Source organism: Micromonospora sp. SCSIO 07396 (genome assembly GCF_053667945.1).
In genome coordinates this window covers 2,951,337-3,009,007 of the sequence record NZ_CM132210.1, presented here as the reverse complement: position 1 = coordinate 3,009,007, position 57,671 = coordinate 2,951,337, and the positions used below count along the sequence as shown (strand labels likewise).

At 74.3% G+C, this 57,671-nt stretch carries 41 protein-coding genes (2 of these 41 cut by a window edge); 13 read left to right on the top strand and 28 right to left on the bottom strand.

Annotated features, from left to right (window positions below; genetic code table 11):
- The 16 genes in view from ACWCHM_RS12805 to ACWCHM_RS12730 are tightly spaced (at most 12 nt apart) and all read right to left on the bottom strand, a layout consistent with a single transcriptional unit that may run on beyond the window.
- Positions 1–51, bottom strand: partial view of a putative baseplate assembly protein gene (locus ACWCHM_RS12805; protein ID WP_454222554.1) — the 5' end (the start) only. It extends 2,406 nt beyond the left edge of the window; only the first 51 of its 2,457 coding nucleotides appear in the window; the start codon lies at positions 49–51; the stop codon falls past the left edge of the window.
- Positions 48–2,426, bottom strand: coding sequence for a baseplate J/gp47 family protein (locus ACWCHM_RS12800; protein WP_454222553.1), 2,379 nt, complete (start codon positions 2,424–2,426; stop codon positions 48–50). The genes ACWCHM_RS12805 and ACWCHM_RS12800 overlap by 4 nt, the downstream gene beginning before the upstream one ends.
- The gene (locus ACWCHM_RS12795; protein WP_204960057.1) at positions 2,423–2,785 is read right to left on the bottom strand and encodes a GPW/gp25 family protein; all 363 of its coding nucleotides are present in this window, start codon (positions 2,783–2,785) and stop codon (positions 2,423–2,425) included. The genes ACWCHM_RS12800 and ACWCHM_RS12795 overlap by 4 nt, the downstream gene beginning before the upstream one ends.
- A complete protein-coding gene (locus tag ACWCHM_RS12790) occupies positions 2,782–3,126 on the bottom strand; it encodes a hypothetical protein (protein ID WP_204960055.1) in 345 nt (114 codons plus the stop codon). Before ACWCHM_RS12790 ends, ACWCHM_RS12795 begins: the two co-directional genes overlap by 4 nt.
- A complete protein-coding gene (locus ACWCHM_RS12785) occupies positions 3,126–3,632 on the bottom strand; it encodes a phage baseplate assembly protein V (RefSeq protein ID WP_204960053.1) in 507 nt (168 codons plus the stop codon). Before ACWCHM_RS12785 ends, ACWCHM_RS12790 begins: the two co-directional genes overlap by 1 nt.
- The gene (locus ACWCHM_RS12780) at positions 3,629–4,780 is read right to left on the bottom strand and encodes a hypothetical protein (RefSeq protein WP_145920140.1); all 1,152 of its coding nucleotides are present in this window, start codon (positions 4,778–4,780) and stop codon (positions 3,629–3,631) included. The genes ACWCHM_RS12785 and ACWCHM_RS12780 overlap by 4 nt, the downstream gene beginning before the upstream one ends.
- The gene (locus tag ACWCHM_RS12775) at positions 4,773–5,192 is read right to left on the bottom strand and encodes a hypothetical protein (RefSeq protein WP_204960049.1); all 420 of its coding nucleotides are present in this window, start codon (positions 5,190–5,192) and stop codon (positions 4,773–4,775) included. The genes ACWCHM_RS12780 and ACWCHM_RS12775 overlap by 8 nt, the downstream gene beginning before the upstream one ends.
- Positions 5,189–5,833 (bottom strand): hypothetical protein, encoded by a 645-nt coding sequence (locus ACWCHM_RS12770; protein WP_204960047.1) that lies wholly within the window; start codon positions 5,831–5,833, stop codon positions 5,189–5,191. Before ACWCHM_RS12770 ends, ACWCHM_RS12775 begins: the two co-directional genes overlap by 4 nt.
- On the bottom strand, positions 5,830–13,353 hold the full coding sequence (locus tag ACWCHM_RS12765) for an eCIS core domain-containing protein (RefSeq protein ID WP_454222552.1): 7,524 nt from the start codon (positions 13,351–13,353) through the stop codon (positions 5,830–5,832). Before ACWCHM_RS12765 ends, ACWCHM_RS12770 begins: the two co-directional genes overlap by 4 nt.
- The gene (locus ACWCHM_RS12760; protein ID WP_454222550.1) at positions 13,350–13,592 is read right to left on the bottom strand and encodes a hypothetical protein; all 243 of its coding nucleotides are present in this window, start codon (positions 13,590–13,592) and stop codon (positions 13,350–13,352) included. The genes ACWCHM_RS12765 and ACWCHM_RS12760 overlap by 4 nt, the downstream gene beginning before the upstream one ends.
- Entirely contained in the window at positions 13,589–15,433 is a 1,845-nt protein-coding gene (locus ACWCHM_RS12755; protein ID WP_454222549.1) for an ATP-binding protein, read from the bottom strand. Before ACWCHM_RS12755 ends, ACWCHM_RS12760 begins: the two co-directional genes overlap by 4 nt.
- On the bottom strand, positions 15,433–16,719 hold the full coding sequence (locus tag ACWCHM_RS12750) for a DUF4255 domain-containing protein (RefSeq protein WP_204960039.1): 1,287 nt from the start codon (positions 16,717–16,719) through the stop codon (positions 15,433–15,435). The genes ACWCHM_RS12755 and ACWCHM_RS12750 overlap by 1 nt, the downstream gene beginning before the upstream one ends.
- The gene (locus ACWCHM_RS12745) at positions 16,716–17,537 is read right to left on the bottom strand and encodes a hypothetical protein (RefSeq protein ID WP_454222548.1); all 822 of its coding nucleotides are present in this window, start codon (positions 17,535–17,537) and stop codon (positions 16,716–16,718) included. Before ACWCHM_RS12745 ends, ACWCHM_RS12750 begins: the two co-directional genes overlap by 4 nt.
- Positions 17,534–18,247 (bottom strand): hypothetical protein, encoded by a 714-nt coding sequence (locus tag ACWCHM_RS12740; protein WP_454222547.1) that lies wholly within the window; start codon positions 18,245–18,247, stop codon positions 17,534–17,536. The genes ACWCHM_RS12745 and ACWCHM_RS12740 overlap by 4 nt, the downstream gene beginning before the upstream one ends.
- Positions 18,244–18,762: a phage tail protein gene (locus ACWCHM_RS12735; RefSeq protein WP_204960032.1), complete on the bottom strand. Its 519-nt coding sequence runs from the start codon at positions 18,760–18,762 to the stop codon at positions 18,244–18,246. The genes ACWCHM_RS12740 and ACWCHM_RS12735 overlap by 4 nt, the downstream gene beginning before the upstream one ends.
- A 12-nt stretch (positions 18,763–18,774) precedes the next feature.
- Positions 18,775–20,790: a phage tail sheath family protein gene (locus ACWCHM_RS12730; RefSeq protein WP_454222545.1), complete on the bottom strand. Its 2,016-nt coding sequence runs from the start codon at positions 20,788–20,790 to the stop codon at positions 18,775–18,777.
- Positions 20,791–21,047: 257 nt separating this feature from the next.
- Here ACWCHM_RS12730 and ACWCHM_RS12725 point away from each other — a divergent pair, with 257 nt between their 5' ends.
- The 3 genes from ACWCHM_RS12725 (at position 21,048) to ACWCHM_RS12715 (ending at position 23,714) form a co-directional block, all read left to right on the top strand.
- Positions 21,048–21,950 carry a bile acid:sodium symporter family protein gene (locus ACWCHM_RS12725; RefSeq protein ID WP_281897826.1) on the top strand — a complete coding sequence of 301 codons (903 nt, stop codon included), beginning with the start codon at positions 21,048–21,050 and terminating at the stop codon, positions 21,948–21,950.
- A gap of 96 nt (positions 21,951–22,046) precedes the next feature.
- Positions 22,047–22,706: a HEAT repeat domain-containing protein gene (locus tag ACWCHM_RS12720; protein ID WP_454222543.1), complete on the top strand. Its 660-nt coding sequence runs from the start codon at positions 22,047–22,049 to the stop codon at positions 22,704–22,706.
- 6 nt (positions 22,707–22,712) lie between these two features.
- The gene (locus tag ACWCHM_RS12715) at positions 22,713–23,714 is read left to right on the top strand and encodes a HEAT repeat domain-containing protein (protein ID WP_454222542.1); all 1,002 of its coding nucleotides are present in this window, start codon (positions 22,713–22,715) and stop codon (positions 23,712–23,714) included.
- A gap of 84 nt (positions 23,715–23,798) precedes the next feature.
- Here ACWCHM_RS12715 and ACWCHM_RS12710 read toward each other — a convergent pair whose 3' ends face one another.
- Positions 23,799–24,017, bottom strand: coding sequence for a hypothetical protein (locus ACWCHM_RS12710; RefSeq protein ID WP_281897822.1), 219 nt, complete (start codon positions 24,015–24,017; stop codon positions 23,799–23,801).
- 170 nt (positions 24,018–24,187) lie between these two features.
- Here ACWCHM_RS12710 and ACWCHM_RS12705 point away from each other — a divergent pair, with 170 nt between their 5' ends.
- From ACWCHM_RS12705 to ACWCHM_RS12685, 5 genes are all read left to right on the top strand, one after another.
- Positions 24,188–25,414, top strand: a complete 1,227-nt coding sequence (locus ACWCHM_RS12705) for a sensor histidine kinase (protein WP_454222541.1) — start codon at positions 24,188–24,190, stop codon at positions 25,412–25,414.
- On the top strand, positions 25,402–26,058 hold the full coding sequence (locus ACWCHM_RS12700) for a response regulator transcription factor (RefSeq protein WP_281897819.1): 657 nt from the start codon (positions 25,402–25,404) through the stop codon (positions 26,056–26,058). The genes ACWCHM_RS12705 and ACWCHM_RS12700 overlap by 13 nt, the downstream gene beginning before the upstream one ends.
- Before the next feature lie 111 nt (positions 26,059–26,169).
- Positions 26,170–26,967 carry an ABC transporter ATP-binding protein gene (locus ACWCHM_RS12695; protein ID WP_421488456.1) on the top strand — a complete coding sequence of 266 codons (798 nt, stop codon included), beginning with the start codon at positions 26,170–26,172 and terminating at the stop codon, positions 26,965–26,967.
- Positions 26,964–29,450, top strand: coding sequence for an FtsX-like permease family protein (locus tag ACWCHM_RS12690; protein ID WP_454222540.1), 2,487 nt, complete (start codon positions 26,964–26,966; stop codon positions 29,448–29,450). The genes ACWCHM_RS12695 and ACWCHM_RS12690 overlap by 4 nt, the downstream gene beginning before the upstream one ends.
- Before the next feature lie 109 nt (positions 29,451–29,559).
- On the top strand, positions 29,560–30,666 hold the full coding sequence (locus ACWCHM_RS12685; protein ID WP_454222539.1) for a winged helix DNA-binding domain-containing protein: 1,107 nt from the start codon (positions 29,560–29,562) through the stop codon (positions 30,664–30,666).
- 169 nt (positions 30,667–30,835) lie between these two features.
- Here ACWCHM_RS12685 and ACWCHM_RS12680 read toward each other — a convergent pair whose 3' ends face one another.
- From ACWCHM_RS12680 to ACWCHM_RS12665, 4 genes are all read right to left on the bottom strand, one after another.
- A complete protein-coding gene (locus tag ACWCHM_RS12680) occupies positions 30,836–31,441 on the bottom strand; it encodes a response regulator (protein WP_454222538.1) in 606 nt (201 codons plus the stop codon).
- Positions 31,438–32,106: a sensor histidine kinase gene (locus ACWCHM_RS12675; protein ID WP_454223070.1), complete on the bottom strand. Its 669-nt coding sequence runs from the start codon at positions 32,104–32,106 to the stop codon at positions 31,438–31,440. Before ACWCHM_RS12675 ends, ACWCHM_RS12680 begins: the two co-directional genes overlap by 4 nt.
- Before the next feature lie 170 nt (positions 32,107–32,276).
- Positions 32,277–33,338, bottom strand: a complete 1,062-nt coding sequence (locus ACWCHM_RS12670) for an ABC transporter permease (protein ID WP_454222537.1) — start codon at positions 33,336–33,338, stop codon at positions 32,277–32,279.
- Between the two features lies 1 nt (position 33,339).
- Positions 33,340–34,233, bottom strand: a complete 894-nt coding sequence (locus tag ACWCHM_RS12665) for an ABC transporter ATP-binding protein (RefSeq protein ID WP_454222536.1) — start codon at positions 34,231–34,233, stop codon at positions 33,340–33,342.
- A gap of 342 nt (positions 34,234–34,575) precedes the next feature.
- On the opposite strand from ACWCHM_RS12665, the gene ACWCHM_RS12660 reads away from it, so the two are divergent.
- The gene (locus tag ACWCHM_RS12660; protein ID WP_454222535.1) at positions 34,576–37,941 is read left to right on the top strand and encodes a M12 family metallo-peptidase; all 3,366 of its coding nucleotides are present in this window, start codon (positions 34,576–34,578) and stop codon (positions 37,939–37,941) included.
- Positions 37,942–38,052: 111 nt separating this feature from the next.
- On the top strand, positions 38,053–40,269 hold the full coding sequence (gene recD2, locus ACWCHM_RS12655) for an SF1B family DNA helicase RecD2 (RefSeq protein ID WP_454222534.1): 2,217 nt from the start codon (positions 38,053–38,055) through the stop codon (positions 40,267–40,269).
- A gap of 76 nt (positions 40,270–40,345) precedes the next feature.
- Here recD2 and ACWCHM_RS12650 read toward each other — a convergent pair whose 3' ends face one another.
- Positions 40,346–41,938, bottom strand: coding sequence for an arabinofuranosidase catalytic domain-containing protein (locus tag ACWCHM_RS12650; RefSeq protein WP_204959999.1), 1,593 nt, complete (start codon positions 41,936–41,938; stop codon positions 40,346–40,348).
- Between the two features lie 160 nt (positions 41,939–42,098).
- Positions 42,099–43,931 carry an RICIN domain-containing protein gene (locus ACWCHM_RS12645; RefSeq protein ID WP_454222532.1) on the bottom strand — a complete coding sequence of 611 codons (1,833 nt, stop codon included), beginning with the start codon at positions 43,929–43,931 and terminating at the stop codon, positions 42,099–42,101.
- 325 nt (positions 43,932–44,256) lie between these two features.
- Here ACWCHM_RS12645 and ACWCHM_RS12640 point away from each other — a divergent pair, with 325 nt between their 5' ends.
- Positions 44,257–45,975, top strand: coding sequence for an amylo-alpha-1,6-glucosidase (locus tag ACWCHM_RS12640; RefSeq protein ID WP_454222530.1), 1,719 nt, complete (start codon positions 44,257–44,259; stop codon positions 45,973–45,975).
- A gap of 18 nt (positions 45,976–45,993) precedes the next feature.
- Here the strand turns inward: ACWCHM_RS12640 and ACWCHM_RS12635 are convergent, their stop codons facing one another.
- The gene (locus ACWCHM_RS12635) at positions 45,994–47,004 is read right to left on the bottom strand and encodes a LacI family DNA-binding transcriptional regulator (protein WP_421488449.1); all 1,011 of its coding nucleotides are present in this window, start codon (positions 47,002–47,004) and stop codon (positions 45,994–45,996) included.
- A gap of 639 nt (positions 47,005–47,643) precedes the next feature.
- Between ACWCHM_RS12635 and ACWCHM_RS12630 the strand changes: the two genes are divergently transcribed.
- Positions 47,644–49,953: an ATP-binding protein gene (locus tag ACWCHM_RS12630; RefSeq protein ID WP_454222529.1), complete on the top strand. Its 2,310-nt coding sequence runs from the start codon at positions 47,644–47,646 to the stop codon at positions 49,951–49,953.
- Here the strand turns inward: ACWCHM_RS12630 and ACWCHM_RS12625 are convergent.
- Both ACWCHM_RS12625 and ACWCHM_RS12620 read right to left on the bottom strand, forming a co-directional pair.
- Entirely contained in the window at positions 49,899–51,026 is a 1,128-nt protein-coding gene (locus tag ACWCHM_RS12625) for a helix-turn-helix domain-containing protein (protein WP_204959991.1), read from the bottom strand. The genes ACWCHM_RS12630 and ACWCHM_RS12625 overlap by 55 nt on opposite strands.
- 163 nt (positions 51,027–51,189) lie before the next feature.
- The gene (locus ACWCHM_RS12620; RefSeq protein WP_454222528.1) at positions 51,190–52,659 is read right to left on the bottom strand and encodes an RICIN domain-containing protein; all 1,470 of its coding nucleotides are present in this window, start codon (positions 52,657–52,659) and stop codon (positions 51,190–51,192) included.
- A gap of 483 nt (positions 52,660–53,142) precedes the next feature.
- Between ACWCHM_RS12620 and ACWCHM_RS12615 the strand changes: the two genes are divergently transcribed.
- Entirely contained in the window at positions 53,143–54,036 is an 894-nt protein-coding gene (locus ACWCHM_RS12615; RefSeq protein ID WP_454222527.1) for a hypothetical protein, read from the top strand.
- 74 nt (positions 54,037–54,110) lie between these two features.
- Here ACWCHM_RS12615 and ACWCHM_RS12610 read toward each other — a convergent pair whose 3' ends face one another.
- Together ACWCHM_RS12610 and ACWCHM_RS12605 are read right to left on the bottom strand one after the other, a co-directional pair.
- On the bottom strand, positions 54,111–55,667 hold the full coding sequence (locus ACWCHM_RS12610) for a class I SAM-dependent methyltransferase (RefSeq protein WP_454222526.1): 1,557 nt from the start codon (positions 55,665–55,667) through the stop codon (positions 54,111–54,113).
- Positions 55,668–55,765: 98 nt separating this feature from the next.
- On the bottom strand, positions 55,766–57,671 hold the 3' portion of the coding sequence (locus ACWCHM_RS12605; RefSeq protein WP_454222525.1) for a M14 family zinc carboxypeptidase. 914 nt of this gene lie beyond the right edge of the window; 1,906 of the gene's 2,820 nt are visible here — the last part of the coding sequence; its start codon lies off the right edge, out of view; its stop codon occupies positions 55,766–55,768.

Here is a 57,671-nt window from a genome sequence, read left to right as displayed (position 1 = left end):
GATGGCGGTCCGGCCGGGCGGATTGGGTTCCCGGCCCACTCGTGAGGTCACAGTCCACCCACCAGGTCGAGGTGCAGGATGCCGTGCTCCGGCACGCTGGGATCGTTGTCGAGGCGGATCACCTCGGTGTCGCCGGCCCGCAGCACCCGGGCGGCCAGTTCCCCGCCGGCCGCCACCCCCACCGGGTGCAGCTCGGTCACCCGCACGTCGGTGACCCCGGGGACACCGACCGCGGCGGCCAGCAGCTGGCTGACGTAGAGCGGGGTGCCGAAGCTGAACCGGTCGGGGTGGAAGAACCCGCGCGCCCCACCCGAAAGGTCCCGGGCGGAGAAGAGGTCCAGCAGGGCCCGACGCACGTCCGAACGGAACGCGCCGCCGGTGACGCACACCCACAGCCGCAGCTCCACCGGCAGGTCCACCGGGTCGCGCAGTTGCAGGTCGTACCCGGCGACCCGGAACCGGTCGAGCCGCCCGGCCACCCGACGGGCCAGCTCCGGCTCGTCGACCAGCCGCTGCCCGCCGGTCAGGTCGAGGGTGAGGAACACCGTCCACCACGAGCCGGTCCAGCGGACCCGGGCGGTGGCGTTGGCGACCTCGGGCAGCCGCCGCGCCGCCGCCACCCAGTCGTCGGTGGTCACCGCCCGCTCCTGGGTGGCGAAGGCGACCGGGGCGTGCTGCCGGGCGTGCTCGACGTCCTCCGGGTCGGTGCCACCGACGGCGGGCAGCGGGTTGGTCGCGGCGAGCAGCCCGACCCGGTCGGTGACCAGGGTGGTCAGCGCATCGTGGCCGAGGTTGCCGGCCGCCCCGCCGCCGCGCCACCAGGCGACCTGGAAGACCGTGCCGGCCGGTGGTCGCCGCCCCGACACGTCGTCGCCGAAGCGCAGGCTCACCCGGCCGTCGCGTTCGCGTTCCGGCACGAAACCCTGGTCGAAGCGGTCGGCGTTGAGCAGGTCCCGGCGGGGCCGCCAACTGCCCTCGGTGGTCTCCAACCGGATCAGCGGCACCGCGGCCCGCGGGTCCTGGTCGAGGGCCTGGCTGGCCGGGGTGTCGGTGGTGAACGGCACCGCCGCGGCGACCGGTTCGTCGGTCAACACCGGCCGCCACCGGTGCTCGGCGGCCGGCGGGAGCTGCCCGGACACCGCGCTGGCGTGCTGCACGGCCACCAGGTTGGCCCGAGCCACCGCACAGGTGACCAGGTGGTCGGTGCCCGCACCGGCGACGGAGGCGGTGACGGTCAGCGGGAAGGCCAGCCGGTCCGCGGCGCTCCACCCGACCTCCAGCACGGCCACCCCGGTCACCGGGTCGGTGGTGGGGTTCGCCGACACCAGCCGGACCACCTGCCGGTGGGTGGGGTCGGCGTCGACGCGCCGCCCGGTCAGCGGGGACCGCACCTCCTCCAGCAGCAGCAGGTCACCGGCGGCCAGGCCGGTCGCCGGCAGGTCGACCAGGGTGGCCCGGGTCGCCCCGGCGGGCAGGCCGCAGTCCCGGCCGCCCCACACGTACAGGGCGATCTCGTTGCGGGCGGCCCGGGGGACGAGCGGGGTCAACGTCTCGAAACCGGTCACGCCGTCGGCCGGCAACGCCGCCGCGTCGGCGGGGCGTACCGCCGGGGTGGCCCGGTCGGCGGCCAGCACCGGCGTCCCGGCGGGCAGGCCCCGGCTCTCCACGTCCGACCCGGCGGCCACCCGCACGCTGAGCCAGGCGCGGGCCGCGCAACCGTCGTGCACCGCGTAGTCCAGCAGCCGGGCGTGCCGGCGTACCGAGATCCGGCTGCGGGCGGTGCCCAGGTAGGCCTCGGTGCCGGCGGCGTCCTGCCGGTAGGACAACCGGTCGGCCACGTGGGCCAGCGCCTCCACCACCGTGACCAGCGGGTCGGCCGGGTGCCGGTCGGTGCCGTCGGGCAGGGCGGCGAGCCGGTCGAGCATCAGCCGCCGGAAGCCGGCGTAGTCCTTGGCCAGGTAGTCGGCGGGCGCGGTGGTCGCCGGCGGTGGCGGCACCGACGGGGCGGCCGGTGCCGGGTCCAGGTCGCTGGGGCAGTTGGCCTTGAACGAGAAACCCTGCGCCGACAGCACCGGGTCGAAGCCGGGCGGCACCCGGTCGTCCACCGCCGAACGCACCAACCGCAGGGTGTACGGGGAGAAGTCACCGGCCCGGTCCACCCGGACGGTCAGCTCCGCCCCGGCGGCGGCGACGCTGAGCACCCGTACGCCGGTGATCCGGACCCCGCCGTCGACCACCACGTTACCCACGGCCAGCGGCGCGCCGGCGGGCACCCCGCCGGCCTGGCCGGGCAGCGGGTGCAGGAAACCGACGTGCAGCAGCCGCTGGTCGGCGAAGTCCACCTCGACCCAGTCGATGCCGTTGAACGCGCTGCCCGGCCGGGCCACCTCGGCCCGCCGTTCGTCGTCGTCACAGCGCACGCTCATCCCGCACCCCTCTCCACCGCCACCTGCGCCGGACGGCCGGTGGCCCGCAGCCGGTAGGCGACGTGCACCCGCACCGCCGCCTCGGCCAGGTCGACCCGGACGTCGTCCACCTCGATCAGTTCGCCGAGCCAGCGCTGCAACGCGCTGCGGGCCTGCAACTCGGCGGTGCCCACCACCGCGTCGTCGACCGGGGCGAACAGCAGCTGGCCGAGGCCGGCACCGAAGTCGGGCCGGTTGACCCGCTCCCCGGGCGCGGTGAACAGCACCGCCTCCACCAGGTCGGCGACGTGCCGTTCCGGGCCGGCCAGCCCGGAGCGGCCCCGGTTGTCGGGCCGCCACGGAAACGCCGGGTACGTCATGTCGCCACCGCCCGCACCTGGATGCCGGCCACCGTCGGTGGACCCTGCGGGATGCCCTCCGCGCTGACCCCGAGCCCGACGCTGGTGCCGAGCACCGGCGGCTGTCCGTTGACCAGCACCCGGGCCGCCGGGGTGGTCCACTGGAGTTGGACGCAGGGCTGCGGTTTGGTGCCCGCGCCCACCGGCACCTGAAAGGTGCACCCGGTGACCGGGTACGCGTCGGTGGCGGTGACCACCGGCAGGCCGCCGACCAGCACCCGCGCGTTGCCGGTCTGCGGGGTGACCGGGCCGGTGTGCGGGCAGGTCAGCACCGCCCCGACGTGCAGCAGCGGGCCGGGCATCAGGTCACCGTCAACGCGGTCTGGTTGATCGCCACGGTCGGGCCGACCAGGGTGACCGAGGCGCCCTTGCCGTTGGAGATGATGATCCCGGTGTCGTTGATCGAGATCATCGCCCCGGTCAGCGTCTTGAGCAGGATGCCACCGGTCGGCCCGGGAGCATCGGAGATCATCAGGGTGGCCTGGCCGGGGGTCTGCAACACGATCGGTGGGGTGGGTGGCGGGGCCGACGACACCAGCGCCGGGATCTCCGCCTTGGAGCCGTACCAGCAGCCCGTCCAGATCGGATGGTCGGCGTCGCCCTGCTCGAACTCCACCCACACCCCGGTGCCCGGCAACGGCACGGCGAACATGCCCGCCTGGATGCCGGCCAGCGGGAAGCAGGGCATCGCCCAGCTCGACGGGGGCAGCGTGACGTCCGGGACGGTCACCTGGATGCGGCCCTGCTGCAACGGATCGAGGTGGTTGACCACCGTGCCGCGATACTTGCCGTAGTACCTCGTCGTCATGGCTGTGCCCTTCCGGAGATGGAGACCTGGGCGTTGCGGCCGAGGGTGAACCGCTGCTTGACCTCGCCCGCCTTGACCGTGGTGGTCACGCTGCGCACCACGTACTCACCGTCGTAGGCCCGGCCGGCGCCCCGGACCCCGACCAGCCGCCGGCAGCGCAGCAGCCGGCCGTAGCGCAGCACGTCCAGCGAGCCGGACCCGGTGATCACGTTCGCCGACTGGGCGGCCCGGGCCAGGCCCCGGGCGAGGGTCTGCACGACGTCCATCCGGGCGGTGGCGTCGTCGGTGCCGTCGGGGTTGGACCGTCCGACGTTCATCCGCCGGTACGACAGCGGAATCGGGATCTTGCGGCCCAGCGGCGGGTTGAGCGGGCTGACGTCCGGCACCGGCAGCGGGATCGGCACCCGAACCTGCTCGGGGAACGCGGTGAGCAGGTAGACGGTCTTCTGCACCCCGTCGAAGGAGAAGGACAACGACTCCACGTTGGCACCCGCGTCGGCGTTGACCGTCAACGCCGGCTGCGGCTGACCGGCCCGCACCTCCGGCCCCCAGTACGCGGTGTTCATCCCCGGGGTCGGCCCCGGCTCCACGTAGAACGTGTAACCCACCTCGTCGGCGAGCTGCGACACGTACGCGAAGGTGGTGCCGCGTACCGCCGGGATCCGCTGCACCGGGTTCGGCGCGAACACCAGCACGCTGGGCACCACCATCGGCACCACCCCGTACGCGGCGAACGGGGCGAGCAGGGTCAGCACCCGGGCCTCCGCCGGCATCGGCATCGGCAGGTCCGACAGGTCGATCAGGTCCATCATCTGGCTGACGTCCACCCCGGTGAGGGTGAGCGTCGACGCGCCCGCGTCGTTGCTGCGGGCCACGTCGTGCCGGGTCACCACCCCGTCGGAGAGCACCTGTGGCCGCCCGTCGACGTGCAGCACCAGCAGTACCCGGGTCGGCGGGTCCAGGCTGCCGTCGGCGAGCATCCGCTCCACCAGCGACCCCCGGCCCAGCGCGAGGCGCAGTTGGAACCCCGAACGCTGCCCGGCGTTCTGGGTGACCTGCGCCTCCTGCACCGCCGCCACCAGCTCCATCGGCGCCGGCCGGAAGGTCAGCGGCCCGATCAGCACCTGCAACCGCACCCCGCTAGGCATCGAGGCTCCCCGGGAACCCCTCGGGCAGGGCCACCCGGACCACCTGGCCGGGGCGGATCAGCTCCGCCGGGTCGAACACCCCGTTGGCGTCGCAGAGCTGCCAGAAGGCGGTGGGGTCGCCGACCGTACGGGCGGCCAGCAGGTCGACCCGGTCGCCGTCGGCGACCGGTTCCCAGCCGGCGGTGGCGAGCCGCTCGGCGGGCGGCACGAACCGGCGACGCAGGTGCACGATCTCCTGCCCGGTCTCCTGATCGACGGTGACCGTGGTGCCCACGGCGGCGTAGCGGCTGTCCGGGGCCAGGGCCCCCGGCGTGGGCTGGCCGCCGGTGGCGCCGGTGGCGGCGAAGAGGGTCTGCGCGACCCGGCCCTGGGCGGCCACCAGGGCCGGATCGGTGTCGGCCGGGTCGCTCATGGCAGCCGGTCGATGCCGAGGTCGGCCAGCCGCCCGCCGCGCGCCCGGCCGGCGAGCTGTTCGAGCTGCTGGTGGGCGGCCATGGCCAGGCCACCGGCCCGGCCGTCGGTGCCCACGTCGTTGACGGTCAGCACCCGCAGACCCAGTCGGATCTTGGCGCGGATCGGGTTCAGCATCGGGTCGAACGCCTCCTCGGTGATGGTCAACTCGGTGATCCGTACCGGCCAGAGCCGGCGTCGTCCGAAGGCCAGCAGCACCAGTGGCGCCGGGGGTGGCACCACCTCCAGGGTGCCGGCGGCCAGCAGCGCCGCCGCGTCCTGCACGGCGGCCAGGCTGGGGTAGGCCAGCGATTCCAGGGCGGCCAGCTGCGCGGTCAGCCCCAGCTCCGCCGTCTGCGGGTCGGTGAGCTGGTCGGCGGCGTCGAGGTCGGCCTCCAGGGTGAGCGTCTGCACCGGCGGGCCGGTGATCCGCAACGCCTCGCCCCGGGCCCCGCCCTCGGCCCCGGCGGTCTTGAGCTGGAAGCCGCGGGTCAACGCGTCCGGGTTGTACTGGAGGGTGATCACCCGGCGGCTGTGCCCGCTGTCCGGGTCGAGCACGACCAGACCGGCGCGCAGCAGACGGGGGCTGAGGGGACTGGTCACGGGGTGCCTCCAGAGGTGGGACGCCGCCAGCGGATCCGTTCCGCCACGGCCCGGGTGATCCGGCCCTGCATCAGCAGCGGGTCCAACCCGCTGAAGTCGACGGTGCAGTCGGTCAGTTCGGTGATCCGGATCTGCCCGGTGGACAGGCCGAGCCCGTCGAAGAGCAGGTTCACCCGGGCCACCGTGGCGCTCTGCAACGACACCGGGCGCAGCCGTCCCGGCCGGCCGACGCCACCGGCGGCCCGGCGTACCCCGCCGCCGACGGCGAGGTGCACCAGCGCGTCGGGGGCCAGCACGATCTCGTTGCCGCCGCCCAGCGGCAGGGTGATCTCCCGGGGGTTGTTGACCGACAGGTCCACGTCGACGTTGCCGATCGCCAACATGCCGGGCGGGCCGGTCGACGGTTCGTCGCTCTGCACGTCGGCGACGGTGTGCAGCAGGTCGTCGCGGGAAGCGGCGGTCGGCCGCAGCAGCCGGTTGAGGCGTACCAGGTGCTCGGTGCGGGCCTGGCTGACCTCGCCGGTGTCGAGCTGCCACCGCAGCAGGTCGACGTCGCTGTCCGGCGGGGGAGCGCCCTCCGCCCCGAAGCTGGGCAGGTGCACCCGGTAGACCAGGTCGTCGCCCTCGACGATGAACCGGCCCGGGGTCCACCACGGCAGCGCGCCGGTGAGCCGGCGGTAGTCGACCGCGCCGTCGCGCAGGGCCAGCCGCACCTCCCAGCTCCGCTCACCCCACAGGAACCCGTCGTGGGTGACGTCGAAGTCGATGTGCCCGTTGAGGCTGTCCAGCACCTCGCCGATGCGGTAGGCGTCCAACACCCGCACCAGCGCGTCCCACTTGCCGGCCAGGGCGGCCCGCCGCTGCGCGCTGGTGGTCCGGGCCGGCGGCGGGGCCGGGATCGGGGCGCCGCCGCCGAGCATGGTGGCCAGATCCAGCACGAACCGGGCGTTGCGGATGTCCAGCGACGGCAGCTCGCCCGACCCGCTGGTCAGGTCGTGGGTGAGGTCGCCGAGCAGCCCCTGCTCGACGAAGACGTACAAACCGAGCCCGCTGTCGGCGAAGCTCAGCCCGGTCACCTCACCACCGCGTACGGCGATCCGGCGGCCCGGGGCCGTCGTGCCGTCCGGTGCGGCCGGGTCCTGCTCGTAGCCGATCGAGGTGAACCGCAGCCCGTACTCGGGGCGGCCGGTCGGTGCGCCGAGGAACAGCAGTTGCCGACGCGGGTCGGCGGTGACCTGGGCGCTGATCGCGGTCAGCGTGGGCTGCGCCAGGGTGAGCCGCAGCCCGCCGTGGTCGAGGAAGTCGACGCTGAGCCCACCGGCGGTGAAGTCGGCCGTGCCGCCGGACAGGAACGTGCCGATGTCGAAGCCGACCCGGGCTGCCTCGATCGCCCCGATCCGCAGGCCGCCGAGGATCCGCATCCCCTCCGCCGTGCGGGTCGCCTCCACCAGGAAACCGTCCTGCCCGGCCGCCGGCACCAGCCGCAGCTCCCCGAGCACCGCCTCGACGTCCGGGTTGAGCCGGATGGTGACGCCGTCGTGCAGGTCGACCAGCAGCCCGCTGGCCCGGGTCTGCTGCACCACCAGCTCCCGCAGCAGCAGCCGGCGGAACCGGCCGCCGGGGGTGCCCGCCGGCCACAGGTCGACCCGGGCCCGCGCGCTGATGCCGAGCAGGGTGATCGCCCCCGCGCCCGACGGGATGCGCAGGCCGAGCGCCGCACCCTGCCAGTTCAGCGCGTCCACCGAGATGGTGGCCAGGTTCAGCCCCGGCTGTCCGTCCGGGCCGATCTCGATGTGGTCCGGGCCGATGCTGACCACACCGGTGTCCAGCCCCTGGATGCTGACCTGCTGGTCGTGTTCGCCCGGCCGGGGACCGACGCCGAGCTGAGCCTCACCGCCCACCACCCGGGCCTGGATCCGGCCACCCCGGCCGAAGGCGAGGGTGAGCTGGGCGGCCCACAACGTGCCGTCGACGTGCAGCGCGGCGTCGATCCGGCCGGCGATCTCCACCCGGGTGGCCCCGGTGGTGAGCCGTCCGGCGGTCACCCCCGCCGCCGCCGACCAGCGCAGGCCGCGCAGGTCCACGTCGAGGATCTCCAGCGGCGGCCGGTCCGGTTCCCCGGCCGGGACCGGTTCGGGCCGGCCGAGGCCGACGTCGAGCACCCCGTCGCGGTAGCGCAGGTCCCGCCCGGTGATCCGGGCGATGTGCAGCCGCTCCAGGTGCAGCGCGGCGGTGGCCGGGACGACCCGACCGGCGGCGTCGCGCTGCTCCGGCGTGCTGTCCCAGCGACCGCTGGCGGTCAGCCCGTCCAGCACGGTCGCCCCCCGGGAGACGATCCGCCCGTCGCCGGCCCGCCAGTCGATCGCGCCCAGCTCGATGCGGGCCGGGCCGACGTCCTCGAAGCGCAGCCCGCCGGCCCGCTCGGTGACCAGCCGGCCGCCGAGCCCCGCCCGGCGTACGGTGACCGCGCCGTCCGGGGTCCGCAGGGTCGTGTCGGTGAGGGTGAGCCCGTCGAGCTGGATGCGTTGGCTGTCGGTGGGGTCGCTGAGGATCCGGCCGGTCACCGGGTCGACCTGGTGCGGCCCGGCCCGGATCAGGTCCACGGTCACCGTGGCGGCGTTCGGGCGGGTCGCCCGGCCACCCACGGTGCCGGTGATCGTGGTCGGGCCGCCCTGCACCGCGCGGGACACCACGGCGAACCGCAGCCGGTCGAGCTGCCCGACGGTCAACCGCCCGGTGTAGGTCAGCTCCTCGCCGGTGAGGTCCACGTCGAGGTCACGCAGCCGCACCCCGATCAGCGCGCCGGAGACCACCTCGACGCTCATCCCCGGTGCCGGGTCGGTGACGTCCATGCCGATCCGGTCGGCGTCGATCCGGTCGATGACCAGGTTGCGGACCAGCGCGCCACGGACCTGCCGGCCGGTGGCGGTCACGCCGGTGCGGACCTGGACGTCGAGGCTCATCCGGCCGATCCGGGTGCTGCCCCGGGCGTAGAGACTGCGACCGGGGGAGTTGAGCGCCAGCCCGGCCAGCTCGGTCTGCTCCACCACCAGGTCGGGCAGGCGCAGGTCGTCACCGACGGGCAGCACCCGACCGTGGATCGCCTCGCCGGGGGAGCCGTCGGCGCGCACCGGTGCGGTGAAGGCGATCCGCCGGGCCTCGACGCCCGGCCCGGTCACCCCGGTCACCGCCAGCTCGCCGACGCCGAAACCGACGGCCGCGCGGCCGACCGGCAAGCCGGCGGCGGCGGCCGGGCCGGCCAGCTCGGCGGGGAGCCGACCGCCGCCGACGGTGTCGAGGTCGGCGCGCACCCGCAGCCGGGACGCCGTCAGCCGTTCCACGGCGGTGGCCCCGGCGCGGACGTCGGTGGCGGTCAGCTCGGCCAGCCGCACCTGCACCCCGAGGGTGGTCGGGTCCAGGGTGACGTCGAGCCCGCCGACGGTCAGCCCGCCGACGGTGATGCCGAAGTACCGCCGGGCCCGTTCCCGCAGCAGTTGGAGTTCCTGCTCCTGGGCCCGGGTGCGGTGCCCCGGCAGGTAGCGGCCGGCCGGGTCGACCGGCTCGACGGAAAGGGACTCCAGCTCCCGCAACCGGTCCAGATCGGTCAGCCAGCCGGTCAGCTCGGCCCGCCGCTGCGCCCAGCGGGGCTCGTCGGGCAGCGCGGCGAGCTGGGCGACGACGTCGGTGCGGGTGGGCAGGGCCCCGGCGGTGATCCGCAGCGCCGGCTGGCCGGGGGCACCGGGCAGCAGGCGTACCCCGGCGAGGGTGGCCGACCCGGTGCTGCCCCGGGCGGTCGTCGCCGCGTCGGCGGGAACGCGGTCGCGGCGGAACCTGCTGATCAGTTCGTCGTCGGGCAGGTACTCGCCGAGGCGCGACGGCAGGGACGCCTCGGCGTGGATCGGGTCGATCTCCACCCCGGCGGCCTCGACCCGGCCGGTCAGCCCGGTGACCCGGAGGCCGGCGACGTCGATCGTCCCGCCGACGGACTGGCGGAGCTGGTCGGACAGTTCCACCAGCCGGCGGCGTTCGGCCTCGGACAGCGACTCGGCGTGCCAGCGGTGCCGGGCCTCCAACCGGTGCAGTTCCCGCTCGGCCGGCTCCAGCGTGGTGAGCTGGCTATCGACCGCGCGCAGCCGCTCGTCCAGCGCGGCGCGTGTCGTGCCGGTGGCCGTGTCGCGGCGCAGCCGCAGCGACTCCCGCTCGGCGCGCAGCCGGGCCGGCAGGCTGGTGGCCACCCCGATCAGGGTGCGGCCCACCTCGATCCGGCCGACCTGTTGCAGGCCGGCGAAGGAGAGCCCCTCGGCGGTGGCGCTGGAGAAGCTGACCCGCAGCGAGTGCATCATCTCCACCGCGTCGGTGACCCGATCGCCGACCGTCCGCGGCGGCCGGAACACCCCGTCGGTGAGCAGCCCGATCGTCGCGTTGGCCAGCGGGGTGAAGATCTCCCCGGCGGTCAGCGAGGTGAACTGCTGGGCCAGGAACGGCGCCCCCGCCGTGTACGGGGCCAGCAACGCGTCGCTGATCTTGGACAGGAACGGCAGTCCACCGTAGAACGAGATGACGTTGTGCAGCAGGTGGATCAGTGGATCGATGACCGGGATGCCGACCCAGCCGTGCCGGCCTGGTTCGGTCACGTTCTCCTGCCCGGTCGCCCCGGACCGGAAGGCCAGCGTGGACAGCCCGAAGCGGGTCAGGCCGAGCAGCCCGCCGGGCAGGCCGTCGCTGGCGTACACCACGTCGGAGACGCTCAGCGCGCCCATCCCGGCCTGCGCGCCGACCGGCCGCTCGTAGCCCCGGTCGGAGAACGAGGCGACGATGTCCAGGTCGGTCAGGGTGATCCGGCCGGTGCGTAGCGAACTTCCGGTGAAGGTGCGGTTCACCCCGTCGAGCTCCAGCCGGGGCAGCCGGACCCGCAGCACCCCCTGCCGGGCGTCCACCGACAGCGACAGCCGGTTGGCGCGTTCCCGGTCGGTGTCGCGCAACCGGGCCCCGCCCAGGTCGCCGCTGATCCACTGGGCGTCGTGCAGGTCGAACTCGTCGACGGTGACCTCGTCGGTGAACAGGCTCAACCCGGTGCGGCTGAGGAACAGCAGCTTCAGCCCCACTGCGACCAGCCGGGCCAGGTCACCCACCACCGTCGGCAGCCCGTCGGTGCGCAACGACTCCGGCTCGAACGTGGGCCGCCGGGTCGCGTGGTAGAGCCGCAGCTCCGCCACCAGCGTCGCCAGGTCGGGCAGCAGGTCCGCGCGCAGCTCCCGGGAACGCAGGAACACCCAGCGCCGGTCGTCCAACGCGTACGCCTGGATGATCAGCGACCGCAGCTCGGTGACCCGCCCGGCCCGCCAGAGCCGGTCGTCGCGCAGCCGGTCCCGCAACTGGTCGCGGGCCTCGACCCGGCGGGGACCGGAGATCGCGGTGGTGGCGAGGGAGGCCCGCATCTGCGGGGTCATCCCGGACTGCATCCGGGCCCACCGGTCCGGGTCGTCGGCGGCCAGCCGGGCCTGGTCGGCCACCGGCAGGCTGCGCACCAGCTGGAACGCCAGCCATGCCTCCCGGGGGTTCACCGCCCAGTCGGTCAGCCCGATCGCGAGCAGGCCGCGGGCCTGCCGCTCCAGGTGCGCCGGGTCGCGCAGGGCGAGCAGGTCGAGCAGCTCGGCCCGCCACATCTCGTGGGTCAGGTACGCGTCCGGCAGCGCGGCGAGGATGCGATCCAGGTCCCGCAGCGCGTCCAACCGGTGCACGGCGGTCCGCAGCGCCTCCCGCCCCCGGGCATCCGGGCCGGCGGTCGCGCCGGTCGGCCGGTCGTAGCCGATCAGCCGGCGGACCAGCTCGACGGCGTTCACCCCGTCCAGGCCGCCCTGCACGGTCCGGTGAATGTCGGCGACGAGCCGGTCGGCGTCGACCTGCCCGGCGCTGCGCCGCCGCCGATCCAGCGGCTCGGCGAGGGTGCCCACGCCGGTGTAGCTGCCGCCGAGCACGTCGGCGGCGGGGATGTTCTCCTCCAACCGGTCGAACCAGCTGCCCTGGTCCAGCCGCCGCCACCGGTCCTGGGCGGCCAGCGGCAGGCTACGCAGCAGCAGGTACGCGAAGCGGGCCTCGTGGTCGCGGATCGCCCAGTCGAACAGCCCGTACGACAGCAGACCCTCCACCCGGGCCAGGTTGCGGTGCTCGGGGCGGGCGGCGAGGACGACCAGCAGCCGCGGGCCGAGCGGCGCGTCGACCCGCTTCTCCTCCCACGGCAGGTGGTCGAGCAGCGTGTCGAGGTGGCCGCCGTCGTCGAGCTGGCGGACCGCGTACCGCAGCCGGGGCCCCGGCTCGGGCGGCCCGGCGGCGGCCGGCGCGGCGGCGGCCGGGGTGCCGGCGGTGGGTGCGGCGGGAGCCAGGTCGGCGAGCTGACGCAGCGCCTCGTCGGCCCGGCGGTCGTCGATCGACAGTTGCACCCGACGCAGCCGGGCGGCCAGGTCGGTGTCCCGGTCGAGCCGTTCATCGTCGGCCGACGCCCCGCCCAGCACGGTGATCTGCTCCCGCAGGGCGTCGGCGTCGCCGCCCGTCGGGGGCCGCTCGGCCAGCAACGCCCGGAAGTGCGCCTTGCGGTCACCGCCCAGCAGTTCCCGCAGCACGCTGGTCCGCAGGGCCCGCAGCACGGTCAGGGCGGTGCGCCGCTGCACCGGGTCGAGCCCGTCGGTGCTCAACCCGTGCACGTTGTCGGCTTCGAGCACCCGCAGCAGGTAGGGGGTCTGCCCGCCGAGGGCGGCCAGCGCGGCCCGGGGGTAGGCGCGGTGGTGGTCGTCGTCGAGGTTGCCGGCCAGGTCGGTGCGCCGGGGCGCGGGCAGGCTGTGCACCAGGCTGCGGGCGACCACGAACGGCAGGGTGTCCAGGATCCGCAGGCAGCCCCGCACGTCGTCGCCGGAGACCCAGAGGCCGTCGAGCAGGTCGACCATGCGGGCCCGTTCCGCCAGGTACCGGCGCTCCACCAGCGCGCCCAGCTCCGCCTCCAACGGGCCGGTCCCGGCCTCGTCGGCCGGCGCCCGGTCGGGGGCCGGCGGGCTGGCCGGGCGCGGCGGGGTGGCCACGGCACCGGTGTCGGCGGCGACCGCGCCGGCCGGCAGCCACGCCACCGGCCGCCACAGGGCCCGCCCGGCCGCCGCGGCGTCGGCCAGCGCCCGCGCCTCGCCCTCCGGGTCGGCGACCCGCCGCCCCGGGTCCGCCGTCGTGCCGCCCGCCTGCGCCAGGTGCCCCAACTCGTGCACGAGCAGGGCCCGCCCGGCGGCCCGGGACGGGTCGAAACCCGGGGCCAGGTGCACCGTGCCGTCGGCGAGCAGCCCCCGCGCGCCGTGGTTGGCGGCCCGCCGACCGTCCCCGCCGAGACGCACCCGCACCGCGTCGGGGCGCAGCCCCAGCGCCGGGGCGTACCGGTCGACCAGGTCCCGGGTCAGCGTGGCGAGGGCGTCGTCGGGTGCCGCTACGGGTTCCGTCGCCGGCAGCGGGGCCCGCTGCGCGGCCGGGCCGGGGGCGGTCACCGCCGCCACCCGGGCAGGCCCAACCGGACCCAGATCGCCTCGGCCAGTGCGGTCGGCAGGTCGGCGGTGGCCGGCACGTCGGTCACCGGGGCCACGGTCGACGGCAGTCCCCGCTCGGCCAGCAGCCGGGTCAGCCGGGCACCCACCTCGGCCGCCAGGGTGGCGTCGACAGGCGCGTCGACGCCGGTGACGACCAGCTGGCGGATGTCGACCTCGATGGTCGTGACGTCGGGGTTCACGACCACAGTCCCGGGTCGGCCGGCCGGTCGTGCTTGGCGTACTCGGCGGCGACCGCGTCGAGCACGTGCCGCATCCCGACCGGGACGCCCTGCCCGGCGGCGACCAGCGCGGCACGCAGCGCGACGGTGTGGATGTCCCCGCCGGTGAGGTCCAGCTCGGCCAGCCGGGGCAGGTCCAGGTCGGCGGTGGCCGCGCCGGGCGGGAAGGCCCGCCGCCACAGCCCGGCCCGTTCGGCGGGACCGGGATGCCCGAACGGCACCACCACCCGCAGCCGGCGCAGGAACGCCGGGTCGATGGCGGTGCGCATGTTCGTGGTCAGCACCGCCACGCCCCGGTACCGCTCCATCCGTTGCAGCAGGTACGACACCTCGATGTTGGCGTACCGGTCGTGGCTGTCGCGGACCTCGGAACGGCGGCCGAACAGGGCGTCGGCCTCGTCGAACAGCAGCACGGCGCCACCCCGTTCGGCGGCGTCGAAGATCCGCCGTAGCTGCTTCTCGGTCTCCCCGATCCATTTGCTCACCACGGTCGCCAGGTCGACCCGGTGCAGGTCCAGGCCGAGCACCCCGGCCACCACCTCGGCGGCGAGGGTCTTGCCGGTGCCGCTGGGCCCGGCGAACAACGCGGCCACCCCGAGGCCCCGACCGGTCCGGCCGGCGAAACCCTGCTCGACCAGGAGCGCCCGGCCGGCCGCGGCGGCGGTCAACTGACGCAACTGGGCCAGGGCCGGGGCGGGTAGCACCAGGTCGTCCCAGCCGGCCCGCACGTCGATCCGCTCGGCCAACCCGTCCAGGTCGCGGCGGACCCGCTCGCGGACCAGGCCCCGGGCCCGGGTCACCGGGTCGCCGTCCGGCCCGGCGGCGGGGCGGGCGGAGTCGACGATCTCCCGGTGCCCCAGGTCGAACTCGCGGGCCAGGCCGGCGGCGGCCGACGCGGCCTGCCCCGGCAGCAGTTCCCCCCACAGCGCCCGCTGTTCGGCCCGGGTCGGCCGGTCCACCGTCGGCCCGGGGGTCACCCCGTCAAGGGCGACGGGGCGGGGCACGCTGACCACCACGTCACCGATGAGCCGGGCCAGCAGGTGCTCCACGGTGGCCAGGGTCTCCGGCGGCTCGTCGCCGGTCAGTTCGACGACCAGCACCGGGTCGGCGAGCACCACCTCCCGGTTCCACAGCCGGGCGAAGGCGTCCCGGTCGAGCACCGCGCGGGGCAGGTCGGCGGCGGCCACCAGGTGCCCGGTCCGGCCCACCGTCGCGCAGGCCGCCGCCAGCACGTCGATCCGGTCGGCGGGGTCGGGACCGCACACCCGCAGCGGGTATCGGCCGGCCTGCCAGGTGGCGCAGAGCTGCCGTACGGCCCGACGGCGGCTGGCCGGCAGGGTGGCCGGCGGTACGGGCAGCGCCACCAGGTAGGGACGAAGCCGTTCGTCGAGCCGGCCGACGCCGTGCAGCTCGTGCAGGACCCGCTCGTCGACCCGCAGCGGGGCGTGCGGCAACGGACCGTCACCGGGCTCTACCAGCCGGGCCGCGCGTAACGGCCGGTCGGCGGCGAGGGCGTCCCAGTGCCCGCCGGGCAGGGCGTCGAAGCACCAGGCGAACGTCGGTGGCCGGTCCAGCAGACCCAACTCACCGGCGACCGTGGCGACCAGCATGTCGCGTTCGAAGCCGGTCAGCCCGAACCCGGTGCCGATCCGGTCCAGCGGGGAGCCGCCGGTCGGGGCTTCGGCCGCCGGTTTCCCCGTGAGCAGCAGACGGATCCGGTCCAGTTCGGCGGCGAGTCCGTCGCCGCCCGCGTCCACCGGGGGCGGGGCGGGCCAGCGGGCGGCCGGGCGCGGGGCGGGCATCACAGCACCACGGCGGGGCCGTCGTACCGGCCGGTCGGGTCGGCGTGCAGCGGGCTGTCCACCCCGTCGACCCGCAACCGGGCCAGGTAGCTGCCGGTGGGCACGTCGCGGAAGGTGAAACCGATCCGTCCGGTGCGCTGCCCACCGGGCGGCACCCCGTTGTCGGCGGGCGCGGCGAGCATGGTGCCACCCACCCCGGTCAGCCCGAGGGTGACCTGCTGGCCGGCCTCGACCTCGGGGACGACGTCGACGGTGATCGTGCCGGTGCGCAACAGCACCCCGTCGACCGTGCGGCTGGACTCGACCACCACGTCGGCGGGGGCGACGGTGATCGTCGGCCGGTAGGTGACCGGCACCGCGTCGGAGCTGACCGCCGGCCGGGGCGTGGGCGGGTCGCCCAGCGCGACCGCATGGGTGACGACCAGGCCCCGGATACCGGCTGCGACAGGCCTGTCGAACGCGGTCAGCGGCAGCCGCAGCTCGCCCGCCGTGACGGTGGCGGGGCTGGCCGAGGCCGTCCCGATCCGCACCCGCACGTCCGGCCCGGCCAGGTGGCGGCCGGTCACCACCAGGGTCGCGCCGGCCGTGACCGGCGTGCCGGTCGGCCCGTCGGCACGGACCTGGTCGACCTCGGGACCGTCGACGTCGACGGTGCCGGCGGTGACCGTACGGACCGGCAGTGGCTCCCGCGCGCCGCGCAGCGGGTCGATCAGCACCACCGACACGTCGAAGAAGACGCTGCTGCGGTACGGCGCGCTGAACGCCGACCAGAGCCGGAAGCTCTCCTCACCGCCGGGACTGTTGGTGACGCTCACCCGCAGGAGTTCGACCTGCTCGGCGAGGCGGGAGTCGGCCACCGGGGCGGGCAGCGTCGGGTCCGGCGGGTCGGGGGCGAGCGACCGGCGGATCGCCGCTCGGGTCAGCACCGGCGTCTCGTGCAGCATCGCCAGCAGGTGACCGAGCAGGATCTCCCCGGTCAGTGGGTCGTGACCGTAGACGCTGGCCACGTAGTGCAGGTCGACACCGAGCGGCGGCGCGGCGACGTCGTCCCCGCCGGTGCTGCGCGGCGGCGGCCCCAGGTTGGCCCAGGCGGGGTTGCGGGTCACCCGGCTCAGGAACAGGTTGACCTGGTTGCCCTCCTGGTTGCCGACGGTCACCCGGTCGGGTGGGCCGGCGGAGACGGACACCCCGCCGACCGCCGACGACGCGCCGGTGGCCCGCAGGTACGCCATCACCTGCCCGCGCAGCACGGCGGTGACGGCGGCGAGGGCGTACCCGGTGCTCATCGCGTCGCCCCCGATCCGCGCAGGTACGCCTCAAGTTCCGGTGCCGGACCCGGGGCGACGGCGGGTACCGGGGAGGTCGTCGGGGCGGCGACCGCCGGGGGCGTGGCCGGCTGCCGCTGCGGGGTGAGGCGTACCTCGATCCGACCGATGTGCACGTGCACGGCGACCGGTTCCGGTGTCCGTGCCTCGACCCGGCTGGCCGGCGCACGGTAGGTCGGCGTGACGGCCGCGGCGGTGGGTGCCACCCGGACGGCGGCCGGTGGTGCGGTGGCGGCCGAAGCCGGCGGGGCGGATGCCGGTGCGCCGGGCCGGGCCGCCGGCCGGTGCGGGTCGTCCCGGCGGTGGTGCGGCGGCGCGGCCGGCCCGGTCGGGGCGACAGGAGGTCGGGACGGCGCGTGCGGGGCGGCCGTCGTGGGCGCGGGTCCGGCCGCCCGGGTCGTCACGGGCGGGTCCGGTACGGCCGCCGGCCGGGCCGACGCCGCAGCGCGGGCAGCGGGCGGGGGCAGCGGCCGGGCCGGGCCGGGGGCCGGTGCCCCCGCCGGCGGTGCGGTCGGCGTCGCCACCGGGATGACAGGCGTCACCGGGGCGGCGGGCGGGGTGACCGACGACGCCCCGGGCGACGGCGGTGACGACGGCGGCGTCGGCGTGCCGGTCGGTCGGGCCGGCGGCGGGGTGGCCGGCCAGCGCTCCTGCTCCTGCTCGGTCAGGAAGCCGTCAGCTGCCGGCTCCTGCGGCTCGAACCGGCCGAGGGGGCGGGGACGCAGCCGGGGCGCGGTCCCGACGGCCAGGGCGGCCAGCGCGGCCAGGTAGCCGCTCACGGCACCCGCTCCAGGTACGCCGCCCGCCGGTGCGGACCCAGCGCCAGCACCTCCGCCTCGGACCAGCCATACGCGCGGGCCAGCCGGTGCACCTCGTCGAGCAGCCGGCGGACCCGGACGTCGGCGGCGTGCCACGCCCACGCCGGCACGTCCAACAGCACCTCGGTGCCGCCGCCGCAGCCCGGACAGGTCAGGGTGACCGCGACGACGCCGAGCGGGTCGCGTTCGGCCATCGCGGCGGACACCGCCGGCAGCGCGGCGGACGGGTCGGCCAGCGGCGGGTCGGCGTCGAGCAGGCAGGCGTCGAGCAGCCACCGTTCGGCCGCCACCGCGTCACCTGACCGCGCCGCCCCGGCCAGGTCGGCGGTGGTGGGCAGCCGCAGGGTGAGCAGGTGCCCCCGCCACCGCAGGGTGAACGGGCCGGCGCTCCGATCGGCCGGCGGTGGCGCGGCGGCCAGCAGGTCGGCGACGGTGAGGGTCACCTCCAGCCGTTGCGGGCAGGCCGGGCAGTCCACGGTGGTCGCCACCCGGCCGCCGGTCCAGCCACCGGCCGTGGCCAGCAGCAGCGCCGTCACCTCGCCCACCGGCAGCCGGTCGGCGTCGGGCCGGCCGAGCAGCAGCAACCCGCGGCGCGGCGCGGGCTGGCCGAGCGCGTCGTCCCAGGCGTGGACCAGCGCCACCTCGGTCGACGGCGGGCCCCCGGCGGTCACGACCCGAGCCGGGGTTCGGCCGGTTCGGCGACCGCCTCGTCGCGTTCCCAGCCCTCGTTCTCCAGCTTGATGTGCTCGATCGCCACCGCGTTGGCGTTGGCGTCCAGCTCCGGCAGCGCCTGGTACTCCGACACCCAGCAGCGGAACAGCCGGTACGACTGGGCGACCTGGCCGGCCTCGTTGAGCAGCTCGATGGTGATGTCCCGGCGAAAGTCGGCCAGGGACACCTCCGCGCCGGCCCCGGCGTGCAGCGCCCAGATCCGGCCCGCCCACTGGGCGAACTCGGCGTCGTGGGTCAGCCCCCGCTCCAGGGTGACCGCCTCGAACTCGGTGCGTCCCGGCGACTTGTGACTGGTCGAGGCGTTGCCGCCGTCGCGGTGCTTGACCACCTCGGTGGTCCGCTTCAACGCGCTGACCTTGCTCACCCCGGCCACGTAGCGGCCGTCCCACTTCACCCGGAACTTGAAGTTCTTGTACGGGTCGAAGCGCGTCGGGTTGACCGCGAACTGCACCATGACTCACACCTCTCAGGACGGGCTCTGGCCGGCGAGCTGCTGGATCCGCACGATGACGAACTCGGCGGGTTTGAGCGGGGCGAACCCGACGACCACGTTGACCACGCCCCGGTCCCGGTCGTCGCCGGTGGTGGTCTCCGCGTCGCACCGCACCAGGTACGCCTCCCGGGGCGTCCGCCCGGCGAACGCGCCCTTGCGGAACAGGTCCTGCATGAACGAGGTCAGGTTCAGCCGCAGCTGCGACCAGAGCGGCTCGTCGTTGGGCTCGAAGACCGCCCACTGGGTGCCCCGGTAGACGCTCTCCTCGATGAACAGGGCGAGCCGGCGCACCGGTGTGTACTTCCACTGGCTGGCCAGCGCGTCCGCGCCGGCGGTGGTGCGGGCCCCCCAGTTGACCGTGCCGGTCACCGGGAAGGTGCGCAGGCAGTTGAGCCCCAACGGGTTGAGCACCCCGTTCTCGGCGTCGGTCAGCGGATAGACCAGGTTGGTCACCCCGCGTAGCTGCGCCTCGGTGCCGGCGGGCGCCTTCCACACGCCCCGCTCGGTGTCCTGGCGGGCGTACAGGCCGGCGAGGGTGCCGCCGGGGGCGACGGTGCGGGGCCGGAAGCCGTCGGTGGGGTCGGGGATGCGCAGCCGGGGGAAGTGGGCCACCGCGTTGGGCCCCTTGACCCCGAGCTGGTTGATCCAGTCCAGGGCGCGGTCCGGGTCGTCCACCCCGGGCGGCGGGTCGACCAGCAGGACCGCCCGGCGGCGCTCGCAGAGGTCGTAGGCGGCCGACCAGACGGCCTCCGGGTCGAGCCCGTTGTCGATGGCGGCGGGGTTGCCGTGCCGGGCACGGGTGGCGTCGGGGATGCAGAGCAGGTTGAACAGGTCGGTCTTGAGTAGCGCGTAGATGCCGGTGTAGGCGGCCTCGCTGCCGATCAGCGCGCCGGTGCCGGGCAGGACACTGCCGTCGGCGCCGGTGACGAGGTCACCCTGGCCGAGCCGTTTGACGCCGAGCGGGCTGAACCGGCCGACGTTGGCGGTCGTCCCGGCCAGGCCCAGCAGGGCCGCGCCGTCGGCGACGTCCCCGGCGGGGGAGACCCCCGCGACGGTGAAGGCCGCGTCCACCGCCGTGGGGGCGACCACCGTGTCCACGTCGCCGAGGAGACGCAGCCCGCCGGCGGCGGTGGGGGTCACCCGGACCCGCAGGCCGGCCGCGCCGTCGGCGGCGCCCAGCGCGGTGTTGACCTTCCGTTGCAGCAGCGCGGCCACCCCGGCGGGGGAGGACGGCAGCCGCTCGCCCTTGTCCAGCACGGTCACGGTCACCGGGGCGACCGCCGGCACGGTCTTGGCCGGGTCGTTCGGGTCCGGCTTGGTGGGCCGGTCGGGTTGCACGGTGAGCCGGTAGTTCTTCGCGGCGTCCACGGTGGGGGTGCCCAGCGCCGTGCCGGCCGTGCCGCTGGGCGTCGGCCGGCCCGCCCCGGCGGCCCCGGCGCGTGCCCGGACCAGCGCCGAACCCCGGTCCGGGTCGTTGAGCAGGGCCACCGCGTACGCGGCGCTGGCCGGGTCGGCGGACAGCCCGGTGAACCGTTCGGTGTCGCCGGTGGCGGTGTCGGTGACGGTCAGGTTGAACGACGTGGCGTCGGTGACGCCGTCGTGGTCGACGTCGACGAGCAGTCCGCTGCCCCACGCGCCGGTGCTCGTCGCGTCCAGCAGCAGCGCGGACTTCGCCCCGACGCCGACCTTGTCCAGCAGGCTCACCGAGGCGGCCCGGGCGTCGGCCCGGGGCACCCGCACGACCAGGGCGGCGGCCCCGCCGTTGCGGAAGAACTGTTGCACGGCCAGGCTGAGTTCGGAGTCCCGGTCGACCCCGCCGAACCGGCGTTCGAACTCGCCGAAGGTGTTCACCCGGACGGCCCGGTTCTCCGGTCCGGTCCGGACGTATCCCACGAAGGCGGCCACCCCGGTCGCCACACCGATCACGGGGCGGACGGAACTCGCGACTTCCTCGATGTACACGCCGGGATAGGTCGGGGTGACGGGCATGACTACCTCGTCTCGCAGTGGCGGGTCGGCTGGTGTCACACTCCGCTCACGCCGCGCCCACCTCTAGCGGGCACCCGACTGCGCCGCGACAACTACCCGACACCCCGGGCCGCCTAGTTGCCTGGTCGGGGCGGGTGCGCGGCGCTGGTTGCGGCCTTGACGGTCACGGGTGCGCATGCCGGGAGGTGCCCGGGGACACCTGCGGTGCCATCCTCCAACGAGACAAGCCAGTTTTCTCCCGGGAGGGTGGTGGATTCATGGGTTCCGGGTTGTCGCTCGCCCTCTTCCCGGTCGCGCTCGGCATCGTCATGTTGGGCATCGGCCTCAGCCTGACCGTCGAGGACTTCCGCCGGGTGGCCCGCCACCCCCGGGTCGTGCTGATCTGCCTCGGGTGTCAGATGCTGCTCCTGCCGGTGCTCTGCCTGGGCCTGGTGACCGCCTTCGACCTGCGGCCGGAGCTGGCGGTGGGGATGATGCTGCTGGCGGCCTCGCCGGGTGGCAGCACGGCCGGTCTCTACAGTCACCTGTTCCGGGGCAACGTCGCGCTCAATGTGTCGCTGACCGCGATCAACTCGGTGCTGGCGCTGTTCACCCTCCCGCTGATCGTCAACCTGTCGGTGGCCGGCTTCGCCGGTGCGGACGCCACGATCGGTCTCCAGTTCGGCAAGGTGGTCCAGGTCTTCGCGCTGGTGCTCGTCCCGATCGCGATCGGGATGCTGCTGCGGCGTCGGTTCCCCACGTTCGCCGCCCGGATGCACCGACCGGTGAAGGTCGTCTCCGTCCTGGTGCTGGCCGTGGTCATCGTGGGTGCGGTGCTCGGCATCAGGGACGACGTGCTGGCAACCCTCGGCGAGATCATCGTGATCGTCGCCCTGTTCAACCTGGTCAGCCTCGCCGTCGGCTACCTCGCGCCGCGCCTGCTGCGGGCCGGGCACCGCGACTCGGTCGCCTCCTCGTTCGAGATCGGCCTGCACAACGCCACCCTGGCCATCACCATCGGGATGAGCCCGACGCTGCTGGACAACGCCACGATGGCGATGCCGTCGGTGGTCTACGGCAGCCTCATGTTCTTCACCGCAGCGGCCTTCGGGGTGCTCGTCTCCCGCCGCCCGGCCGGGGCGTCGACCCCGACCGGGGCGACGCCGCAGCGGGCCCACTGACCCGGCGGGTCGCGCCGACAGTCACCACGCCCGCCCCGGACCGGCTTGACCCTGACACGGTGGCAGGGTCTTCACTGTGACCCGGAGGTGGTCACGATGACCGGGTCGGCGGCGTACACGGACCGGACACGGGGGTTGGCGGGCGGCGACCCGTCGGTACGGCTACGGGTGGCGCTCGCGTTGGGCAGCGCCCCCGACCGGCGCGACGTCGACCCGCTCGTCGCCCGGTGCGCGGTGGAACCGGACTTCTCGGTACGCGAGATGCTGACCTGGGCGCTCACCAGGCACCCTGCGGCCGTGACGGTCCCCCGGCTGGTCGCCGAACTCCGGTCCCCGCAGGCGCAGGCCCGCAGCCAGGCGTTGCACACCCTGTCCAAGATCGGGGACAGGGCGGCCTGGCCGGCGCTCACCGTGGCGCTGCTCACCGACGCCGACGACGAGGTGGCGCGGGCGGCCTGGCGGGCCGCGGTCGCGCTGGTGCCCTCCGGTGCCGAAGCCGACCTGGCCGCGATCCTCACCACCCAGTTGGGGCGGGGCGACCGGGGGACGTGGCTGAGCCTGGCCCGTGCCCTGGCCGCTCTCGGCGAGGTCGTCACGCCGGTGCTGGACGCCGCCGCGTCCCACCCCGACCCCCGGGTACGGACCCACGCGGCCGCCACCCGGCAGCTGATGCGTGACCCGGACGCCGGCTTCGCGTTCTCGATCGAGGAGGCGAAACGGGTCGTGGCGCTCGGCGACGCCGACCGGCAGGGGTGAGTGGCGGTGCTGATCGGTGAGGTGGCACGGCGCTGCGGGGTCAGCGTCCGGATGCTGCGGCACTACGAGTCGCTCGGCCTGGTACGGCCGGGCGGACGCACCGGCGCGGGCTACCGCGAGTACTCAGGTGCGGACGTCCGGCGGATCTTCCACATCGAAAGCCTGCGGTCGCTGGGGTTGTCGCTGCGTGCGGTGGGGCAGGCGCTCGACGATCCGGGCTTCACCCCGACGACGCTCGTCGACGACCTGATCCGGCGGACCCGGGCACGGATCGCCGACGAGACCCGGCTACTCACCCGGCTGGAGCGCATCGACGCCGCCGAGCCGGCCGACTGGACCGACGTCCTGCGGACCGTCGCGTTGCTGCGGGCCCTGGCTTCGCCGCACGCGGGGCGGCGGCAACGGGCCGCGCTGGCCCCGGCCGGGGCGGTCGCGGTGGAGGCCCTGGTGGAGGCGGCGCTGGGCGAACCCGACCCGAACGTGGCCGGGGCGCTGCGGTGGGCGGTGGCGCGGGCCGGCGGGGCGGGACTGCCACTGCTGGCGCAGGGGCTCGACGCGCCCGTGGCGGCGGTACGCGAGCGCGCGGTCCGGTGCCTCGTGGAGATCCCGCACGACGCCGCGACCGCGCTGCTGCGCGACGCCCTCGCCCACCACGACGTGACGGTCCGCAGGTGCGCAGCGCTCGCGCTCGGTGCCCGGGGGGTGCCCGAGGCCGTCGCGACGCTCGTCGACATGGTCGTGCAGGAGGCGAACGACGTCGAGGCCGCCGACGCGCTGGCCGCGTTGGCCGTCGACACCGGATCGGCCGACCGGATCGCCGCCGCGCTCGTCGCGGGCCTCACCGGTGACTCCGTCGCGTCGCCGGTACGCCGTCGGCTGACCCAGGCGCTCGCCGGCATCCCGGGGGAGCGGGCGTCGCGGGCCCTGGCGGAACTGGCGGCCGACCCGGACCGCCCGGTGGCGCTCACCGCGACGTACGTGCTGATGCTCCGCGACCGGGAGCCGTGACCGACGACCCCGGCACGTCCCGACCACCCGACGGGTGCCCGCGCCCGCCACCGCCCCCGGACCGGTGGCGGGCCCCGGCGTCGGTCACCGGGTGCGGCGGTGCCGGGCGATCAGCGTCCCGGCGCAGAGCACCGCCAGTAGGCCGCATGCCGAGCCGGCCCACTGGTTGTCCAGCACGGTCGTCAGCACCACGTTCGCCACGACGCTGACGGCCAGCGCCAGCCACAGCAGCGGGCGGAGCCGGTCGGCCGCCGGCTGCGGCGGTCGGGTCGGGGCGTCGGCGATGCGGTACGGATCGGTCATGGCTGCCTCCTCAGACGGGCCGGTGTTCGACCAGGTCGACGCTAGGCGCTGCGGTGGGCCGGACACGATCCCGCCAGCACGACGGACTGTGGTGTAGCAGGCGGTACTTTCCGCACCGACGGTGCCGGGCCGGGCGACCGGTGGCCTATGTTGGCGCGGGAGGTCTTCCGATGACACACCTGCGGGACCGGGCCCGGGCCACCGTCGACGCCGTCGCCCGTCTCGTCGGCGGGCTCGGCACCGCGCTGCTGGCGCTGGCCACCCTGCTCCAACTGATCGTCGTGGCGACGGCCTGTCTGGTCTGGGTGGGGCTGCCTGCGGTGCCCGGCACGCTGCGGGCGGTACGCGCGGTGGCCGACCGTGAGCGGGCCCGGCTGTCCCGCTGGGGCGCGCCGGTCCCCGCCCCGGGCCCGGTGCCGACCGAGCTGCGGGTGGCGGCACGCGACCCGTTCGTCCGCCGGGAACTCGGCTGGGTCGCGCTGCACGCGGTCACCGGCCTGATCGGCGGGCTGCTCGGCCTGAGCATGCCGCTCTACGCCGTGCAGGACCTCACGTTCCCGCTGTGGTACCGGCTGCTGCCACCCGAGGCCGGCGCGCCGGGGATCGTCTGGTGGCGCATCGACGGGCTGGGCGAGGCGTTGATGGTCGGGCTGCTCGGGTTCGGCTGGTTGGCCGCCACGCTCGCGTTCGTCCCGGCGCTGGCCCGCCTCCAGGCCCGGCCGGGACGGTGGCTGCTGCCCCCGCCGCCGGGCTTCGACCTGTCGCTGCGGGTCGCCGAGCTGACCGCCACCCGGGCCGCGGCGTTGGACGCCCACGCGGTCGAACTGCGCCGCATCGAACGCTCCCTGCACGACGGCACCCAGAACCGGCTGGTCGCGGTCAACGTGCTGCTGGGGGCGGCCCGCCGGGCGGTGCGGCGGGACCCGGACCGGGCCGACGAGATCCTCGGGCAGGCGCAGGACGCTGCGGAACAGGCGCTCGGCGAACTGCGTACGGTGGTGCGGGGCATCCTGCCGCCGGTGCTGGACGACCGGGGCCTCACCGGTGCCCTGGCCGGTCTGGCCGGTGACTGCGCGGTGCCCTGCCGGCTCACCGTCGACGTGCCGGTACGCTGCGCCGTCTCGGTGGAGGCCACCGCCTACTTCGTGGTGGCGGAGGCGTTGACCAACGTGGTCCGGCACAGTGGCGCCGGCCGGGTCGACGTGACCGTCCGCCGCCGGCAGGACCGGCTACTGGTGACCGTCATTGACGACGGGCGCGGCGACGCCGACGAGACCCGGGGCTCGGGGCTGACCGGCATCCGTCGGCGGGTCGGGGCGTACGACGGCCGGATGATGTTGACCAGCCCACCGGGAGGGCCGACGAGACTGGAGGTGGAGTTGCCGTGCGGATCGTGATCGCCGAGGACGACCCGCTGCTGCGGGAGGGGCTGGCGCTGCTGCTGCGGGCGGAGGACCTGGACGTGGTCGCCACGGCGGGCACCCCGGGTGAGTTCCTGTCGGCCGTCGACACCCACATGCCGGACGTGGCGATCGTGGACGTGCGGATGCCGCCAACGCACACCGACGAGGGCATCGTGGCCGCGGTGGAGGCCCGTCGCCGCCGGCCCGGCCTCGCGGTGCTGGTCCTCTCGGCGTACGTCGAGCAGGCGTTCGCCACCGACCTGTTCTCCGTCGGCGCGGTCGGGCTCGGCTACCTGCTCAAGGAACGGGTGGGCCGGGTGGAGGAGTTCCTCGCCGCGCTGCACCGGGTCGCCGACGGCGGCAGCGTGATCGACCCGGAGGTGGTCGGGCAGTTGCTGGCCCGCAACCGCCGCTCGGACACCGCGCTGGCCGAGCTGTCGCCGCGCGAGCGTGAGGTGCTGGGGCTGATGGCCGAAGGGCTCGGCAACACGGCGATCGCCGAGCGCCTGTTCGTCACCGACGGGGCGGTGCACAAGCACATCCGCAGCATCTTCGCCAAGCTCCAGCTCCCCCCGGACGACCGGGTCGACCGCCGGGTCACCGCGGTGCTGCGCCACCTCGACGGCGGCCGGGGGTAGCGCCTGCGGTACCCCGGTCGGGCAGCCCGCTGGATGGTTCCCGGTCCTCCACCTGCATAGCGTTCCTGGTGCGCGCAGTACACACCCGCTGACACGGAAGAGGCCACCAGGATGCCAGTCCATCCGGCACACCCCATCGACCCCGTACGGACCGCCGACCCGGCGGGGCCCGTCGGCACGGCGGTGCGCGTCGCCCGGCTCACCCGGGTCTACCCGTCCGGCTCCAGCCCGGTGACCGCGCTGGCCGGGGTCGACGTCGGCTTCGACCGGGGCACCTTCACCGCCGTGATGGGCCCCTCGGGGTCCGGTAAGAGCACCCTGTTGCACGTCGCCGCCGGGCTCGACCGGCCCACCTCCGGCCAGGTCGTCCTCGGCGGCACCGACCTGTCGACGCTGTCCGAGACCCGGCTGACCGAGCTGCGGCGGACCCGGATGGGGTTCGTCTTCCAGGCGTTCAACCTGATCGGCGCGCTGACCGTCGAGGAGAACATCGTGCTGCCGCTGCGGCTGGCCGGGGTCCGCCCCGACCGGGCCTGGCTGGACCGGGTGGTGGCACGGGTCGGGCTCACCGACCGGCTGCGCCACCGTCCGGCCGAGCTCTCCGGCGGCCAGCAGCAACGGGTGGCGATCGCCCGCGCGCTCGCCACCCGACCCGAGGTGGTCTTCTGCGACGAGCCCACCGGGGCGCTCGACTCGCACACCGCGGCACAGGTGCTGACGCTGCTGCGCGCGATCGTCGACGAGCACGGGCTGACCGTGGTGATGGTGACCCACGACCCGGTCGCCGCGTCCTACGCAGACCGGGTGCTGGTGCTGGCCGACGGCCTGATCGTCGCCGATCTGCCGCAGCTCGGGGCGGCCCGGATCGCCGAACGGCTGGCGGCGCTGGACGGGCGGGCCGGCCGATGACCCGGCTCGCCGCCCGGCTGCTGCGCCACCGCGCCGGCCCGGCCGTCGCGACGCTGCTCGCCCTGCTCGCCGGGGTGACGATCCTGGTCGCCATGGGCACCCTCGTCGAGTCCGGGCTGCGGTGGCGGCCGGAGCCACGGCTCTGGGCGACGGCCGACCTGATCGTCGCCCACCCTACGCTCAGCCAGCGGACGCGGGAGCTCGGTGGCGACACCACCACCAGCACCGTCGCCCTGCCCGAGGGCGGCACGGTGGACGCCGCCCTGGTGGAACGCGTCCGTCGGCTGCCCGGCGTCGCGGACGTCACAGCCGACGACCGGGTGCCGATCGGCGTGCCCCCGGCCGTCGGACACGGCTGGGGCACGTACGCCTTCGCCGGCCGGCCGGTCACCACGGGCGTCGCGCCCCGCGCCGACGACGAGGTGGCGGTCGACGTCCGGCTCGGCGCGTCGGCCGGCGACCGGATCGACCTGGTCGTCGGCGGGGTCGCCCGGCCCCACCGGGTGAGCGCCACCGTCGACACCGGCACCGACGCGGTGTTCTTCCCCGACGCGCAGGCGGCCCGGCTGTCCGCGCACCCGGGCCGGGTGGACACGATCGGTGTGCGGCTCGTCCCCGACGCCGACCCCGACGCGGTCGCCGACGCGGTCCGCCGGGTCGCCACGCCCACCGGCGCCACCGTCCACGTCGGCGTCGACCGGGGCACCGTGGAGCAGCCGGCGGAGCTGGCCGCCCGGAGCCTGCTGGTCACCATCGGCTCGACCTTCGGCGGGTACGTCATCCTGCTGGTCGTGTTCGTGGTGGCCGGCACCATCGGGCTCTCCGTCCGGCACCGCCGCCGGGACCTGGCGCTGCTGCGGGCGGTCGCGGCCACCCCGGGCCAGGTGCGTCGGCTGCTGCTCGCCGAGGCCGCCCTGCTCGCCCTGGTCGCCGCCGCGCTCGGCGGGCCCGCCGGCCTGCTGGCCGCCCGCTGGGTGCATGGTGAGCTGGTCGACCGGGGCTTCGTCCCGGCCGGTTTCCCGATGGCCGGCGGTCTGCTCGCGGTGCCGGCCGCCGCCGGCACGGCGGTGCTGGTGGCGGTGCTCGCCGCCCTGGTCGCCGGGCGTCGGGTCACCGCGATCAAGCCGGTCGAGGCGCTCGGCGAGAGTGCCGTCGAATCCCGCCCTCCGGGCCTGGTGCGGCTGGTCGCCGGTGGCCTGACGCTGGCCGGCGCCGTCTCGTCCGGGGCGGTCGCCGCCGGCGGCACGGGTTCGACGGCCGCGCTGGCCGGCGCGGTCGGCATGCTCTACCTGTTCGTCGTCGCGGTGGGGCTGCTCGCGCCGTGGATCAACGGGTACGTCGCGCGGCTGCTCACCCCGGCGCTGCCCCGCCTCTGGGGGGTCGGCGGCTACCTGGCCGCGGCGAACCTGCGGGCCACCGCCCGGGGGACGGCGACGGTGCTGACGTTCCTGGTGCTGGCCGTCGGCCTCGGTGGCTCGGTCTGGTTCTTCCAGACCAACCTGGAACGGCAGACCGTCGCCCAGAGCGGCGCGGGGACGCTCGCCGGGCAGGTGCTGACCGCGCCGGGCGGGCTGCCCGCCGACGCCGCCGGCCAGGTCCGCGCGTTGCCCGGGGTGCGGGCCGCCACCGGGGTACGGCGGACCCAGGTGGTGGTGCGGTCGTCGCTCGACGGCATCACGTCGGTCCCCGCGCAGGCCGTCGACCCGGTCGGCCTCACCGACACGATGGACCTCGACGTGCGTGACGGCGACCTGACGGACCTGACCATGGGCGCGGTCGCGCTGTCCGCGTCGCAGGCGTCCGCGTCCGGGTGGCGGGTCGGCGACCGGGCGGACCTGTGGTTGGGCGACGGCACCCCGGTCACCCTGCGGGTCGTGGCGGTCTACGGCCGGGGCCTCGGCTTCGGTGACGTCACGCTGGCCACCGGGACGGTCGCCGGGCACACCGCCGGGACCACCGTCGACGAGATCCTGGTCCGCGCCGATCCGGCCGCCGACGCGCCGCTGGCCGCCTGGGCCGCCGGGCAGCCGGGCGGGCAGGTGCGCGACGTGGCCACCCGGACCCGGCTGATCGGCACCGACCTGGCGCTGGGCGCCTGGCTGAACCGGCTGCTGATCGGTGTGCTGGTGGGCTACGCGGCGCTGGCCTCGGCCACCACGATGGTGCTGGCCGCGCTGGCCCGCCGCCGTGAACTGGCACTGCTGCGGCTGGTCGGGGTCACCCGGCGGCAGATCCGCAGGATGGTCCACGCCGAGCAGGTCGGGCTGCTCGGCAGCGCGGTGCTGATCGGCGCGACGCTCGCGGCGTTGACGCTGAGCGCGATCGTCGCCGCGCTGACCGGCAGCCCGGTGCCGTACGTGCCGCCGCTGGGCGCGGTGGCGGTGCTCGGCGGGGTCGCCCTGCTGGCGCTGGCGACGACGGTGTGGCCGGTCCGGCGGCTGCTGCGGGCCGCGCCCATCGACCACATCGGCCTGAAGGAGTAGCGGCGGGTACCGGCCCCGACCCGGCACCGGGAGGTGCCGGGTCGGGGCCGTCGGCTGGTCCGGGCCGGGCGTGCCGGGTTCTGTCGGGCGTGCCGCCTAGGCTGGCAGGATGATCGACCGGCGGCAGGTGGTGCAGTTCCGCGTCCACGCGCAGCAACTCGACCGGGCCGGGGGCACGTTCGCGGACACCGCCGTGCTCGACCTCGGGGTGCAGGACACCGGCCCGGACGGCGGCCGGTGGGCCCTGGCGCTGCGCGGGGTCGAGGTCACGGCACCGGTCGTTGACGACCTGGTCCTGCTCTGGACCGTCCGCGGCGCGCCGCACCTCTACCGTCGCGCCGACGTGGCCGAGGTGGCGGGGGCGGTCGCGCCCTACTCCGACGCCGACGCGGGCAAACGCATCTACGACGCCGCCCGGCCACTGAAGGCCGCCGGTATCGGCAACCTGGCCGCCCTCGACGAGGTGGCCGCGCGGATGCGGGCCGTGGTCACCACCCCGACGGTCAAGGGCGACGTCTCCGGGCGGCTGGCCGAGCTGCTGCCCGAGCCCTACCTACGGTTCTGTCGTCCCTGCGCCGCCACCCACCTCTACGAGATGCCGTTCCGGCTGGCGGCCGTGCGGGCCGGGCTGGAGCTGCGTCCCGGCACCTCGCCGCCGGTGCTGCACCGCATCCCCGGGTTCACCCGGCCAGCCCCGCCCGGCGACCGGTTCGACCTGGTCCGCGCCTACCTGCGGCTGCTCGGCCCGGCCACCCCCAGGCAGGTCGCCGACTACCTCGACGCCCCGGTCCGGGAGGTGCGGGCCCGCTGGCCGCAGGACGTGGTCGAGGTACGGGTCGACGGGGAGGCCCGCTCGCTGCTCGCCGCCGACGAGCCGGCGCTCGCCGCTGTCGCCGACACCACGGCCGTGCGCCTGCTCGGCCCGTTCGACCTCTTCCTGCAGGCGCGGGACCGGGCGACCCTGGTGCCGGACGCGGCCCACGCCAAGCAGCTGTGGCCGGTGCTGGGCCGCCCCGGGGCCGTCCTGGCCGGCGGTGAGATCGTCGGCACCTGGCGGCCCCGCAAGGCCGGCCGGACGCTGACACTCGCCGTCCAACCGTGGCGGAAGCTGTCCGCAGCCACCCGCGACGGCATCGTCGCGCAGGCGGAACGCCTCGCCGCACACCGGGGCATCCCCCGCGTCGAGGTCGACCTCGACCCGCCGGCCGGCGTTTGACACCGGCCCACGGCACCAGGTGAGGAGGAGGCGTGCGGGTCCCCCTCTCCACCAAACGCAGCGGCGCCGTGTACGCCGACGGCCGGCACGACATGCACCTGCACGCCCGCATCCGGGGCGATCGGCCAGCCGGCTGACCCCGGCTCCCCGGCCGGGGGTCAGGAGCCGGTCAGAGCCAGCCGTTGGCGCGGGCGGTGTGGGCCGCCTCGATCCGGTTGCGGGTGCCCGTCTTGCCGATCGCCGCCGACAGGTAGTTGCGGACCGTGCTCTCCGACAGGTGCAGCCGGGCAGCGACGTCAGCCACCGTGGCACCGTCCACGGCGGCGGCGAGCACCTCCCGTTCCCGTTCGGTGAGCGGGTTCGGGCCGGTCGCCAGGGCCGCCGCCGCCAGCGCCGGATCGACCACCCGCTCACCGGCCAGCACCCGTCGGACCGCCACCGCCAGCTCCTCCACCGGTCCGTCCTTGACCAGGAATCCCCGCGCCCCGGCCTCCATCGCCCGGCGCAGGTAGCCGGGTCGCCCGAAGGTGGTGAGGATCAGGACCCGGCAGGAGGGCAGTTGCCGCCGCAACGCCGCTGCGGTGTCCAGCCCGCTGCCGCCGGGCATCTCGATGTCCAACAGGGCCACGTCGGGGCGGACCTGCAGGGCCGCCGCCAACGCGGCGGTGCCGGTGCCGGCCTCGGCCACCACCTCCATGTCGGATTCGAGGTTGAGCAGCAGGGCCAGTGCGCCCCGCATCATGCCCTGGTCCTCGGCGAGCAGCAGCCGGATCATCCGCGCGCCGCCCCGTCCGGGCCGGTGGGAATCCGGGCGGTGAGCCGCAGTCCGCCGCCACGGACGGAGGTGACGTGCAGTTCCCCGCCCGCCCGTGCGAGCCGCTCGGTGAGACCCCGCAGGCCGTTGCCCGGCTCGACCCGGCTGCCGACACCGTCGTCGCCGATGGTCAGCACCGACTCCTCGGCGTCGGCGCGCACCTCGATCTCGCACCGCGACGCGTGGCTGTGCCGCAGCACGTTCGTCACTCCTTCCCGCAGCACCCAGCCGAACGCGTCGTCCGCCTCCACCGGCAGCGGCCGACCGGGTTGCCGCACGGTGACGGTGATTCCCCCGTCGGCGAGGGCGGTCCGGGCACCGTCCAGTTCCCGTCCGAAGCTGCGGTCCCGGTAACCGGTGACCGCCTCGCGTACCTCGGCGAGCGCGGTACGGCCGATGCGCTCGATGTCCCGGGCCTCGGCCGCTGCCCGCCCCGGATCGGCCGGGGCGAGCCGGCGTACCACCTCCGCCTTCACCACCACGAGTGACAGTGTGTGGCCGAGCAGATCGTGCAGGTCCCGGGCGAACCGTAGCCGTTCCTGCTCGACCGCCGTCCGGGCCAGCTCCTGCTGGGCGCGGCGCAGCTCCGCCACCAGTCGGGCCGTCCGGGTGAACGCCAGGGTCATGGCGCCTGCCAGCACCGTGATCAGTGCCGAGGCGGCGATGTCACCGACCGGCACCCGGTGCGCCAGCCCGATCGTCAGGACGGCAGCGGCACTACCGCCGACCCAGGCGAACCCCTGCACCGGCCGGACCAGCCCGACCGCACCGGCCGTCGCGACGTACGTCAGCAGGATCAGCCAGCCCTCCGGGCCGCCGGCGTACGCGCCCGCGAGGCCCACCCCGAGCGCCGCGAACACCAGCAGGCCGAGGTGGAACAGCACGGGCGGTACCACCAGGTCGGCCACCGGCACCGCCACCAGCGCGAGGTAGAGCAGCGCGAAGGTGACCAGTCCGGCCGCCGCGACCGCCGTCGGGCGTACCTGCCCGTGGGCGATCGCGGTGGACGGTGGCAGCAGCAGCCAGAACCAGAGCGTGTGCGACGCCACCAGCAGCAATCCCCGCCGGCGGCGGCCGGTGGCGGGAGCCGCGATCGTGGCACCGGACATGGTCGACACCGTAGCGGGATCTCAGCGACGCGCGGTCGACCGGCGGTACGCCACCGCGGTACGCCGAAGGCCACCGTCCACCCGGCGAGCACCGTCAGTCCGGTCGGGTCGGGGGCCAGGCCGGCCGCCGTACGCCAGCCGAGTTCGGCGAACCGGTACGTCGGCAGCGTGTGCGCCAGGTGCCGCAGCAGGTCGGGGAAGTACGCCGCCGGCACCAGCAGTCCGCCGAGCACCGACAGGCTGAGGAAGGCGAGGAAGTTGACCGGCTGGGCGAGCTGCGGGGTGAGGCCGTACCCGATGGCGAGCCCGAGCAGCGCGAACGGCACCGTGCCCACCCACATCAGCACCAGCAGGGCCGCCCACCTGCCGGCGGACAGCTCGACGTGGTGCTGGAGGCGGCCGGCGATGCCCACCGCGACCAGCGACGGCACCCCGCTCACGGTGCTGACCAGCGCCTTCACCGCGACCACCCGGCGGGGGGACAGCGGGGTGACCCGCAGTTGGTGCAGCCAGCGCACCGCGCGTTCCTGGGCCACCGACGAGCCCACCGAGAGCACCCCGGCCATCGCGCCGTAGCCGGCCAGGGCGACCATGAGCGCGGCGGCGGCGGTGACGCCCTCCAGCCGGTCGCCCGCCGGAAGCAGGCCCGAGAAGATCACGTAGGTGACGACCGGCCCCAGCACGGTGAACAGCGCCAGCCGCGGGTCCCGGGCCAGGCGACGTAGCTCGAAGCGCAGATAGGCGCGCATGTCAGTGGTTCCCTTCCGCGGTGGTGAGGGTGAGGAAGGCCGCCTCCAGCCCGACGCCGGTGACCTCCAGGCCCCGGAAACCCCGGTCGGCGGCCAGCGCCAGCACGGTGGCGTCGGCGTCGTCGGTGGTGAGCGCCACCCGACCGCCCCGGACCTGCACCGACCGGACGCCGGGCAGCAGGTCGAGGCCCGCCACCGACCCGTCGGCGAGGTCGAAGGCCACCGTACGGCTGCCGGCCACCGCCCGGATCTCGGCGGGCGGGCCGTCGGCCACCACCCGCCCGCCGGCCAGCAGCACCACCCGGTCGGCGTGCTCGTCGGCCTCGTGCAGATGGTGGGTGCTGAACAGGACGGTGTGACCGTCGGCGGCGTACCGGCGGATCGCCGTCCAGAACGCCTGCCGGGCGGCGACGTCCAGCGCCGCGCCGGGCTCGTCCAGGACCAGCAGGTCCGGGTCACCGGCCAACGCGAAGGCGAACCGCGCCCGCTGCGTCTCGCCGCCGGAGAGCCGGTCCAGCCGGCGGTCGGCCAGGTCGGTCAGCCCGGCCAGCGCGAGCACCCGGGCGGTGTCCAGCGGCCGGGGATACAGCCCCCGGGCGAGGGCGACCAGGTCCCGCACGGTGGCACCGGGGACGAAACCGGCGTCCTGCACCATCGCCCCGACCTGGCCGGCCCGGACCGCCTCGCCCGGTGACCGGCCGAACAGCGTCACCGTTCCGGCGTCGGGTGGGGCGAGGCCGAGCAGGAGCGAGAGGGTGGTCGTCTTGCCGGCGCCGTTGGGGCCGAGCAGGGCGACCGTGCTGCCCGACGCGATGGTCAGGTCGATCCCGTCGACGGCCCGGACGGGGCCGAACCGCCGGGTGAGGCCGGTCAGGCGTACCGCAGTGTCATCCATGCCTGTCACGCTAGGCAGTCGGGGACCGGCGGGGCAGAGCCGGCGATACCCGTCCGGCCAGGACAAATGTCCCGGCCGCGCCCGCGTCGGCGAGCCGGTGGCACCCCGCCACGGTCAGCGGGGTCCGGCCGCGACGCACCGGTCCCTGGCCGCCTGCCCACCACGCCGACTCCACTGGGGAGGGTCTACACCGCCGGGCCGTGCCGCCGCCTCGACTTTACGGATGATGTCTGTCGACAGGGGACCCGTCATAGCGTGTGCTTCTCCGGGACAGCCCGGTGTGGCCCACGAACGCCACGCCATCCGGCCCGTTCCCCGACCTGGTGAAGTGAGGCTCCCTCGATGACGGTTCCACCCCCCGATCCCGCTGGTTCGGGCCGCCGGCGGTTGGCCGGCCTGCTCGCCGCGGTGCTGGTCGCGACCGCGCTGCCGCTGATCGGCGGCTCCGCGGCGGTCGCCGCCCCGGCCGACTCCGGCCCCTGGCGGCAGCTGCCGAGCGAGCCGTCGGCCAACGCCCGCGACGGGCGTACCCCCGACATCCGCGCGGAGCGGTTCGCCGCGTACACCCTGGACCGGGCCGCGTTGGCGGACACCCTGGCCGACGCCCCGGCCGAGCGGGCCGGCACGGCCCGACGGTCGCAGCCGGCGCTGACCGTCGCGCTGCCCACCCCCACCGGGGGCGTGCAGCGGTTCAGCCTGGTCGACTCGCCGGTGATGGAGCCGGGGCTCGCCGCCCGGCACCCCGAGATCAGCACGTACGTCGGCCGGGGCCTGGACGACCCGACGGCGACCATCCGGGCCGACCTGACCCCGCTGGGCTTCCACGCCTCGGTCCGGTCGACCGGCGGCAGCTGGTACCTCGACCCGTACTACCACGGCGACCAGAGCGTCTACGCCAGCTACTACGCCCGCGACCTGCTCGACACCGACCCGGCCATGGTGGAGCGGGAGGACGTCGCGGCGGCGGCCGGGGCGTTGACGCCGGAGGTGACCGCGGACGAGCCGGCAGGTCCGCCGGTCACCCTGCGCACCTACCGGCTGGCCCTGGTCACCGACCCGTCGTACGCCACCTTCTTCGGCGCGGAGAACGTCACCGCGGCGAAGGTGACCCTGATCAACCGGGTCACCCAGATCTACGAGGACGAGACGGCGATCCGGTTGGTGCTGGTCAACGACACCGACAAGACCAACCTGAACACCGCCGCCCTGGCCACCGAGGCGAACGGACCGTGCGGCGCGGCGGCCTGCTACACCCCGACGCAGATCTCCTCGTGCACCAGCTCGCTGCTCAACCGCAACCGGATCGTGCTCGGTCAGCTCGTCGGCGCGGGCAACTACGACGTCGGGCACATCGGTCTGGGCCTGCCCGGCGGCGGTGTCGCCGGCCTCGGCGTGGTCGGCCTGGACGGCAAGGCGCGCGGCTGCACCGGGCTGCCCACCCCGGTCGGTGACTTCTACGCCGTCGACTACGTGGCGCACGAGATCGGCCACCAGTTCGCCGGCAACCACACCTTCAACGGCACCCAGTACAACTGCTCCGGCGGCAACCGTAGCGCCGCCAACTCCTACGAGCCGGGCAGCGGTTCGTCGATCATGGCGTACGCGGGCATCTGCCAGCAGGACAACCTCCAGCCGCACAGCGACCCGTACTGGTCGCAGCGCAGCTACACCGAGATCAGCACGTTCGTCTCCGGCACCCGCCCGGCGCTCAACGAGGTGCAGACCGTCTCGCTGTCCGGCTTCGACACCGACGGTGACGCGTTCAGCATCAGCTACGCGGGGCAGTCGTCGGTGCCGGTGGTGCGCGGCGGCAACTACACCGCGGCCGGGATCAAGGCGGCCATCGAGGCGATCGCCGGCTGGCCGGCCGGTGCCACCGTCAGCGTGACGGCCTTCGGTGGGCTCGGCGCGCCGAACGACACCGGCTTCCAGGTCACCTTCAACGGTGGGTCGCTGGCCGGGGTCGACGTGCCGGGGCTCGAACTGACCGGCGTCGTGGGGGCGTCCGGTTTCGTCGGCGAGACCGCCCGGGGTGGCGCGGCCGGCAACAACGGTTTCCAGACCGCGCAGACCGGCAACCGGGCCCCCGTGGTCACCGTGCCGGCGGCGGCGTACACCATTCCGGCGCGGACCCCGTTCGCGTTGAGCGGCAGCGCCACCGACGCCGACGGGGACACCGTCAGCTACCTGTGGGAGCAGAACGACCGGGGCGGCAGCGCCGGCACCGCGCTGGTCAACAACACCAAGACCAACGGGCCGCTGTTCCGGCAGTTCGGCGTGGCGGCGGCGGTCAGCCCGACCGACACCCTGGAGTACCACTCGCCGGGTGAGAACGCGGTGACCACCGATCCGACCCGGCACTTCCCGGACCTGGCCCAGATCGCCGCGAACAACACCAACGCCGTCACCGGGGCCTGCCCGGCCGCGCCGGCCCCACCGGCGACCGGCGGGGCGAGCAACGTGCCCGCCGCGACGGTGGACTGCTACTCGGAGTTCCTGCCCACCGCCGACTGGGTCGGCGTCGCCAACGACCGGACCCTGCACTTCCGGCTCACCGGCCGGGACCACCACCCGGGCGGCGGCGGCATCGGCAGCGCCGACGTGGCGTTGACCCTCGCCCCGGAGGCCGGCCCGTTCCTGGTCACCTCGCAGGCGACGCCGGGGGCCCACCTGGGCGGCGGCACCGTGCCCGTCACCTGGGACGTGGCCGGCACGGACACCGCGCCGGTCAACGTGAGTGAGGTGAAGATCTCGCTGTCCACCGACGGTGGGGCGACCTTCCCGTACGTGCTGGCCGAACGCACCCCGAACACCGGGGCGGCGACGGTGACGCTGCCGAACGTGGACACCGCCCGGGGCCGGCTGAAGATCGAGGCGGTCGGCAACGTCTTCTTCGACCTCAGCGACGCCGACCTCACCATCACCCAGGTCCGGGCGGCCACCGTCACCTACACCGGTGACACCCTGGCCTCCCCGGTGGCCGACGCCGACTCGACAGGTGTGCTGCTGCGGGCCACCGTCCGGGGTGGTGGCGGTGACGTCCGCAACGCCACGGTGACCTTCACCGAGGGTGGCGAGACCCTCTGCACGGCGGTCGCGACGCCGTTCGGCGCGGCGGCGGACGACGGTTCGGCCAGCTGCCGCGCCGTGCTGGCGCTCGGCGTGCACCCGGTCACCGCCACGGTGTCGGGGGCGTACACCGGCAGCGTGCCGGCCACCGTCACGGTGGCCGGCGGGTACGGCGTGTCGGTCGCCGGCTCGGGCTACCTGAAGGGCGGGGCCACCGCCGGTGGTTACCCGCTCGACGACGACCGGCGCATCGAGGTGACCCTGGACGGCCGGATCAACAACGGCAAGAAGCTGGTCGGCAGCGCCAAGGTCGGCTACAAGTCGGGCGGCAAGCGGTACAAGTTCCAGAGCACCGCGCTGGAGTCGTTCGGCGTCGCCACAGTGGCCGGGGAACCGGTCGCCGACCTGCGCTACCAGGTGACCCTGTACGACATCTCCACCGCGCAGGACCCGGTCGCGGTGGCCACCGGCCTGACCATGCGGGTGACGGCCACCGACCGGGGAGAGCCGGGCCGGCGCGACGGGATCGGCATCACCGTCTGGGACGGTGACCGGCTGCTCTTCTCCTCGGACTGGACCGGCGCGTCCACCCGGGAGATCACCCTGACCGCGTCCGGTGGCGACCTCACCATCGGCTGACCAGGCGCACCGCGGCACCCGGCGTCCTCTCCCGCCCACCCGGCGGGGGAGGACGCCGGTCGGCGTCCGGGCGGTGGACGGGGCGGGACGGGCACCCGGCACGATGACGGGGTGACCGCCCCCGCCCGCCCGCCGCTCGCCACCCTGGACGCGGTCCTCGAACGGCTCACCTACGTCAACGAGGAGACCGGCTACACCGTGGCCCGGGTCGCCACCGACCGGGGCGGCGACCTGCTGACCGTGGTCGGCGCGTTGCTGGGCGCGCAGCCCGGGGAGAGCCTGCGGCTGTCGGGGCGCTGGTCGTCGCACCCGAAGTACGGCCGGCAGTTCGAGGTCGACTCGTACACCACGGTGCTGCCGGCGACCATCCAGGGCATCCGTCGCTATCTGGGCTCCGGCCTGGTCAAGGGCATCGGGCCGGTGTTCGCCGAGCGGATCGTGGCGCACTTCGGCCTGGACACCCTGCGGATCATCGAGGAGGAGCCGGCCCGGCTGGTCGAGGTCGCCGGGCTCGGGCCGAGACGCACCGCGAAGATCACCGCGGCGTGGGAGGAGCAGAAGGCGATCAAGGAGGTGATGGTCTTCCTCCAGAGCGTCGGGGTGTCGACGTCGCTCGCCGTACGCATCTTCAAGCAGTACGCCGACGCGTCGATCGAGGTGGTGACGAAGGAGCCGTACCGGCTGGCGGCCGACGTGTGGGGCATCGGCTTCAAGACCGCCGACACCATCGCCCAGGCGGTGGGCATCCCGCACGACAGCCCGCAGCGGGTGATGGCGGGCCTGCGGTTCACCCTGTCCGAGGCGATCGACGCGGGCCACTGCTATCTGCCCGCCCCGGCACTGGTCGCCGACGCCACGACGATCCTCGACGTCCCCGGTGACCTCGTCACCCGCTGCCTGGACGACCTGATCGCCGAGGAGGGTGTGGTCCGGGAGTTCCTGCCCGGCGACGACGGCGAGCCGGTGCCGGCGGTCTACCTGGTGCCGTTCCACCGCGCCGAGCAGTCGCTGGCCACCTCACTGCTGCGGTTGCTGCACGACCGGGCCGACCGGCTGCCCCACTTCACCGACGTCGACTGGCCCCGCGCGCTGACCTGGCTGCGGGCGGTCACCGGCAACGACCTCGCCCCGGAACAGGAGCACGCCGTCCGGCTGGCGCTCACCGCGAAGGTCGCGGTGCTCACCGGCGGGCCGGGCTGCGGCAAGAGCTTCACCGTGCGGTCCATCGTCGCGCTGGCGGCGGCGAAGAAGGCCCGGATCACCCTGGTCGCGCCGACCGGGCGGGCCGCGAAACGGCTGTCGGAGCTGACCGGGCACCCCGCCGCCACCGTGCACCGGCTGCTGCAACTGCGTCCCGGCGGGGAGGCCGTGCACGACCGGGACAACCCGCTCGACGTCGACCTGCTCGTCGTCGACGAGGCGTCCATGCTCGACCTGATCCTGGCCAACAAGCTGGTCAAGGCGGTTCCGCCGGGGGCGCACCTGCTCCTGGTGGGCGACGTCGACCAGTTGCCCAGCGTCGGTGCCGGGGAGGTGCTGCGCGACCTGCTCACCGCGCCGGCCGTCCCCCGGGTGCGGCTGACCCGGGTGTTCCGTCAGGCCGCCCAGTCGGGCGTGATCACCAACGCGCACCGGATCAACGCCGGCCGGCCACCCCTGCTCGACGGCCTGCCGGACTTCTTCCTGTTCGCCTGCGAGGACACCGAGGCCACCGCCGCGCTGACCGTCGACGTCGCGTGCACCCGGATCCCCTCCCGGTTCGGTCTCGACCCGCGCCGCGACGTGCAGGTCCTCGCGCCCATGCACCGGGGGCCGGCCGGCGCCGCCGCGCTGAACACCCTGCTGCAACAGCGGCTCACCCCGCACCGGGAGGGCCAACCGGAGCGGCGGATGGGTGGGCGGGTGTTCCGCATCGGCGACAAGGTCACCCAGATCCGCAACAACTACGACAAGGGTCAGGCCGGCGTCTTCAACGGCACCCTCGGCATCGTCACCGCGATCACCCCGGAGGAGCAGACCCTCACCGTCCGCACCGACGAGGACGAGAGCCTCGACTACGAGTTCGACGAGCTGGACGAGTTGGCCCACGCCTACGCGATGACCATCCACCGCTCGCAGGGCTCGGAGTACCCGGCGGTGGTGGTGCCGCTGACCACCAGCGCCTGGATGATGCTGCAACGCAACCTGCTCTACACCGCCGTCACCCGGGCCCGGCAACTCGTCGTCCTGGTCGGTTCCCGGCGGGCGCTGGCCGCCGCCGTCCGTACCGTCGGAGCGGGCCGCCGGCACACCGCGCTGGACCACCGCCTCGGCGCGCCGGCCGGATAGCACCGGTGTCGCACGCCGACGACCCGCCGCGCCGGCCACCGTGGTCGGTGACCGGCGCGACGACCCGTGGCCGGTGTCAGCGGTAGCCGGCGGCGGTGATGTTGGCCTGCACCGCGTTCTCGGTGGCGTCCGACGGGTAGCCGGCGACCATCGCCCCCTCGTAGAAGGTGCCGGCGCTGAGGTTCGCGCCGCCGTCGGGCTTGCAGCAGTCCCCGCCGCTGCCCAGGATGATCGCACCCTGCTTCTTCATCGGGCTGTAGCCCGGCGGCAGCGACCCGTCGTAGAGGGTGTAGAGGCTGCCGGACTGGGCGTTGCTGCCCTTGATGGCGAAGCGGGAGGTGCCGTTGTTCTTCAGGGTGGCGGTGACGAACTTGTGCGGGAACGCCCGCTGGTTGGGGTTCCAGGAGCTGCTGCCGCCGGGGAACAGCCCCCACTCCAGGTCGGCCTGCACCCACGGGCCGGAGCCGGAGCAGCCGCCGAACCAGCACTGGGTGCTGAAGTTGATCGCGTCCATCGCCCCAGCGGCGTCGGCCTTGCGGGTGGTCTCGCTGTTGCCGTAGTCGAAGCAGCAGCCGTTGTTGACGTGGGTGCCGCTGGTGACCATGTACATGCCTTCGGGGGCCGCGCCGGTCGGGATGCCGGTCAGGTGGCCGTCACGCCAGTAGCTGTTGCCCGGGTTGATGTAGAGCGAGTACGCCTTCGCGCCGCCGACGGTCAGCGACTCCGACGTCGCGACCGCCGGCCGGCTCTGCGGCGACCCGGGGACCACGCTGGAGCCCTGGTACCACAGGTCGTTGCCGCGACCGGACTGGTCGAACACGACGGTCACCACGCAGGTGGTGCCGGTGCAGAACGCGTCCTGCGTGGCGGCGTTGGCGGTGCCGCCGGTGCCGGTCAGCCCGATGTTGCGGGTGGTGTTGTCCGAGGAGCGGCGGACCTGGTAGAGGTTGCCGGCGTAGGCGGCGTAGAGCGCCCGGGTGGTGCTGTGGGCGGCCACGCACGGGGTGCCACCGGCGGCGTAGAGGTCGCACGGCAGGGCGCCGGCGGGCGGGGGAGTGGTCGGCGGCGGCGTGGTCGGCGGGGTGGTGGTGGGCGGGGTGGTCGGCGAGGTCCACTGCTGGTTGGCCTGACCGTTGCAGGTCCACAGCAGGATCTTGGTGCCGTTGGCGGTGCCGTTGCCGTTGGCGTCCAGGCACAGGCCGGACTGCACGCCGACGATGGTGCCGTTGGCGTTGACGTTCCACTGCTGGTTGGTCTGGCCGTTGCAGTCCCAGATGATCGCCGCGGTGCCGGCGGTGGTGCCCCGGCCGGAGGCGTCCAGGCACTTGTTGCCGTAGACCGTGAGTTGCCTGTTGGTGGTCCAGGTCCAGGTCTGGTTGGCCCCGCCCTGGCAGTCCCACAGCTGGGTCTGGGTGCCGTTGGTGGTGCTGGAGTTGGGGACCTCGAGGCAGCGCCCGGAGGCGGTGCCGACGATCCGGGTGCTCTGTCCCGGCTCGATGGCGGCCATGGCCGCGGCGGCGGCCTCGGCGGCGGGGGAGGTGACACCGGGGGCGGCCCCGGCGATGACGAGGAGGCCGGCCAGCGCGCCGACCAGCAGGGTCAGCCGGTGTCGGCGGCGGGACCGGGGGACGGGACCGGTGACCGGTCCGTTCGGGGACGGGGTGCGCACGGGGCGGCTCCTTGGTGCGTCGACGGGGTGGGCCGGGTGGACCCGCCCTCGGGTGGTGGTGGCGAATCGGTTCGCCAGCCCTCCCAGGATCACCCAAGACAGTGACATAAATCAATTTGAAGGGGGGTGTGTCCGGCCCCGGTCGCACGGGCCGGCGGTGTCACCGGCCCCAGAGCCGCCAGGTCTGGTTCAGCGGGCTGCTCTGGCTGACCGGCTTGCAGGTCCACTGCAGGATCCGCGCCCCGGCGGCGGTGGAGACCCCGTTGACGTCGACGCACTTGTTGCTGTGCCGGGCGACGAGCTGGTAGTCGTGCGGATCGTTACCCCCGTAGGTCACCCGGCGCAGGGTGAACTGCTGGTTGGGGCCGTTCTGGCAGGTCCACTGGTCGACGGCCGCGCCGTCGGCGGTGGACGCCCCGCTGACGTCCAGGCACCTGCCGCTGTGCTGGTTGACCACCGTGTACGTGTCGGCCACCCCGGCGACCGGCCGGAAGTTCCACAACTGCTGGTCGCCGCCCTCGCAGGGAAACTGCTGCTGGGGGTTGCCGTCGGTGGTGCCCGAGCCGGTGTTGTCCAGGCACTGCTGGGAGTGCTGGGCCACCGCCACCGACGTGAAGCCGGTCTCCGCAGGCGGCAGCACGGTGACGGTATACGTGTCGTTCGGGTTGCCGTACGGCAGGGTCACCGAGGCGGCGTTGTTGGTCAGCGTGACCACGGTGTTCGACACCGTGACCGGCCCCTGCACCGCACCTCCGTTGTTGTAGGGGATGCGCTGGGTGAGCAGCCGCACCTGGTTGTTCTGCACGATGCCGCCGGTGGCGTCCAGCCGTTGCAGGTTGACCGTCAGGTTGCCGGTGGTCCGACCGCCGCCGACCAGCACCCTCGCCGTCCCGGTCGTCCTGGTGGCGAAGGCGTCGTAGGACGGGCTGGGGGTCACCGCGACGATCTGCCCGGTCTGCGCGGCGTAGTAGCGGTAGACCCACCACTCGCCCTTGGGCTGGTGCTGGCCGGCGGCGTTGCGGACCAGCAGGTTGCCCAGGTCGTTGTGCAGGTTGCCGGCGCTGGCCCAGTTCGCCCGCAGGCCGTCCGCGCGGGCCCGCTCCAGCCGGGCGACGTACCAGGCGCCGTCGGCCGGGTTCTGCTCGTTGCTCGCGCCGTACTCGTTGATCTGGTAGGGCCGGGGGTGGGCGATGCCGCGCGCGTCGAGGGTGGCGTCGGCGGCGGCGACGTTGGCGACCGGGTCGCCGGGCAGCGCGTGCCAGCTGACGATGTCGGGCACCGTGTCGGTGGAGCGGACGAAGTCGAGGTACTGGTTCCAGAACGCGTGGTTGGTCGACGGCACGCAGGCGCAGCTCGGCCCGACGATGAGCTGGTCGGGGAGCTCGGCGCGCAGCCGCTGGTAGGTGCGCCGCCACAGTTCGAGGTACTGGGAGATCGGGCGGTTCCAGAAGATGGTGATGTTGGGTTCGTTCCAGATGTCCCACTGCACCCGCAGCCCGGCCGCCCGGACGTCGCCGATGAGCCGGGTCAGGAAGCTGTCGTAGTCGGTCCAGTTGCCGTTGTCGCCGGGAAAGCGGGAGATCCCCGCGCCGTCCGCGCCCCACAGGTCGTGCGGCAGGATGACGAACTGGCCGCCCAGGGCGGCGGTGCGCCGGGCCTGGGCGAGCGTGGAGTTCCACCGGCGGTCGTAGTTGCCGCCCACCCAACCGCTGCCCGGCAGCTGGGCACCCCCGGCCCGCATGGACTGGAACTTGACGTCCCGGTAGAAGTGGTCGGCGGGGCCGCTGGCGTTCTCGGTCATGCCGTAGATCCAGCCGGAGGCCCGGTAGGTGGGGGTGCCGTCGGTGCTGGCGAAGTTGACGCTGATCGACTCGTCGGCGGCCCGGGCCGGGGTGGCGGCGACGGCGGTGGCGGCGATGGCGAGCAGGCCGACGGCGATCCGGGTGGTGATCGCGCGGGCTCGTCCGGGCCGGCGGTGGGACGGGGTGTTCACGGCGGCTCCTTGTGGGGCGTGGGGACGCTCTCCGGGAGGGCTTCGCGGGCGAATCGATTCGCAAGGGATCGTAGGGTCAGATGATGAAGGATGTCAATGTAATGACGGTCCGATGAAGGGGGTGTTTCCACAGATGATCTGCGTTTCGGTCAGCCAGGCGCACCTGCTGGCCCGGACCAGCGGGGTCCTCCTTGACCCCCGGGCGCGGGCGGACCTATCTTCGTTCGAATCGATTCGAGGCGTCGGTCCCGCTGTCCGCCGCTGGTGGCCCGACGTGGCACCGTCGAAGGCTGACCATCCGAACCACGAAAGGGCGTCACCTGCCATGACCGACGTACCGTCCGGCCCGGAGTTCTCCCTCCAGGACGTCCCGTTCAGCTACCGCGGTTCCTGGTTCGACATCTCTCCGGTGGTGGCCGAGAAGACGTACGCCGACGACCTGCACCTGGTCTCCCACCAGACCGGCATGCACCCGGTGCTGCGCCTGGCCCCGCACGCCGACGCCACGGTCGTCGCCACCCCCGCGCTGCTCAGCTGGCACGCCGGCGACGACCGGATCGATGTCTGCTACCAGGGGCCGGACACCCTCCGGCTGCGGGGCCGGGGGCTCGGCCTGCGGCTCGCCGCCGCCGCCCGCACCCTCACCCCGTTCAGCGGCACCTACCTCTACCGCGACCCGGTCGACGGATCGGCCGTGTTCACCTCCTACGAGACGGGCCGCCGCTACCGGGTCACCGGGCTGTCCGCGCCGCTGCGCGACGTGGTGGGCGTCGAGGCGCTCGGCGTCGCCGACAGGTGGCTGGACCTCCCCACCGACCGGCCCTGGGAGATCGCGGTCGAGGAGTACGCCACCGCCCGGCCCCCCTACCGGCCGGCCGGCACCTTCGACGAGCTGTGCCGCGAGCGCAGCGCCGAGTTCGCCGCCTTCGTCGACGCGGTCGCCCCCTGGCGCGACGCCGACACCCCCGCCGCCGAACTGGCCGCGTACGTGCTGTGGTCGGCCACCGTCGAGCCGGCCGGTTTCGTCACCCGGCCGGCCGTGTTGATGTCCAAGCACTGGATGGACAAGGTGTGGAGCTGGGACCACTGCTTCAACGCGATCGCCCTGGCCGCCGGCGAACCCGAGCTGGCCTGGCACCAGTTCCACCTGCCGTTCGACCACCAGGACGCCGCCGGCGCCCTGCCCGACTCGGTCACCCACTCCGAGGTGCTGCACAACTACGTCAAGCCACCCGTGCACGGCTGGGCCCTGGGCCAGCTGCGCCGCCGGCTGCCCACCCCGCCGGACCGGACGGCGCTGGCCCGGACGTACGACCGGCTGGCCCGGTGGACCCGGTTCTGGCTGGACGCCCGCCGCGCCCTCGGCCGCGACCTGCCCCACTACCAGCACGGCAACGACAGCGGCTGGGACAACGCCACCACCTTCGACGACGGCCGGGTCCTGGAGACCGCCGACCTCGCCGCGTTCCTGGTCGTCCAACTGCGCTGCCTGGCCGACCTCGCCACCGAGCTGGGCGAGCCCGCCGCCGGCTGGTCGGCCGAGGCCGACCGGGTCCGCACCGCGCTGCTGCGCGACCTGTGGGACGGCGAACGGTTCACCGCCCGCAGCCCGCACACCGGGCGACGCCGGGCCAGCCGCAGCCTGCTCGACCTGATGCCGGTCATCCTCGGCGACGACCTGCCGGCCCCGCTCACCGGTGCGCTGGCCCGGGGCGTCGCGGCCCACCTGACGGCCCACGGGCTGGCCACCGAGCCGACCGACTCGCCGCACTACCTCGCCGACGGCTACTGGCGGGGGCCGATCTGGGCCCCGTCCACCGTGCTGGTCGAGGACGGGCTGCGCCGGGCCGGGCACACCGCACTGGCCGACGAGGTCAGCCGGCGGTTCCTGGCCCTGTGCGAGAAGTCCGGGTTCGCCGAGAACTTCGACGCCGAGACCGGCACGGGGCTGCGTGACCGGGCGTACACCTGGACGGCCAGCAGTTATCTCGTGCTCGCCGGCGCCCGGCAGGAGCGCCGGAACCCGCCGGGCGTCGGGTCGTGACCGCCGGACCGGCCCGGGTCAGCGGGGCCGGGGACCGGTGCTGGACCGCAGCGAGATGGGTGGGGCGTAGAGCCGGTGGCGGGGCGTGCCGCCGGGCGCGGCGATCAGCTCCAGCAGCAGCGTCACCGCCTCGGCCCCCATCTGGCGCATCGGCACGTCCGCTGCGGTCAGCGGCGGGTGGAAGTCCTCGGCCCAGTGCTGGGCGGCGACCCCGGTGACGGAGAAATCGCCAGGCACCGACAGACCGGCGGCGTCCAACGCCCGCCGGATCCCGGGCAACGCGGCCTCGTTGATCGTGGCCACCGCCGTGACCTGCGGATGGGTCGCCAACAGTTGCGTCACGCACGCCTCGCCCGAGGCGGTGTCGTCGCCGCAGCAGACGTCGACACCGGTCAGGTCCCGTTCGTCGACTGCCGCCCGGAAACCGGCCAGGGCGCGGTGGCTCGGGCCGTAACCCGCCGCGACCAGCTCGGCGGACCGGTTCACCAGGGCCACCTGACGGTGCCCCAGGTCGGCCAGGTGGTGCACGCAGCGGGAGATCAACGCCGCGTAGTCGACGTCGATCCAGCTCATCCCATGCGGTTCGGCCGTCCGGCCGATCGTCACGAACGGCACGCCCGCCCTCGCCAGCCGGGTCACCCGGTCGTCGGTCAGCCGGATCTCCATCAGCACCACCCCATCCACCCGCCGCCCGGTGACGATCCGCTCGAACGACCGGTCGTGGTCGCCGCCGGACGGGGACAGCAGCACGTCCAGATCGTGCCGGGCGGCCGCCTCGACGACGCTGGCGACGAAGCCCAGCTGCATGTCGGTCAGGCGCTGGCTGGCCGGGGGGATGACCAGTCCGAGGGTGCGGGTGCGTCCCTCCTTCAACGCGCGGGCGCTGGCGTTCGGCCGGTAGCCCAGCTCGTCGATGACCGCCTGGATCCGCTGCCGGGTCGTCGCCGACACCGCCCGCTTCCCACTCAACACGTAGGACACGGTGCTGCGGGACACTCCGGCCCGCCGGGCGATCTCCCCGATGTTCATGCCCGCCCTCAACGCCGAATTCCGGCAGCGACGCGGGAATGCGCCGTGCTTCCCGTGGAGCATAACGGTTCCGCAATTCGACGCCGCACAGGAACAGTTCCGGCGCGGCCCGCAGCCAATCCGGCGATACCGATGTCCGTGGCCGCCGAGGTCAGCCGGCCGGTGCCGGTCGAAAGGCGGCGCATTATCCGGCGCGAAAAACTGACGTGAATGGTCTGACGTCTGACGCCGCACCGGTAGCGGGCGAAAAATCGTCCGCACTCGACGGCAGTTCCCGGTCGGCCCGGTGACGTCACGAAAGGGTGACCACACCGGTGGCCGGACGACGGTTCCGCCTGCCGTTCTGCATGGCTTCCATCGGCAGACGTCGGTGTAATAGGGACAGTCGGACGGCGGCGGTCCGGACCGACGACAGGCGGAGCCAGGGTGACGGTCGGCACCGGCAGACCGCCCAGTGTATCGAGATGTGGGACCCGCTACATCGGTGTCGAAACCCACGGCAGTGGTGACGCGTACGCCCGGGCGTGCACCTACGACGGGTGCCAGACGTGGCGGCTCAATGGCCGGTGATCGGACCGGTGCGAAAAGTCACTGATCGATGCCTGGCGTCGCGGGTGGTGTTCTGTGAGGGTGTGCTCGGTGAAGCCGACACCGAGCACACCCGAACGACCGAGCGCACCCGGAAGCCCGTCGCTGGGTGCTGTCCTGCGTGGCTGCCGCGTGGCGGCGGGCCTGTCGATCGAGGCGCTCGCCGAGCGGTGCGGGGTCAGCGCCCGGGCGATCAGCGACATCGAACGCGACCGGGTCCGGCGTCCGCAACGGCGCACCCTGACCGTCCTGTTCGAGGTCCTCGCCGTGCCGGACGACGAGCGTCGCCGCCTGGTCGAGGCCACCTCCGTCCGGCCGGCCGTGCCCGATCCGCCGCGTTACTTCAGCGGCCGGGCGAGGGAGCTGCGGGCGCTGGGCGACCTCGCCCGCCGCCCGCCGGGTGACCGGCAGCAGGCCACCGTGGTCGTCGTCACCGGGCCGGCCGGGGTGGGCAAGACCAGCCTCGTGCTGCGGGCCACGGCCGACCTGGCCACGGAGTTCCCCGACGGCCGGTTCTTCGTCGACCTGCGCGGGATGGACGACGTCCCGACCACCCCCGGCGAGGCGCTGCACCGGTTGCTGCGGGCGCTCGGCGTGCCGGAACAGCGGATCCCCGCCGGCCGCGACGAGCGGGCGACGGCGTACCGGTCGGCGTTGTGTGAGCGCCGGGCCCTGGTGGTGTGGGACAACGCCGCCGACGAGGCGCAGGCCCGGCCGTTACTGCCCGGGGCCGGACGCAGTCTCGTGCTGTTCACCAGCCGACGGCGACTCAGCGGTCTGGACCCCGCACAGTGGCTGTCCCTGGAGCCGCTGCCGGCCGAGGACTCCACCGCGATGCTGCGGGCCATCGCCGGGCCCGTCGCCGTCGACCCGGCCGAGCTCAGCGAGCTGGCCCGGCACTGCGGTCACATGCCCCTGGCGTTGCGTGTCACCGGGCAACGGCTGTCGGCCGAGCCGGGTCTGTCCGTCGCGGAACTGAACCGACGGTTCACCGGTGAGCAGGCCCGCCTGCGGGTGATCGACGCCGACACCGCCGGCATCCACACCGCGCTGAGCCTGTCGTACCGGCGGCTCGGGGACGACCTGCGGCGGACCTTCCGGCGGTTGTCGCTGATGCCGGGTCCGGACTTCGGCCCGGACCCGGTCGCCGTGGTCACCGACGTCCCCGACGCGGACGCCGAGCAGCGGCTGGAAGCCCTGGTGGAAAGCGGTCTGGTGGCGGCCGTGCCGGCGGACCGCTACGGGCTGCACGACCTGGTACGCGCCTTCGCCGCCGACCGGCTGACGGCCGAGGAGCCGGACGCGGCCGGCCCGTTGCGGACGTCCTCGCTGCGCTGGTGGCTTTCCCGGACCACGGCGGCGGGGCGGCACTTCGAACCGGACGGACCGCCGTCGCTGACGCAGTTCCGGGACCGCGGGGCGGCGACGGCGTGGCTCGACGCCGAACGGGGCAACTGGTTCGGGGCGTTGCGGTCGGCCGCCGCCGAGGGCCTGTACGGACCGGTGGTCGAGACCGTCGACGCGCTGCACTGGTTCTCCGACAGCCGGGTCCATCTCGACCTCTGGCCGGAGGTCTTCCGGTTGTCCGCCGAGTCCGCCGCCCGGCTGGGTGACCCCCGCACCGAGGCGGTCCATCTCAACTACCTGTCCTGGGCGCAGGCGATCTGCCAGCGCGAGTACGCCGGCAGCGTGACCACCGCCATGCGGGCCCTGGACCGGGCGGTCGACGCGGGCGACCTGGCCCAGCAGGGGTGGGCACTGCTCTACGCCGCCAGCGGCAACACCGGGTTGGGCGACCACGCGGCGGCGCTGCGGCAGCGGCAACAGGCATGGGTGCTGCTGCGCCGCGCCGGCGATCCGGAGGGTCTGCCGCAGGCGATGGCCTCGCTCGGCACCTCGCTGTTGTCGCTCGGCAGACCCACCGAGGCGCTGCGGGTGCACCAGCGGACGCGATGCCTGCTCCGCGACCCCCGCTATCCCATCGCGGCCTTCGCCCGAGCCGCCACCGACGCGTTGAACTGCCGACGGATCGCCGGTGATCTCGCCGCTCTCGACAGGTGGCCGGAGTGTGTCACCGCGCTGCGGGAGGCGGTCGCGCGGTTGCGGGCCAGCGCGATGCCGGCGTTCGAGGCACTGGTGTCGGTGGAACTGGTCGAGGCGCTGCGGCGCACGGGGGAGACCCGGGACGCCCCGGCGTATCTGCGGCGGGCGATCGAGCTGGCCGACGACTGTGACGATCCGGATCTGGCCGGCCGGGCCGCGACGCTGCTCGCCGAACTCGCCCCCGACGGCGTCGATCCGGGCGGTCAGGTGCCGGTGGCGACGCGGGCGAAGGCGCGTACCAGCGGGTGCGGCTCGTAGCGGTGTCCCCGGCCGGCGGTGACCCAGCCCCGTTCGGCCAGGTCGAGGAAGCCCGCCTCGGCGGGGACCGGGCCGGCCGGCCGGGTCAGCAGCCGGACGGCCCGGCGGGCCCGGGCCGGCAGCCCCGCGTACGTGCGCTCGAACGCGTCGCGTACCGACAGGTCACCGGCGACCAGCGCGTCCAGGACCCGCTCCGGCCTGGCCAACCGGTCGACCAGCCACTGTGCGCTCCACTGCGGCCGGGTCAGCAGCCGGTTCGCGGTCACCCGCAGGGCCAGCGGCAGGCCGCCGCAGCCGGCGGCGAGCGCGGTGACCGCGGGTGCGGGCGCGGTGCCGTCCACCATCGTGTCGAGGGCGGCCCGCGCGTCGGCCGCCGGCAGGGGCGGCACCAGCCACCTGTCGGTCACCGCGAGGCCCGTCAGCGGGTGCCGGCCGGTGATCAGGGTGACACCGAGGGCGTCGGGCGGCAGCAGCGGCCCGACCTGGTGGTCGTCGCGCACGTCGTCCAGCACGACCAGGATCCGCCGGCGGCGCAGCAGGTCCCGGTACGCCCCGATGGCCACCGGGTCGGGCCCGTGCGAGGACGCGTCGGCAGGTGGCAGCAGCCGACGGGCGATCGTCGCGGCGGTGGCGTCCGCGACCGGCCCGAGGAAGCGCACCCCGTCGGGGAACCGCCAGGCGAGGTCGGTGGCGGCCTGCACCGCCAACGCCGTCTTGCCCGCCCCGGGCAGACCGATCAGCTGTACCGCGTGGCGGTGTTCCAGCCGTGCGGCCAGCCAGGCGAGGTCGTCGCGGCGGCCGGTGAAGTGTGTGGTCACCCCGGGCAGACCGGTGACCCCGGCGACCTGTCCGCCGGCCGAGCGGAGCTGGTCGGCGTCCACCCCGTCCAGGCCCAGCGCCGCGCCCAACGCCCGGAGGGTGCCCTGGTGCGGGCGGCGGATCCGGTGTCGTTCGATCCCGCCGATCGTCCGGGGGCTCACCCCGGAGCGGACGGCGAGTTCATCGATGGTCAGCCCGGCGGCGATCCGCAGTGACCGGAGCCGGTGAAGCTGTTCCTGCGTGTTGTCCCGCACCCCGTACCCCCGCGGTGACGTCTGTTGTCCGGTCCAGTAGACGTCGCCGGGGGGATACCTGGGGTGAGGGCATCGTCACACCTTGTTCCGGGGCTGGTGGGACGCGGGGCGGTGGTCGTCCGCCGTCCCGGCCTGCGGGAGGCGGGACGGCGGACGGGGTCGGTCAGGAGACGCCGACCCGCTGCCACTGCTGGTTGGCGGCGGTGCCGCAGGTGTACTGGATCACCCGGGCGCCGTCGGCGGTGGAGTAGCCGGTGACGTCCAGGCACCTGCCGCTGTGCCGGGCCACGAACTGGACGTACCCGGAGCCGGCGTCGCGGACCTGCCACTGCTGGTCGGTGCGCCCCGACTGGCAGCCGAACTGCTGCACCGGCGCGCTGTCGGTGGTGGATCCGCCGGCCACGGTGAGGCACTTGTCGCTGTGCCGGGCGACGATCTGGACGTACCCGGAGCCGGCGTCGCGCAGCTGCCACTGCTGGTTGGTGCCGTTGTTGCAGGCGTACTGGGCCACCGCGGCGGCGTCGGCGGTGGACCGGTCGAGCACGTCCAGGCACTTGCCGCTGTGCCGGGCGCGCAGCGTGTCGAAGGTGTAGCCGCCGTTGACCCCGGAGACCACGCCGGTGGCGGTGTCGATGGTGAGTTGCGGGTACCAGCTCATGGTCAACGAGGTGGCGGTGGGGAAGTTCAGCGGCAGCCAGACGTAGCGGGACTGGTTGACCGGGCCGCCCGTCGCGCCGGCCCACCGGTCGCCGAGATAGAGGTACGAGGTGGCGGCGCTGCCCTGCACCGGCAGCACGTACGCCGACTGGGAGTCGTAGGTGGTGCCGTCGGCGAAGTTCGTCGGGTTGGTCCAGGTGCCGCCGACACTGCTCGCGGTGGCGTACCGGGCCTGGTTGGGTGACCAGCCGGTGGCGCCCGAGGTGACCAGGAAGTAGACCCCGTTGCGTTTGAACATGGCCGGGGCCTCCCGGTAGTTGTCCGGCCACAGGGTACGCACCAGTGACGCGACCCCGGTGTAGTCGGCGGTGAGGCGGTAGATGTTCAGGTCGGCGTTGTTGCGGGTGGCCGAGATCAGGTACGCGGTGCCGTCGTCGTCGCGGAACACCGTCTGGTCCCGCGAGTCGTGCCCCAGTGGCCGGAAGCTGCCCAGGTAGCGGTAGTTGCCGTCGACCGTGCTGGAGGTGGCCACCGCGACCCGGGCCTGGTTGTAGTCGACGCCGTTCTCCCAGTGCATCCAGAGCACGTACTGGCCGGTGCCGGCGTTGTAGACCACCTTCGGCCGTTCGATGTTGGCCGTCGCCAGCTCACCGGCGGAGGACTGGGTGAGCACGTTGTTGCGGAACTCCCAGGTGCGCAGGTCGGTGGAGCGGTAGACCGACACGTACCGGAAGGTGTTGTTGTCGTTGCGGTTCTCGCCGAACCAGTAGTAGTAGTCGCCGACCTTGATCATGCCGCCGCCGTGCGCGTGCACGCCGACGCCGGCGGTGTCGGTGAACTGGGTGCCGTTGACCACGGTGACGGGTGCGGCCCGCGCGGCGGGGGCGGTGAGGGTCAGCGGGGCGAGCACGGCCGCGCAGGCGGCGAGGGCGAGGACGATCCGGCGGAGGGTGGTGGGGTGGGGCGCGGCAGGCATGGGCCGCCTCCTCGTGCGGTGGACGCGGGGTGCCCGCGGGGACGCGCGGGACCTTCTCATGAGCCTCACGATAAGCCGAGTCACCGTCGCATGCCCATACATCAATGTGATGGATATCGATATTTGGCGGATCGGTGGGAGATGTGCGCCACGTCGTCGATGGGGGTGGTCGTCGCGATTGTCGAGATCGTGATGGGTGATCTACGTCACATCATGAACCCTTCTCGCGGTGTCCGGCACGGAAGGCACGTTCCGGGCGGAATCCCTTTTCCCCACCCCACATTTCACCGCCGAAGCGACCCACGGCAGGCCGGTGGAGCGGCTGCCGCGCCGCCCATCGTCACGGGTAGTAGTCGAGTCTCATCGGCCCGTGGTCGGTCGAGGTTGGTTGCCGTCCGACAATCAGCGCCTCGGTTTGTGCCGCTCACTACCCTGACCGATGATCCAGTGCCTGGGTACCGTCGACAGCGATAAGGGCTTCAGATGAGCAACAGTCACCCTCCGTACGGAGAACAGCCGGATCCGAACGTCACCCCTTGGAGCGGGCCGCCGGCACCGCCCGCCGGCTACCCGGCGTACGGCCAGCCCGGTCAGGCCCCGCAGTACGGTCAGGCCCCGCAGTTCGGCCAGGCCCCGCAGTTCGGTGTCCCCGTGCCGCCGCAGAAGTCGAACCGGGGCCTGGTCATCGGCCTCATCGTCGGCGCGGTGGTCCTCATCCTCGCGCTCTGCGGCGCCGGGATCGGGCTCGCCCTGGTCGGCAACGACGACGAGCCCGACCCTACCCCGACGCCGAGCGCGACCGCCGCCAACCCGGGGCCCGGCACGGACACCTCGTCCACCCCGCAGGCGACCGAGCCGCCCACGGAGCAGCCGAACAACAACAACAACGCGGTGACCGCGCGCTACTCCAGCGACCTGTCGTCGGTCTGTGACGGCAGCCCGATCCTCAACGCGGCCACCTACAGCGGCCCGTCCACCGCCAAGGCGTACGTCTTCTCCAACAACCCGGAGCGGCCGACGTTCTGGTCGTCGAAGATCGTCGGCTCCGACAAGCGGTACTACGCCAAGTCGGCGGACTTCACCACCGTGTCGGTGGTCGGCTGCATGTCGATGGTCCCGGGCAGCGAGGGCGCGCCCAAGAAGTGCGACTACAAGGCCAGCGACGGCAAGAACGTCAGCGTCTCGTACATCTCCTCGCGCTACCAGCTGACCTTCTACGCCGCGAAGACCGCGGAGAAGATCGGCGACGGCGGGGTCGTCAACGCCCCGGCGACCCGGTGCCCGAGCTTCATCTCGTACAACAAGACGACGATGAAGGCGTACGCGGCGCCGGACAGCGGCACCATCGAGGCGGCGCTGGACAAGTTCCTGTCCTGACCGGCTTCCTGACGGCGGTGCCGGGGGCGGGAGGATCCCTCCCGCCCCCGGCCTTCCGTCTTTCCGCCGCCGGATCAGGTGTTGACCGGCCGGCGGGCGACCAGCAGCACGTGCGTCACCGGCCAGTCCAGCGGGGTCCCGTCCACCGTCGACAGCGCCGCGGTCGGCGCGAGCCGGTGGGTGACGATCCAGTCGTTGCGGTACGGGCCGCTGGCCGGGTCGACCTCGAACCCCACGTCGGCCAGCAGGGCCTTCCAGTCGGCCCACTCCAGCCCGCAGAACTCCTCCTGCGTCTCGGACAGCCAGTTGTCGGTGTAGTCCTTGCGGGTGAGGAAGTCCATCGCCGCGCCGAGCGGCAGCTCGACCACCGCGCCGGTGCCGTCGTCGACCGGGCGGAATCCGAACGGGAACCGGTAGTCGACGGCGAACTGGTCCAGCCGGGCCCGGGTGGACAGCCCGGCGAGGTGCGCGGCCACCTGGTCGGCCGGCAGTGACGCCAGATCCTCGCGGGGCCGGGCCGGGTTCGCCCCGTCGGTCGTCGACAGCCGCAGCCGCACCGTCCGGTCCCGGCCGTCCGGCCCGCACACGTCACTGTTGATCCACACCCCGCCGGGCACGGTGTGGTCGTAGATGGCCTGCACGAACCGGCGCAGCGACGCCATCCGATCGCCGTACGACCAGATCTCGTGGGTCAGCGCGAAGGTCATCGTGGTGTCCACCGAGCGGGGCGCGAACACCGCCCCGCCGAGCACGTTGCGGCGGTAGAAGAAGACGTTCGGGTTGGCGAAGAAGCCCTGGGCCTTCTTGTGCACGCACTCCTCGTACAGGTGCCGGGCCACCTCGACCCCGATCAGGTCGCTCTCCCGCAGCGCCGGCTCCCGGTCGGCCAGCTCCAGCACCGCGCCCGCGCCGCAGCCGACGTCGACGATCCGGCCGGGCCGTACGTGCTCGCGCACCGCCGCCCACTTGCGCTGTGCCGCGTCGGCGAACGCCTCGGCGTACGTCCGGTAGTCGCGGGTGGCGGTCAGCCCGCCCTCGTCCCCGACGACCGGGTCGTTGACCACCGAACGGACCAGGTCGTCGAGCCGGTAGCGGGCGTAGACGTCGAGGGTCGCCGGGTGGGCCAGCTCCCGCCAGGACGGGTCGTCGGCGGCCAGCCGCAGCAGCACGTCCCACGGGCGGGCCGGGGTCGGTTCGACGTCGGCCTCCACCCCGGCGATCGGGAACCCCAGCCCGGCGTACATGGCGGCCACCTGCGGCGTCGAACAGGCGACCACGGTGTTCGCCGGGGTCAGCTCCAGGCCGGCGGCGGCGGCGACGTTCTTGAGCGTCACCTCGGCGAACCGGTCGGTCTCGGCGGTGTCGAAGACCGGCACCACCACCGACCGCAGCCCGGCCAGCACGCTGAACCGTTCGATCGCCGCCTCCCGCCGGTGGTAGGGGACGGGGTTGCGACGGGTGTTCTCGTGGTTGGCCGAGGTGACCGCCCACACCACGGTCACCCCGTCGTCGGCGGCCCGGTCGCCGTCCGGGGTGTCGTGGTGACCGGTGGTGGCGAGCCGGTGCAGATAGTCGGCCTGGAACCGGGTCAGCAGGTGATGTCGGCCGGGAAACAGCAGGTAGCGGGGCATGCGATGTTCCTAGCCGACGCGTCCTGCCCGGCGTCGCGCGGGGTGCCGGGACGGTCGGGGGCGGACACCGCACGGTGCCCGCCCCCGACCGGTCGGGATCAGCCCACCAGCGAGCGCAGCGGGACCTGCTCGGCGCGCAGCGTCCGCACCAGGTCACCCAGGAACGGGTGCTCGTCGATCTGGAGACCCGCCGGGTTGGGGATCACCAGGTACGCCGAGCCGTCCGCCACCGTGACCCGCGCGGTGTCGGTGTACCGCTGCACGACCGCCTCGGTGCGGGCCAGGTCGCCGGCGGCCACCTGGAGGGTGAACGGCCGCCACTGTCCGCCCAGGTTCTCGGCGACCGGGGCGGCCGCCGCGGCGGCGCGGGCCGGGTCGACCGGGACCGGCGACGCGGTCCGGGCCGCCGTGCCGCCGCCCGGGTACAGCAGCGCGTTGGCCACCAGGTGCAGGCCACTCTCGTTGTACGCCCGGAACAGCGGGTTGAACGCGAACAGCACCGCCCGACCGGCCCCGGTCGGCTCGTCCACCACCGCGACCGTGCCCTTGAGCGCATCACCCTGCACCGTGTAGCCGTTGGCCCAGAAGGTGTCCCCGCTCGGGTAGCGCAGCACGTTGCGGCCGGTGCTGCTCGGGGTGAGGATCGGGTCGTTGTTGTTGAACTCGAAGTCCTCGGCCGGCCGCCCCAGCCCGACCGGGCTGTCCGGGTCCACGTCCACCCGCAGGTGCGAGCCGATCACCGTGTAGCCGGTCGGCTTCGGCTTCTCGGTGGTCGAGGTGAGACCGGCGGCGCGGGCCATCCGGGTGCCCTCGTTGCGCAGGCCCAGGTAGGTGTGGCCCTGGGCGATCCAGGCCCGCAGGTTGGCCTGCCCGGTCGCGGTCAGCCCGCCGGTGGCGTTGCTGCCGTCCGGCACCAGCAGCACCGTCCGGCCGGTGAAGGCGGGGGTGTTGTCGTTGATGTCGGCGGTGGTGACCGGGGTGAGGTTCAGGCCCCACCGCTTGCCCAGCACGTACCGGGCCTCGCCGTGCGAGCCGGAGGTGGTGGAGATGCCGGTGCCCTGGAACAGGCCGACGTCCGGCCGGCTGATCGGGGTGCCGACGGCCGCCGTGGTGTACGGGGTGAGCGTGACGCCCAGCTTCTTGGCGATGGTGTTCAGCTCCGGCGTCAACGCGCCGGCCGGCATCCCCACCTGGCCGTTGTCGAGGTCCCGCACCAGCTGCACGTCCCTGCCCAGCAGGGTGAAGGTGAACTCGGCCGCGGCGGCGGAGTCCAGCTCGTAGGTGTAGGAGCCCTTCAGCGGCGGCGCGGCCAGGATCTTGCCGCCACCGGTGTTCTGGATCTTGTCGATCAGCTCCGCGTTGGGCTTGACGTCGGCGCCGGTGTAGACGGCGTTCACACCCATCAGCAGCGGGTTGCTCCACGACGACACGTCGTAGAAGTACGGGAACGGCGTGTACGGGTCCTCACCCATGATCGCCTGGATCCAGTGCTTCTGCGGCTGGTTCATCGGGATCCAGTACGACCCGACCGGCACGGTCAGGTTGGTCGCCGACCGGCCACCGAAGAGCTTCGCGGTGGGCAGCTTGACGGCTTTCTTGACCTGGTAGACCTCGACGTCCATCCGGCGCAGCCGCTCGACGAGCTGGCGGGCGTCGGCGAGCTGCCGGTCGGGCAGCAGGAAGTACGACCTGATGGTCTGCGCCGGCACCGGGAACTGCACGGTGTTGGTCGGCTGGACCACCTCGTTGGGCTCCAGCGCGCCGGCCCGGCCCTGGGCGAGCGCGTCCTTCCAGACCTTGTACCAGCCGTTCAGCACCTCACCCTTGTGCGCCGCCGCCCAACCGAGGGTCGACCACTGGGTGTGGAACTGCTGCTGCACCCGGTCGGCCACCGCCGACGAACTGCCCTTCTCGAAGGTCATCCCGGCGGCACCGAAGCCGGCGGCCGGCACCGTGTCGCCGTACCCCATGAAGAACAGGTCGTAGGTGGAGTAGTTGAAGTAG

Bases quoted from the DNA above. Each gene is read 5' to 3' on its own strand.
- ACWCHM_RS12800 (WP_454222553.1), bottom strand. From the start codon at position 2,426: ATGAGCGTGCGCTGTGACGACGACGAACGGCGGGCCGAGGTGGCCCGG.
- ACWCHM_RS12795 (WP_204960057.1), bottom strand. From the start codon at position 2,785: ATGACGTACCCGGCGTTTCCGTGGCGGCCCGACAACCGGGGCCGCTCC.
- ACWCHM_RS12790 (WP_204960055.1), bottom strand. From the start codon at position 3,126: ATGCCCGGCCCGCTGCTGCACGTCGGGGCGGTGCTGACCTGCCCGCAC.
- ACWCHM_RS12785 (WP_204960053.1), bottom strand. From the start codon at position 3,632: ATGACGACGAGGTACTACGGCAAGTATCGCGGCACGGTGGTCAACCAC.
- ACWCHM_RS12780 (WP_145920140.1), bottom strand. From the start codon at position 4,780: ATGCCTAGCGGGGTGCGGTTGCAGGTGCTGATCGGGCCGCTGACCTTC.
- ACWCHM_RS12775 (WP_204960049.1), bottom strand. From the start codon at position 5,192: ATGAGCGACCCGGCCGACACCGATCCGGCCCTGGTGGCCGCCCAGGGC.
- ACWCHM_RS12755 (WP_454222549.1), bottom strand. From the start codon at position 15,433: ATGCCCGCCCCGCGCCCGGCCGCCCGCTGGCCCGCCCCGCCCCCGGTG.
- ACWCHM_RS12750 (WP_204960039.1), bottom strand. From the start codon at position 16,719: ATGAGCACCGGGTACGCCCTCGCCGCCGTCACCGCCGTGCTGCGCGGG.
- ACWCHM_RS12735 (WP_204960032.1), bottom strand. From the start codon at position 18,762: ATGGTGCAGTTCGCGGTCAACCCGACGCGCTTCGACCCGTACAAGAAC.
- ACWCHM_RS12730 (WP_454222545.1), bottom strand. From the start codon at position 20,790: ATGCCCGTCACCCCGACCTATCCCGGCGTGTACATCGAGGAAGTCGCG.
- ACWCHM_RS12725 (WP_281897826.1), top strand. From the start codon at position 21,048: ATGGGTTCCGGGTTGTCGCTCGCCCTCTTCCCGGTCGCGCTCGGCATC.
- ACWCHM_RS12720 (WP_454222543.1), top strand. From the start codon at position 22,047: ATGACCGGGTCGGCGGCGTACACGGACCGGACACGGGGGTTGGCGGGC.
- ACWCHM_RS12710 (WP_281897822.1), bottom strand. From the start codon at position 24,017: ATGACCGATCCGTACCGCATCGCCGACGCCCCGACCCGACCGCCGCAG.
- ACWCHM_RS12705 (WP_454222541.1), top strand. From the start codon at position 24,188: ATGACACACCTGCGGGACCGGGCCCGGGCCACCGTCGACGCCGTCGCC.
- ACWCHM_RS12695 (WP_421488456.1), top strand. From the start codon at position 26,170: ATGCCAGTCCATCCGGCACACCCCATCGACCCCGTACGGACCGCCGAC.
- ACWCHM_RS12690 (WP_454222540.1), top strand. From the start codon at position 26,964: ATGACCCGGCTCGCCGCCCGGCTGCTGCGCCACCGCGCCGGCCCGGCC.
- ACWCHM_RS12685 (WP_454222539.1), top strand. From the start codon at position 29,560: ATGATCGACCGGCGGCAGGTGGTGCAGTTCCGCGTCCACGCGCAGCAA.
- ACWCHM_RS12680 (WP_454222538.1), bottom strand. From the start codon at position 31,441: ATGATCCGGCTGCTGCTCGCCGAGGACCAGGGCATGATGCGGGGCGCA.
- ACWCHM_RS12675 (WP_454223070.1), bottom strand. From the start codon at position 32,106: ATGACCCTGGCGTTCACCCGGACGGCCCGACTGGTGGCGGAGCTGCGC.
- ACWCHM_RS12670 (WP_454222537.1), bottom strand. From the start codon at position 33,338: ATGCGCGCCTATCTGCGCTTCGAGCTACGTCGCCTGGCCCGGGACCCG.
- ACWCHM_RS12665 (WP_454222536.1), bottom strand. From the start codon at position 34,233: ATGGATGACACTGCGGTACGCCTGACCGGCCTCACCCGGCGGTTCGGC.
- ACWCHM_RS12660 (WP_454222535.1), top strand. From the start codon at position 34,576: ATGACGGTTCCACCCCCCGATCCCGCTGGTTCGGGCCGCCGGCGGTTG.
- ACWCHM_RS12640 (WP_454222530.1), top strand. From the start codon at position 44,257: ATGACCGACGTACCGTCCGGCCCGGAGTTCTCCCTCCAGGACGTCCCG.
- ACWCHM_RS12635 (WP_421488449.1), bottom strand. From the start codon at position 47,004: ATGAACATCGGGGAGATCGCCCGGCGGGCCGGAGTGTCCCGCAGCACC.
- ACWCHM_RS12620 (WP_454222528.1), bottom strand. From the start codon at position 52,659: ATGCCTGCCGCGCCCCACCCCACCACCCTCCGCCGGATCGTCCTCGCC.
- ACWCHM_RS12615 (WP_454222527.1), top strand. From the start codon at position 53,143: ATGAGCAACAGTCACCCTCCGTACGGAGAACAGCCGGATCCGAACGTC.
- ACWCHM_RS12610 (WP_454222526.1), bottom strand. From the start codon at position 55,667: ATGCCCCGCTACCTGCTGTTTCCCGGCCGACATCACCTGCTGACCCGG.